60 protein-coding genes and 1 tRNA gene (2 of these 61 cut by a window edge) are annotated in these 55708 nt (G+C 67.9%); 35 read left to right on the top strand and 26 right to left on the bottom strand.

Features of this window, described 5'->3' with window-relative positions; all coding sequences use genetic code 11:
• The 9 genes from hrcA to ASE34_RS11370 form a co-directional block, all read left to right on the top strand.
• A protein-coding gene (hrcA, locus tag ASE34_RS11410) for a heat-inducible transcriptional repressor HrcA (protein ID WP_053096524.1) crosses the window boundary here: on the top strand, positions 1–964 show its 3' portion. Its footprint begins 68 nt before the window's first position; the window shows 964 of its 1032 coding nt (coding positions 69–1032); its start codon lies beyond the left edge, outside the window; it ends in the stop codon at positions 962–964.
• Positions 965–1003: 39 nt separating this feature from the next.
• Positions 1004–2119 carry a molecular chaperone DnaJ gene (gene dnaJ / locus ASE34_RS11405; RefSeq protein WP_053096522.1) on the top strand — a complete coding sequence of 372 codons (1116 nt, stop codon included), beginning with the start codon at positions 1004–1006 and terminating at the stop codon, positions 2117–2119.
• Between the two features lie 14 nt (positions 2120–2133).
• Positions 2134–2862, top strand: a complete 729-nt coding sequence (locus ASE34_RS11400) for a 16S rRNA (uracil(1498)-N(3))-methyltransferase (RefSeq protein ID WP_053096520.1) — start codon at positions 2134–2136, stop codon at positions 2860–2862.
• A gap of 44 nt (positions 2863–2906) precedes the next feature.
• The gene (locus ASE34_RS11395) at positions 2907–3254 is read left to right on the top strand and encodes an HIT domain-containing protein (protein WP_053096519.1); all 348 of its coding nucleotides are present in this window, start codon (positions 2907–2909) and stop codon (positions 3252–3254) included.
• A gap of 61 nt (positions 3255–3315) precedes the next feature.
• Positions 3316–4341: a PhoH family protein gene (locus ASE34_RS11390; protein ID WP_235567508.1), complete on the top strand. Its 1026-nt coding sequence runs from the start codon at positions 3316–3318 to the stop codon at positions 4339–4341.
• Between the two features lie 16 nt (positions 4342–4357).
• Entirely contained in the window at positions 4358–4816 is a 459-nt protein-coding gene (gene ybeY, locus ASE34_RS11385; RefSeq protein WP_053096515.1) for an rRNA maturation RNase YbeY, read from the top strand.
• The gene (locus ASE34_RS11380) at positions 4813–6108 is read left to right on the top strand and encodes a hemolysin family protein (protein ID WP_053096513.1); all 1296 of its coding nucleotides are present in this window, start codon (positions 4813–4815) and stop codon (positions 6106–6108) included. Before ybeY ends, ASE34_RS11380 begins: the two co-directional genes overlap by 4 nt.
• Entirely contained in the window at positions 6101–6997 is an 897-nt protein-coding gene (gene era / locus ASE34_RS11375; RefSeq protein ID WP_053096511.1) for a GTPase Era, read from the top strand. Before ASE34_RS11380 ends, era begins: the two co-directional genes overlap by 8 nt.
• 80 nt (positions 6998–7077) lie before the next feature.
• Positions 7078–8028, top strand: coding sequence for a quinone oxidoreductase family protein (locus tag ASE34_RS11370; RefSeq protein ID WP_056278897.1), 951 nt, complete (start codon positions 7078–7080; stop codon positions 8026–8028).
• Here ASE34_RS11370 and ASE34_RS11365 read toward each other — a convergent pair.
• Positions 8025–8663 (bottom strand): hypothetical protein, encoded by a 639-nt coding sequence (locus tag ASE34_RS11365; protein WP_230100743.1) that lies wholly within the window; start codon positions 8661–8663, stop codon positions 8025–8027. The genes ASE34_RS11370 and ASE34_RS11365 overlap by 4 nt on opposite strands.
• 196 nt (positions 8664–8859) lie before the next feature.
• Here ASE34_RS11365 and leuA point away from each other — a divergent pair, with 196 nt between their 5' ends.
• Entirely contained in the window at positions 8860–10614 is a 1755-nt protein-coding gene (gene leuA, locus ASE34_RS11360) for a 2-isopropylmalate synthase (protein ID WP_053096506.1), read from the top strand.
• A gap of 69 nt (positions 10615–10683) precedes the next feature.
• Here leuA and ASE34_RS11355 read toward each other — a convergent pair whose 3' ends face one another.
• Positions 10684–11379, bottom strand: coding sequence for a trimeric intracellular cation channel family protein (locus ASE34_RS11355; RefSeq protein ID WP_053096504.1), 696 nt, complete (start codon positions 11377–11379; stop codon positions 10684–10686).
• A gap of 34 nt (positions 11380–11413) precedes the next feature.
• Here ASE34_RS11355 and recO point away from each other — a divergent pair, with 34 nt between their 5' ends.
• Positions 11414–12160, top strand: coding sequence for a DNA repair protein RecO (recO, locus tag ASE34_RS11350; protein ID WP_053096502.1), 747 nt, complete (start codon positions 11414–11416; stop codon positions 12158–12160).
• Entirely contained in the window at positions 12157–12960 is an 804-nt protein-coding gene (locus ASE34_RS11345) for an isoprenyl transferase (RefSeq protein WP_056278895.1), read from the top strand. Before recO ends, ASE34_RS11345 begins: the two co-directional genes overlap by 4 nt.
• On the opposite strand, the gene ASE34_RS11340 is transcribed toward ASE34_RS11345, so the two are convergent.
• Complete coding sequence (locus ASE34_RS11340; protein WP_056278894.1) at positions 12900–13511, bottom strand: AAA family ATPase; 612 nt, start codon at positions 13509–13511, stop codon at positions 12900–12902. The genes ASE34_RS11345 and ASE34_RS11340 overlap by 61 nt on opposite strands.
• Positions 13512–13564: 53 nt before the next feature.
• Here ASE34_RS11340 and ASE34_RS11335 point away from each other — a divergent pair, with 53 nt between their 5' ends.
• The gene (locus ASE34_RS11335; protein WP_056278893.1) at positions 13565–14263 is read left to right on the top strand and encodes a DsbA family protein; all 699 of its coding nucleotides are present in this window, start codon (positions 13565–13567) and stop codon (positions 14261–14263) included.
• Here the strand turns inward: ASE34_RS11335 and ASE34_RS11330 are convergent.
• Positions 14260–14754, bottom strand: a complete 495-nt coding sequence (locus ASE34_RS11330; RefSeq protein ID WP_053096494.1) for a glutathione peroxidase — start codon at positions 14752–14754, stop codon at positions 14260–14262. The two genes, ASE34_RS11335 and ASE34_RS11330, sit on opposite strands and share 4 nt — an antisense overlap.
• Before the next feature lie 59 nt (positions 14755–14813).
• Between ASE34_RS11330 and dusB the strand changes: the two genes are divergently transcribed.
• From dusB to ASE34_RS11305, 5 genes are all read left to right on the top strand, one after another.
• Positions 14814–15968 carry a tRNA dihydrouridine synthase DusB gene (gene dusB, locus ASE34_RS11325; protein ID WP_053096491.1) on the top strand — a complete coding sequence of 385 codons (1155 nt, stop codon included), beginning with the start codon at positions 14814–14816 and terminating at the stop codon, positions 15966–15968.
• A complete protein-coding gene (locus tag ASE34_RS11320) occupies positions 15958–17352 on the top strand; it encodes a deoxyguanosinetriphosphate triphosphohydrolase (protein WP_056278892.1) in 1395 nt (464 codons plus the stop codon). The genes dusB and ASE34_RS11320 overlap by 11 nt, the downstream gene beginning before the upstream one ends.
• The gene (dnaG, locus tag ASE34_RS11315; RefSeq protein ID WP_056278891.1) at positions 17352–19217 is read left to right on the top strand and encodes a DNA primase; all 1866 of its coding nucleotides are present in this window, start codon (positions 17352–17354) and stop codon (positions 19215–19217) included. Before ASE34_RS11320 ends, dnaG begins: the two co-directional genes overlap by 1 nt.
• Before the next feature lie 36 nt (positions 19218–19253).
• A complete protein-coding gene (locus ASE34_RS11310) occupies positions 19254–20027 on the top strand; it encodes an ATP-binding cassette domain-containing protein (protein WP_053096485.1) in 774 nt (257 codons plus the stop codon).
• Positions 20028–20123: 96 nt separating this feature from the next.
• Positions 20124–20199, top strand: a tRNA-Asn gene (locus ASE34_RS11305).
• Between the two features lie 147 nt (positions 20200–20346).
• On the opposite strand, the gene ASE34_RS11300 is transcribed toward ASE34_RS11305, so the two are convergent.
• On the bottom strand, positions 20347–20859 hold the full coding sequence (locus ASE34_RS11300) for a septum formation family protein (RefSeq protein WP_233277329.1): 513 nt from the start codon (positions 20857–20859) through the stop codon (positions 20347–20349).
• Between the two features lie 122 nt (positions 20860–20981).
• The gene (gene def, locus ASE34_RS11295) at positions 20982–21548 is read right to left on the bottom strand and encodes a peptide deformylase (protein WP_072591388.1); all 567 of its coding nucleotides are present in this window, start codon (positions 21546–21548) and stop codon (positions 20982–20984) included.
• A 61-nt stretch (positions 21549–21609) separates the two neighbouring features.
• Here def and ASE34_RS11290 point away from each other — a divergent pair, with 61 nt between their 5' ends.
• Positions 21610–22593 carry a DMT family transporter gene (locus tag ASE34_RS11290; protein ID WP_056278890.1) on the top strand — a complete coding sequence of 328 codons (984 nt, stop codon included), beginning with the start codon at positions 21610–21612 and terminating at the stop codon, positions 22591–22593.
• 12 nt (positions 22594–22605) lie between these two features.
• Here the strand turns inward: ASE34_RS11290 and pgl are convergent, their stop codons facing one another.
• From pgl to tkt, 6 genes are read right to left on the bottom strand one after another with little or no spacing between them, the layout of a single operon-like run.
• The gene (gene pgl, locus ASE34_RS11285) at positions 22606–23391 is read right to left on the bottom strand and encodes a 6-phosphogluconolactonase (protein WP_200955172.1); all 786 of its coding nucleotides are present in this window, start codon (positions 23389–23391) and stop codon (positions 22606–22608) included.
• A complete protein-coding gene (locus tag ASE34_RS11280) occupies positions 23391–24326 on the bottom strand; it encodes a glucose-6-phosphate dehydrogenase assembly protein OpcA (protein WP_056278888.1) in 936 nt (311 codons plus the stop codon). The genes pgl and ASE34_RS11280 overlap by 1 nt, the downstream gene beginning before the upstream one ends.
• Positions 24323–25873 (bottom strand): glucose-6-phosphate dehydrogenase, encoded by a 1551-nt coding sequence (gene zwf, locus ASE34_RS11275; RefSeq protein WP_053096466.1) that lies wholly within the window; start codon positions 25871–25873, stop codon positions 24323–24325. Before zwf ends, ASE34_RS11280 begins: the two co-directional genes overlap by 4 nt.
• Positions 25874–25895: 22 nt before the next feature.
• Complete coding sequence (locus ASE34_RS11270; protein WP_056278887.1) at positions 25896–27503, bottom strand: glucose-6-phosphate isomerase; 1608 nt, start codon at positions 27501–27503, stop codon at positions 25896–25898.
• Positions 27500–28612 carry a transaldolase gene (gene tal / locus ASE34_RS11265; RefSeq protein ID WP_053096462.1) on the bottom strand — a complete coding sequence of 371 codons (1113 nt, stop codon included), beginning with the start codon at positions 28610–28612 and terminating at the stop codon, positions 27500–27502. The genes ASE34_RS11270 and tal overlap by 4 nt, the downstream gene beginning before the upstream one ends.
• Positions 28609–30705: a transketolase gene (tkt, locus tag ASE34_RS11260; RefSeq protein ID WP_056279112.1), complete on the bottom strand. Its 2097-nt coding sequence runs from the start codon at positions 30703–30705 to the stop codon at positions 28609–28611. The genes tal and tkt overlap by 4 nt, the downstream gene beginning before the upstream one ends.
• 366 nt (positions 30706–31071) lie before the next feature.
• Here tkt and ASE34_RS11255 point away from each other — a divergent pair, with 366 nt between their 5' ends.
• Positions 31072–31977 (top strand): heme o synthase, encoded by a 906-nt coding sequence (locus tag ASE34_RS11255; protein ID WP_053099149.1) that lies wholly within the window; start codon positions 31072–31074, stop codon positions 31975–31977.
• On the opposite strand, the gene ASE34_RS11250 is transcribed toward ASE34_RS11255, so the two are convergent.
• Both ASE34_RS11250 and ASE34_RS11245 read right to left on the bottom strand, forming a co-directional pair.
• Positions 31923–32366, bottom strand: coding sequence for a hypothetical protein (locus tag ASE34_RS11250; protein ID WP_072591385.1), 444 nt, complete (start codon positions 32364–32366; stop codon positions 31923–31925). The two genes, ASE34_RS11255 and ASE34_RS11250, sit on opposite strands and share 55 nt — an antisense overlap.
• A 72-nt stretch (positions 32367–32438) precedes the next feature.
• Positions 32439–33542, bottom strand: coding sequence for a COX15/CtaA family protein (locus ASE34_RS11245; RefSeq protein ID WP_056278886.1), 1104 nt, complete (start codon positions 33540–33542; stop codon positions 32439–32441).
• Between the two features lie 232 nt (positions 33543–33774).
• Here ASE34_RS11245 and sufB point away from each other — a divergent pair, with 232 nt between their 5' ends.
• The 7 genes from sufB to ASE34_RS11210 are packed head-to-tail and all read left to right on the top strand — an operon-like array spanning position 33775 to position 40372.
• The gene (gene sufB / locus ASE34_RS11240; protein ID WP_053096457.1) at positions 33775–35193 is read left to right on the top strand and encodes a Fe-S cluster assembly protein SufB; all 1419 of its coding nucleotides are present in this window, start codon (positions 33775–33777) and stop codon (positions 35191–35193) included.
• A complete protein-coding gene (gene sufD / locus ASE34_RS11235) occupies positions 35194–36399 on the top strand; it encodes a Fe-S cluster assembly protein SufD (protein WP_056278885.1) in 1206 nt (401 codons plus the stop codon).
• Entirely contained in the window at positions 36396–36722 is a 327-nt protein-coding gene (locus tag ASE34_RS11230; RefSeq protein WP_056278884.1) for a non-heme iron oxygenase ferredoxin subunit, read from the top strand. Before sufD ends, ASE34_RS11230 begins: the two co-directional genes overlap by 4 nt.
• Positions 36723–37493, top strand: a complete 771-nt coding sequence (gene sufC, locus ASE34_RS11225) for a Fe-S cluster assembly ATPase SufC (RefSeq protein ID WP_053096451.1) — start codon at positions 36723–36725, stop codon at positions 37491–37493.
• Positions 37494–37503: 10 nt separating this feature from the next.
• A complete protein-coding gene (locus ASE34_RS11220; protein WP_053096448.1) occupies positions 37504–37833 on the top strand; it encodes a metal-sulfur cluster assembly factor in 330 nt (109 codons plus the stop codon).
• Positions 37834–37835: 2 nt separating this feature from the next.
• A complete protein-coding gene (locus tag ASE34_RS11215; RefSeq protein ID WP_056278883.1) occupies positions 37836–38990 on the top strand; it encodes a MalY/PatB family protein in 1155 nt (384 codons plus the stop codon).
• Entirely contained in the window at positions 38987–40372 is a 1386-nt protein-coding gene (locus ASE34_RS11210; protein ID WP_053096443.1) for an MFS transporter, read from the top strand. Before ASE34_RS11215 ends, ASE34_RS11210 begins: the two co-directional genes overlap by 4 nt.
• On the opposite strand, the gene ASE34_RS11205 is transcribed toward ASE34_RS11210, so the two are convergent.
• Positions 40320–40934, bottom strand: a complete 615-nt coding sequence (locus ASE34_RS11205) for a TetR family transcriptional regulator (protein ID WP_082586604.1) — start codon at positions 40932–40934, stop codon at positions 40320–40322. The two genes, ASE34_RS11210 and ASE34_RS11205, sit on opposite strands and share 53 nt — an antisense overlap.
• Positions 40935–40987: 53 nt before the next feature.
• Between ASE34_RS11205 and ASE34_RS11200 the strand changes: the two genes are divergently transcribed.
• From ASE34_RS11200 to ASE34_RS11190, 3 genes are read left to right on the top strand one after another with little or no spacing between them, the layout of a single operon-like run.
• Positions 40988–41578, top strand: coding sequence for a biotin transporter BioY (locus tag ASE34_RS11200; protein ID WP_157538207.1), 591 nt, complete (start codon positions 40988–40990; stop codon positions 41576–41578).
• Positions 41568–42260 carry an energy-coupling factor ABC transporter ATP-binding protein gene (locus ASE34_RS11195; protein ID WP_082586603.1) on the top strand — a complete coding sequence of 231 codons (693 nt, stop codon included), beginning with the start codon at positions 41568–41570 and terminating at the stop codon, positions 42258–42260. The genes ASE34_RS11200 and ASE34_RS11195 overlap by 11 nt, the downstream gene beginning before the upstream one ends.
• Positions 42261–42298: 38 nt before the next feature.
• Complete coding sequence (locus tag ASE34_RS11190; protein WP_230100746.1) at positions 42299–42850, top strand: energy-coupling factor transporter transmembrane component T; 552 nt, start codon at positions 42299–42301, stop codon at positions 42848–42850.
• On the opposite strand, the gene ASE34_RS11185 is transcribed toward ASE34_RS11190, so the two are convergent.
• The 4 genes from ASE34_RS11185 to ASE34_RS11170 all read right to left on the bottom strand — a co-directional run bounded on the left by ASE34_RS11185 (position 42797) and on the right by ASE34_RS11170 (position 46780).
• Positions 42797–44113: an acyltransferase family protein gene (locus tag ASE34_RS11185; RefSeq protein WP_056278881.1), complete on the bottom strand. Its 1317-nt coding sequence runs from the start codon at positions 44111–44113 to the stop codon at positions 42797–42799. The two genes, ASE34_RS11190 and ASE34_RS11185, sit on opposite strands and share 54 nt — an antisense overlap.
• Positions 44114–44223: 110 nt before the next feature.
• Positions 44224–44892 (bottom strand): response regulator, encoded by a 669-nt coding sequence (locus ASE34_RS11180; RefSeq protein WP_053096436.1) that lies wholly within the window; start codon positions 44890–44892, stop codon positions 44224–44226.
• Positions 44889–46154, bottom strand: a complete 1266-nt coding sequence (locus ASE34_RS11175) for a sensor histidine kinase (protein WP_056278880.1) — start codon at positions 46152–46154, stop codon at positions 44889–44891. The genes ASE34_RS11180 and ASE34_RS11175 overlap by 4 nt, the downstream gene beginning before the upstream one ends.
• 5 nt (positions 46155–46159) lie before the next feature.
• Positions 46160–46780, bottom strand: a complete 621-nt coding sequence (locus ASE34_RS11170) for a DedA family protein (RefSeq protein WP_053096431.1) — start codon at positions 46778–46780, stop codon at positions 46160–46162.
• 197 nt (positions 46781–46977) lie between these two features.
• Here ASE34_RS11170 and ASE34_RS11165 point away from each other — a divergent pair, with 197 nt between their 5' ends.
• Genes ASE34_RS11165 through ASE34_RS11150 form a run of 4 tightly spaced genes read left to right on the top strand, consistent with a single transcriptional unit; the run spans position 46978 to position 50442 of the window.
• Positions 46978–48576, top strand: a complete 1599-nt coding sequence (locus tag ASE34_RS11165; protein WP_053096429.1) for an ABC-F family ATP-binding cassette domain-containing protein — start codon at positions 46978–46980, stop codon at positions 48574–48576.
• Positions 48577–48622: 46 nt separating this feature from the next.
• Positions 48623–49240: a pyridoxamine 5'-phosphate oxidase family protein gene (locus ASE34_RS11160; protein WP_056278879.1), complete on the top strand. Its 618-nt coding sequence runs from the start codon at positions 48623–48625 to the stop codon at positions 49238–49240.
• Positions 49237–49671 (top strand): cupin domain-containing protein, encoded by a 435-nt coding sequence (locus ASE34_RS11155; RefSeq protein ID WP_056278878.1) that lies wholly within the window; start codon positions 49237–49239, stop codon positions 49669–49671. Before ASE34_RS11160 ends, ASE34_RS11155 begins: the two co-directional genes overlap by 4 nt.
• A 3-nt stretch (positions 49672–49674) precedes the next feature.
• Complete coding sequence (locus tag ASE34_RS11150) at positions 49675–50442, top strand: hypothetical protein (RefSeq protein ID WP_056278877.1); 768 nt, start codon at positions 49675–49677, stop codon at positions 50440–50442.
• Between the two features lie 6 nt (positions 50443–50448).
• Here ASE34_RS11150 and ASE34_RS11145 read toward each other — a convergent pair whose 3' ends face one another.
• The 4 genes from ASE34_RS11145 to ASE34_RS11135 are packed head-to-tail and all read right to left on the bottom strand — an operon-like array spanning position 50449 to position 52483.
• Entirely contained in the window at positions 50449–51261 is an 813-nt protein-coding gene (locus ASE34_RS11145) for an SURF1 family protein (protein WP_056278876.1), read from the bottom strand.
• On the bottom strand, positions 51258–51452 hold the full coding sequence (locus tag ASE34_RS18155; RefSeq protein WP_053096420.1) for a hypothetical protein: 195 nt from the start codon (positions 51450–51452) through the stop codon (positions 51258–51260). Before ASE34_RS18155 ends, ASE34_RS11145 begins: the two co-directional genes overlap by 4 nt.
• Positions 51449–51805 carry a DUF3099 domain-containing protein gene (locus ASE34_RS11140; protein WP_056278875.1) on the bottom strand — a complete coding sequence of 119 codons (357 nt, stop codon included), beginning with the start codon at positions 51803–51805 and terminating at the stop codon, positions 51449–51451. Before ASE34_RS11140 ends, ASE34_RS18155 begins: the two co-directional genes overlap by 4 nt.
• A 51-nt stretch (positions 51806–51856) precedes the next feature.
• Positions 51857–52483, bottom strand: coding sequence for a DUF4190 domain-containing protein (locus tag ASE34_RS11135; RefSeq protein ID WP_082586602.1), 627 nt, complete (start codon positions 52481–52483; stop codon positions 51857–51859).
• A 134-nt stretch (positions 52484–52617) separates the two neighbouring features.
• Between ASE34_RS11135 and ASE34_RS11130 the strand changes: the two genes are divergently transcribed.
• Complete coding sequence (locus tag ASE34_RS11130; RefSeq protein WP_053096412.1) at positions 52618–53325, top strand: beta-ketoacyl-ACP reductase; 708 nt, start codon at positions 52618–52620, stop codon at positions 53323–53325.
• 21 nt (positions 53326–53346) lie between these two features.
• Here ASE34_RS11130 and ASE34_RS11125 read toward each other — a convergent pair whose 3' ends face one another.
• From ASE34_RS11125 to glgC, 3 genes are all read right to left on the bottom strand, one after another.
• Positions 53347–54045: an alpha/beta fold hydrolase gene (locus ASE34_RS11125; protein ID WP_056278873.1), complete on the bottom strand. Its 699-nt coding sequence runs from the start codon at positions 54043–54045 to the stop codon at positions 53347–53349.
• A 32-nt stretch (positions 54046–54077) separates the two neighbouring features.
• Complete coding sequence (serB, locus tag ASE34_RS11120) at positions 54078–54713, bottom strand: phosphoserine phosphatase SerB (RefSeq protein ID WP_056278872.1); 636 nt, start codon at positions 54711–54713, stop codon at positions 54078–54080.
• Between the two features lie 61 nt (positions 54714–54774).
• A protein-coding gene (gene glgC / locus ASE34_RS11115) for a glucose-1-phosphate adenylyltransferase (RefSeq protein WP_053096406.1) crosses the window boundary here: on the bottom strand, positions 54775–55708 show its 3' portion. Its footprint extends 308 nt past the window's final position; only the last 934 of its 1242 coding nucleotides appear in the window; the start codon falls outside the window, past its right edge — the gene reads right to left on this strand; the stop codon is at positions 54775–54777.

Below are 55708 nucleotides of genomic sequence, written 5' to 3'. Positions count from 1 at the left end.
CGTCGGCAGCCGATCGATCGTCGACCGCTACTCCTTCGGCGTGTCCGCGGCGACGATCCGCAACGACATGGCACTGCTCGAAGACGAAGAGCTGATCGCCGCCCCGCACACCTCCTCCGGTCGCGTCCCCACCGACAAGGGCTACCGCGTGTTCGTGGATCATCTCGCCCAGCTGCGGCCGCTGTCGGTCGCGCAGCGCACGGCCATCGAGTCCTTCCTCACCGCTCCCTCCGACCTCGACGACCTGATGGTGCGCACGGTCCGAGTGCTCACGCAGCTCACGGGGCAGGTCGCGCTGGCGCAGTACCCGTCATTCGCGCGCGCGCATCTGACGCATCTCGAACTCGTGGCGCTGGCGCCGAATCGTCTGCTCATCGTGCTCGTCACCGACGCGGGCGGCGTCTCGCAGCGCATCGCCCCGCTGCCCGTCGACGTCGACGACGCCGACATGGCGCTGCTGCGTGCTCGTCTCTCCGCCCTGATCACGGGCCGGGCGGTGAGCGACGCCGCTGAGCGGCTGCAGGCGCTTCTCGCGGACGACGCACACAGTCATGACGTCGTATTGCGCGCTCTCGCGACGATCGTCATCGACGAGCTCGGCGCCTTCCGTCAGGAGCGCCTGGTGATGGCCGGAGCAGCGACTCTGGCTCGACGCGAGCAGGACTTCCGCGGCAGCATCCACCCTCTGCTCGAGGCGATCGAGGAGCAGGTGACGCTGCTGCGGCTGATGAGCGAGATGGAGGCGGACTCCCACGGTCTCGCCGCCAGCATCGGCACCGAGAACGCGTCCTTCGGCCTCGGCGAGGCATCGATCGTGGCCAGCAACTACGCCGCCCCCAGCGGCACGGCGCGAGTCGGCGTGATGGGGCCGACGCGCATGGACTATCCGAGCAATCTCGCGGCGGCGCGGGCCGTGGCCCGCTATCTGTCTCGGATGCTCGACGAAGACGAGGCGGCCCGCTGACGCGGCCGCCCAGAGAACAGCACACGCAGAAGGGCCATTGTGGCAGACCACTACGAGGTACTCGGCGTCTCTCGTGACGCCTCCACCGACGAGATCAAGAAGGCGTACCGACGCCTCGCTCGTCAGCTCCACCCCGATGTGAATCCGGGTGAGGACGCGGCCGAGCAGTTCAAGCTCGTCACGCATGCATACGACGTCCTGAGCGACGACGATTCCCGTCGCCGCTACGACATGGGCGGCGGAGACGGCGCCGCCGGCAACTTCCAGGGCTTCGGCGGCTTCGGTGACATCTTCGAGACCTTCTTCGGCGCGGGCCAAGGCGGTGGAAGGGGCGCGCGTCCGCGGTCACGCCGCGAACGTGGACAGGACGCCCTCGTCCGGGTGACCCTCGATCTCGGCGACGTCGTCTTCGGTGCGCACCGCGACATCGAGGTCGACACGGCCGTGCTGTGCGAGACGTGCAACGGCTCGTGCTGCCAGGAGGGCACGTCGCCCGTCACCTGTGACATCTGCGGCGGCTCCGGCCACGTTCAGCGTCAGGTGCGGAGCCTGCTCGGCAACGTCGTGACCTCTCAGCCCTGCGGCACCTGCGAGGGCTACGGCACGACGATCCCGTATCCGTGCGGCACCTGCGGCGGCCAGGGGCGGGTGCGCTCGCGTCGCACCGTCTCGCTCGACATCCCCGCCGGCGTCGAGACCGGGCTGCGCCTGCAGCTGCCGGGCTCTGGCGAGGTCGGCAAGGCGGGTGGCCCGAACGGCGACCTGTACGTCGAGGTCACCGTGAACCCGCACCCGTCTTTCAGCCGCGACGGCGACGACCTGCTGGCGACGCTGGAGGTGTCGATGCCGGATGCGATCCTCGGCACCGAGACCACGATCCAGGGTCTCGACGGCGAGGTCGATCTCGAGATCCGCTCGGGCGTCCAGTCCGGCGACGTGCTGACGATCAAGGGCCGCGGCATCACGCCGCTGCGGGGCAACCAGCGCGGCGACCTCCGCGTCGGCGTGCAGGTGGTCACTCCGACCCGGCTCGACTCCGCGCAGCGCGCGCTCATCGAGGACTTCGCGAAGAAGACCAAGGCACCGGGCCCGCAGCTGGCGCAGTTCCAGCAGGGGCTGTTCTCGAAGCTCCGCGACCGCTTCCGTTCGCACTGATCCGGACGGCGCTCATGGCACTCCACTTCCTCGTCGAGAACTCCTCGGATGCCGCGGTCGGCGACCTCGTGTCGCTCACCGGCGCCGAGGCGAAGCACGCCGCCGTCGTCCGACGGCTCCGCGTCGGCGAGGCGGTGACGGTCGGCGACGGCTCGGGGGTGTGGCTGACCGGCGTCGCCGAAGAGGTGTCTCCGTCCCGCGTCGACGTGCGCGTGGCCGAGCGATCGGTCGACCCCGCGCCCAGCCCTCGCATCGTGCTCGTGCAGGCTCTCGCGAAGGGCGATCGCGACGAGCTCGCCGTGCAGGCGGCATGCGAGCTCGGCGTCGATGAGATCGTGCCGTGGCAGGCGAGTCGAAGCGTGTCCCGATGGGATGGTCCCAAGGCCGTCAAGGGGCGCGAGCGGTGGGCGACGATCGTCCGCGAGGCGGCGAAGCAGGCTCACCGGGCGTGGGTCCCGGAGGTGGCGCCTCCGGCGTCGACCGCCGACCTCGCGAGACGCGCCGCATCTCAGCGGGTGCTGCTTCTCGACCCGACCGCCCCCGTGCGGTTGTCCGAGCTCGAGCCGGACGGCAGGGACATCGTCCTCGTCGTCGGGCCCGAGGGCGGTATCTCCGACGACGAGCTCTCGAAGCTGTCGGACGCCGGCGCCGAGCGTGTGCTGCTCGGAGACACCGTGCTGCGCACGTCCACGGCGGGCCCGGCCGCGATCGCCGTGCTGTCGGTCGCACTCAGCCGCTGGTGATCAGGCTACGGACCCGGCAGTGCTGCGGTCAGTAGACTGGGAGCATGTCCGAGCCCTCGATCTTCACGCGCATCCTCAACGGCGACATCCCGGGTGAGATCCTGCTCGACACCGGCCGCGTGTTCGCGATCCGGGACATCAACCCGCAGGCACCGCTGCACGCGCTCGTGATCCCCAAGACCGAGGACTACCGCGACGTCACGGAGCTCGCCGAGGGCGACCCCGGTCTGCTCGCGGAGATCGTCGCGGCTGCGAAGCAGCTCGCCTCCGAGCATGCGAACGGCGAATACCGCCTCATCTTCAACAACGGCGCCAGCGCCGCCCAGTCCGTCTTCCACGTGCACGCCCATGTGCTCGGCAACATCGAGGAGAGCAAGCTCGTTGGCTTCTGACGAAAACGACCTGACCGCATCCGACACCGCCGTCGAGAAGATCTACGCCGACGGCGTCGCCATGGTGCAGCTCCTCGGTCCGCAGGATCGACTGCTCCGGATGCTCGAGAAGGAGCACCGCGACGTCCAGGTGCTCGTGCGCGGCAACGAGATCACGCTCACCGGCGCGCCGGAGGCAGTCGCGAAGGCGAAGACCCTGGTCGACGAGCTGATGACCATGACCAAGGCAGGCCACGACCTCGCCCCGAGCGACGTGACGAGCTCGGCCCGCCTGCTGCGCAACGACGGCGGCCCTCGCCCGAGCGAGGTGCTCGGAGAGGCGATCCTGTCGACCAGGGGTAAGGTCATCCGTCCCAAGACGCTGGGGCAGAAGGAGTACGTCGACGCGATCGAGGAGAACACGATCGTCTTCGGCATCGGCCCGGCGGGTACCGGAAAGACCTACCTCGCGATGGCCAAGGCCGTCCAGGCCCTGCAGCGCAAAGAGGTCACCCGCATCATCCTCACCCGCCCCGCGGTCGAGGCCGGAGAGCGGCTCGGATTCCTGCCCGGCACGCTCACCGACAAGATCGACCCGTACCTCCGCCCGCTCTATGACGCGCTGAACGAGATGATGGACCCCGAGATCGTCCCTCGTCTGATGGCGACGGGCACGATCGAGGTCGCCCCTCTCGCCTACATGCGCGGCCGCACGCTCAACGACTCGTTCGTGGTGCTCGACGAAGCGCAGAACACGACTCCCGAGCAGATGAAGATGTTCCTCACGCGTCTCGGCTTCGGGTCGAAGATGGTCGTCACCGGTGACATCACCCAGGTCGATCTCCCGCAGGGATCCTCGGGACTCCGGCTCGTCACCCGCGTGCTCGACGGCATCTACGACATCCATTTCGCGCGGCTCACGAGCGACGACGTGGTGCGTCACTCGCTGGTCGGACGGATCGTCGACGCCTACAGCGAGTATGACGAGCGGCGCACCGCCCAGCGCTACGAGCGCGAGCAGGCGGCGGAGTTCGCCAACCGTGCCGACCGGCGGGGCGCACAGCGACCAGGACCCCGAGACCGGATGCCGAAACGAGGCCTCTCCTGATGAAACGAGCACAGCCATGATCGAGATCAACAACGAGTCGGCCATCGACGTCGACGAGACCGTGCTGCAGCGCCTGACCGACTTCAACCTCGCGCAGATGCATGTCAGCCCGGACGCCGAGGTCGCGATCGTGCTCGTCGACGAGGCTGCCATGGAGGCACTCCACGTGCAGTGGATGGATGAGCCCGGTCCGACCGACGTGCTCAGCTTCCCGATGGACGAGCTGCGCCCGGGCACCGAGGATCGCCCCACGGCCCCGGGGCTGCTGGGAGACATCGTGCTGTGTCCTCAGGTCGCCGAGGCTCAGGCACAGGCCGCCGGCCACACCCTGATGGACGAGCTGATCCTGCTCACCACCCACGGTCTGCTGCACCTCCTCGGCTTCGATCACGCCGAGCCCGACGAGGAGCGCGAGATGTTCGGACTGCAGAAGGAGCTCATCCAGGGCTTCGCCGCGGCTGAACGTCGACGATGACCGCGGCCCTCCTGCTCGCAGGCGCTGTCCTGCTCGTCGCCTTCGGCGGCCTGATGGCGGCGATCGACGCCGCCTTCGGCGTCACGTCCCGGTCGGACATCGAGGAGATGGGCGCGGAGGGGCGCAACGGCCCCCAGCTGGTGCGCATCGCCGCCGACCCTGACGCACACGTCAACGCCGTCGCATTCATCCGCGTGCTCGCCGAGACGGCGGCCGCGGTGCTCGTCACGGTGGCGTTCAGCATCCTGTTCGACAACATCTGGTGGGCGATGCTGGCCGCAGCGCTGCTCATGACGGGTATCAGCTTCGTGCTGGTGGGGGCGAGCCCTCGATCCTTCGGGCGGCACCACGCCGAGGGCATGCTCCGGGCCAACGCACGCATCGTCCGCGGGCTGCGCATCATCCTGGGGCCACTCGCTCACGGACTCGTGGTGCTCGGCAACCGGGTGACCCCCGGGCGGGGACGCAGCTCGTTCACGTCCGAGGAGCAGCTGCTGAGCATGGTCGACGAGGCCGCCTCGAACGATCTGATCGAGGCTGACGACCGCGACCTCATCCACTCCGTATTCGACTTCACCGACCAGTTCGTGCGTGCGGTGATGGTGCCGCGCACCGAGATGGTGACGGTCGATGCGACGGCGACCACGAGCGAGGCGATGACGCTGTTCCTGCAGCGGGGCGTCTCCCGAATGCCTGTGGTCGACGACGACGCCGATGACGTGGTCGGAGTGCTCTATCTGAAGGACCTGGTGCTGTTCGCCTTCCGCGACGAGAACGCCTGGCGAACCGCATCCATCCGTCCGATCTCGCGACCCGCGACCTTCGTGCCGGAGTCCATGCGCGCCGAGACCCTCCTGCAGCAGATGAAGCGGGATGCCGTGCACGTGTGCCTCGTGATCGACGAGCACGGCGGCATCTCGGGGCTCGTGACCCTGGAGGACCTCATCGAGGAACTCGTGGGCGAGATCTCCGACGAGTACGATCAGGTATCGGCAGAGGTCGTCGAACTCGGCGACGGACGCTATCGCGTGAGCTCCCGACTCTCGCTGGAGGACGTCGGCGATCTGTTCGGCCTCGAGCTCGAGGACGAGGACGTCGATTCCATCGGCGGTCTGCTGGGCAAGGCACTCGGACAGGTCCCGCAACCGGGATCCACAGCGACGGTCGAGGGATTGACCCTCACCGGCGGCGCGTCTCGAGGACGAGGGCGCGGAATCGCGACCGTCTTCGTGGAACGAGCGGCAGACGACGCGGGTCATGCCGCAGATGAGAGAGACGGAAACGATGACTGAGCAGACGCGGAGCGGGTTCGTGACCTTCGTGGGACGACCGAACGTCGGGAAGTCCACTCTCACGAATGCGCTGGTGGGCGAGAAGATCGCGATCACCAGTGAGAAGCCGCAGACGACGCGACGGGCGATCCGCGGGATCGTGAACCGTCCGCAGGGGCAGCTCGTCATCGTCGACACCCCCGGCATCCACAAGCCCCGTACGCTCCTCGGCGAGCGCCTGAACGACCTCGTCGAACAGGTGCTCGGCGACGTCGATGTGATCGGCTTCTGCGTGCCGGCGACCGAGAAGGTCGGGCCCGGCGACCGCCGCATCGCGACGTCCCTCGACGGATACCGTCGTGCCAAGAAGATCGCCATCGTCACGAAGACGGACGCGGCCAGTCGCGACCAGATCACCGAGCGACTGATGGAGGTCGACGCGCTGCGCGAGGACTGGGACGCCGTGATCCCGATCTCCGCGCTCACGAACGACCAGCTGGAGGTGCTCGCCGACGAGGTGCTCGCACTGATGCCCGAGGGGCCGGCTCTGTACGGCGAGGGTGTCACGACCGATGAGTCGGAAGAGGACCGGATCGCCGAGATGATCCGCGAGGCCGCGCTCGACGGGGTCCGCGACGAGCTTCCCCACTCGATCGCGGTCGTGATCGACGACATCGCCCCGCGTGAGGGAACCGACCTGACCGATGTGCATGCATCCATCGTTGTGGAGCGTGACAGCCAGAAGGCGATCATCATCGGCCACAAGGGCAAGCGTCTGGCCGATGTCGGACGTCGGGCACGTGTCGGGATCGAAGAGCTTCTCGGCACGAGGGTGTTCCTGGGCCTCCATGTGAAGGTCGCGAAGGAATGGCAGCGCGACCCGAAGCAGCTCGGCCGCCTCGGCTTCTGACCCTCGACACGAGAGACGGCGAGGATCCGGCGCTCCAGCGGCACGGCCGCAGGACTCTCCCGCAGGGGTAGGGTCGCGATATGACACTCGCACAGCACTGGATCGCATCGTCGTGGGGCGCGCCTGAGACATGGGAGTTCGTCGACTACGAGGTGCCGTCTCCCGGCCGCGGTGAGGTGACGATCCGCGTGGAGGCCGCCGGGGTGAATCCCGCGGACGCCAAGCACGTCGCGTCTGCTCACCAGGGCGTGCAGCTGCCTGTGCCGATCGGCTACGAGGTCTCGGGCACGATCAGCGCGATCGGACCCGGCACGCGGATCGGCTCGGGGGATGCGAAAGAAGGTGACGAGGTCGTCGCCTTCCGCGTGCGCGGGGGATACGCGACCGAGCTGACCGTGCCCGCCGAGAAGGCCTTCGCGAAGCCGACCACACTCACGCACGCGGAGGCCGCGAATCTGCTGCTCGCGGGCACCACGGCCGCTGAGATGCTCTGGGTGACCGGCGCGGCACCGGGGGAGACGATCCTCCTGCACGGCGCGTCGGGAGCGGTGGGAGTGAGCGTGCTGCAGCAGGCCGCGCTGCGGGGGATCCGAGTGATCGGCACCGCGAGCGCCGAGCGGTTCGACGTCGTCCGTCGTCTCGGGGGAGTCCCCGTGCGATACGGGGCCGGCCTGGCGGATCGGGTCCGGGGGGCCGCGGGCGAGGCGGGCGTCTCGGCAGCCCTCGACGCGGTGGGCACGGACGAGGCCGTGGACGTGTCCCTCGAGCTGGTCGCAGACCGCCAGCGCATCGTCACGATCGCAGCGATGGGCAGGGCCGCCTCCGACGGCATCCGGGTGATCGCCGGTTCGATGCCCGTCAGCGCCCGATTCCGGGACGAGGTGCGCGGGGAACTGATCGCTCTCGCTCAGAACGGAGATCTGATCGTTCCCGTGGCGCGGACGTTCGCCCTGGAGGAGGCTCCGGCGGCACTCGCTCTGCTCGCCGAAGGGCATCCCGGCGGAAAGCTCGCTCTGATCCCGTCATCCTAATCGATCTCGCGCAGCGCCGAGGTCACGACCACGACCCCATCTCCGTACGCCGCATCCATCGCGTTCTGCACCGACCCGTCGTCCCACACGACCTGCATCCAGACATAGCCGCGTTCGGTCCACAGGGTGAGCGCATCGCGTCCCACGGTATTCGACAGCTCGTCGGACACCTGCGCCAGCTCAGCCTCGGAGCTCGCGCCTGGGACACCGCCCGTGGGATCCTCCGGTCGGACAGGGTCGTACAGGGCGAGCATGATCGGAGGATCGGTGACCGCGTATCGCTCGCCGTCGAAGGTTCCGTACACCGCGTAGGTTCCCCACGTGGTGTCGCCGCTGGATTCGCTCCCGTCTACCCCGTCCCAGGTCCAGCCGTCGAGGGGAAGGCCCGAGCACTGCGGTGGATACGACTCGGCGACGATTCCGAGGCAGAGCCGAGGCTCACCGTCCACATCGAGCACCGTGCCGGTGCCGATCACCCGTCCTTCCGGCGGTGGGACGCTCGCGGCATCCCAGGTCGGTGAGGCCGAACTCGTCGGCGCGGATGCAGCTCCGGAACCGGACGAGCAGGCGGCGAGGCCGCACATCCCGATGACGGCGACGGCGGCGAGAAGCATGCGGCTGTGCGATGTGCTCATGCCTGACAGTGTCTCGTGACGGGTGATCGTCTCACGGCGGCTCGGAGCGGATCGGCATCCCTGCTACCATGGCCGCATGCCTTTCGGCGGTCTGCTTCTTCTTAGCTGCCGCGACGAGTCCTAAAGCTAGGGCCTTCCTCGTCGCGGCGCTTGTGTTGGCCCGTTCACAATTCTGACGAAGAGAAGAAGCCCCATCATGCAGAACACTCAGCGCCCGTCTGCGATGCCGATCCACAAGTATCGGCCGTACCACGAGCAGATCACGGTCAACCTGCCCGACCGCACCTGGCCGGACGCCCGCATCACCGAGGCGCCCCGTTGGTGCGCAGTCGACCTCCGCGACGGCAATCAGGCGCTCATCGACCCGATGTCGCCCGAGCGCAAGCGCGTCATGTTCGAACTCCTCGTCAGCATGGGGTACAAGGAGATCGAGGTCGGATTCCCCTCGGCGAGCCAGACCGATTTCGACTTCGTCCGTCAGCTCATCGAAGAGAACCTGATCCCGGATGACGTCACCATCCAGGTGCTGACTCAGGCGCGCGAGCATCTGATCGCCCGCACGTACGAGTCGATCTCCGGGGCCAAGCAGGCGATCGTGCACCTCTACAACTCGACCAGCGTGCTGCAGCGCGAGGTCGTCTTCCGCACCGACAAGCAGGGCATCATCGACATCGCGCTCGAGGGTGCTCGGCTGTGCCGTCAGTACGAGAAGACCATCCCCGACACGAAGGTCTACTACGAGTACTCGCCCGAGAGCTACACGGGAACCGAGCTCGAGTTCGCCGTCGACGTCTGCAACCAGGTGATCGAGGTCTTCGAGCCCACCCCCGACCGCAAGGTCATCGTCAACCTGCCGGCGACCGTCGAGATGGCCTCGCCGAACGTCTACGCCGACTCGATCGAGTGGATGAGCCGCAACCTGGCGCACCGCGAGAACGTGATCCTGTCGCTGCACCCGCACAACGACCGTGGCACGGCGATCGCGGCGGCCGAGCTCGGCTACATGGCCGGGGCCGACCGCATCGAGGGCTGCCTGTTCGGCAACGGCGAGCGCACCGGAAACGTCGACATCGTGGCGCTGGGCATCAACCTCTTCACGCAGGGCATCGATCCGCAGATCGACTTCAGCGACATCGACCAGGTCAAGCGCACCGTCGAGTACTGCAACCAGCTGCCGGTGCCCGAGCGGTCGCCGTGGGCGGGCGACCTGGTCTTCACCGCGTTCAGCGGGTCGCACCAGGATGCGATCAAGAAGGGCTTCGAGGCGATGGCTGCCCGTGCCGAGGCTGAAGGCGTCACGGTCGACGACATCGAATGGGCCGTCCCCTACCTGCCGGTCGACCCGAAGGATCTCGGACGCTCCTATGAGGCCGTGATCCGTGTGAACTCGCAGTCCGGCAAGGGCGGCGTCGCCTATCTGCTCAAGGCGGACCACGCGATCGACCTGCCGCGCAAGCTGCAGATCGAGTTCTCGGGCGTCGTCCAGAACAAGACCGACGCCGAGGGCGGCGAGGTCACGAGCGAGCAGATCTGGTCGATCTTCAACGACGAGTACCTGCCCGCCACTGACACCGAGGCAAAGTGGGGGCGGTTCGAGCTGCTCTCGACGCAGACCCGCAGCGACATGTCGGGTGACGTGGTGCTCGACGTGACACTGCGCGACGACGATCAGCAGGTGTCCGTCGCCGGTAACGGCAACGGACCGATCGCCGCGTTCATCGAGGTGCTGCGCGGTCAGGGCTTCGACATCACTCTCTACGACTACGTCGAGCACGCACTCAGTGCAGGTGGCGACGCGCAGGCTGCGGCGTACGTCGAGCTGCAGGTCGGCGATCAGCGCCTGTGGGGCGTCGGCATCGACGGAGACATCTCGACGGCATCCCTCAAGGCGATCGTCTCGGGCGTCAACCGCTCGATCCGCACGCGCCAGCTGGAGCTGGCAGCGGTCTGACGGTCGACGAGAACGCCCCCGCGGTCATCGACCGCGGGGGCGTTACGTCTGCCCCGTGCCGAGGATCGGTCACTCAGGGCTCGGCTTGACGACTTGGATCACTCCGGTCTCTGCGGCGACCTTGCGGCGATACAGGCGACGTTGCTCCGGAAGCGAGACGTCGAAGCTCACGGCGAGCACTCGGATCACCGCGGTGACGACGATGCCGAGGACGGCGGCGAGCGTGATCGACATCCCTAGTCCGTTCGCGGTGGCGATGAAGACGCAGCCGGCGCCGGCGGCGACGGCGTAGAGCGAGCCGACATGCATGATCGAGGTCGGCAGGCCCATCAGCATGTCGCGCAGCACGCCGCCGCCGACCGCTGCGCAGACGCCGATGAACACCGCGGGAACGGGAGGGATGCCGAAGGCGATCGCCTTGCTCGTGCCGAACGCGCCGAACATGCCGATCACCACGGCGTCGAGCACCACGATGACGGTGTTGAGACGGTTGAAGAGTCCCGCGAGCAGCATCCCGAGCAGCGAGGCGCCGGTGGCCGTGAGCAGGTACCAGTTGCTCTGCAGCGTGGCCGGAGTCTGACCGAGCAGGATGTCGCGGATGAGACCGCCGCCCATGCCGATCATGATGCCGATGATCGCGACGCCGAGCCAGTCGAGTCGTCGCTGCCCCTGGAACCCCGACGCGAACATCGCGCCCTGAACGCCGCCGAGGCCGACGCCGAGGAGGTCCGCCCAGAGCGGAATGGTGAAGAGCGGTTCGGTCACGCCTCTATTCTCCCGCACGGAGGATAATCGAACGGTGCCCACCTACCGAGACGAAGCGGTGATCCTGCGCACCCACAAGCTGGGTGAGGCGGATCGCATCGTCACCATGCTGTCGCGTCAGCACGGCAAGATCCGTGCGGTGGCCAAGGGCGTCCGGCGCACGTCGTCGAAGTTCGGGTCGCGCCTCGAGCCGTTCATGGTGGCCGACGTGCAGCTGTACCAGGGACGTTCGCTCGACATCGTGCAGCAGGCGGAGTCGCTCGGCTCCTACGGTTCCGACATCGCGGCCCACTACGACCGGTTCACATCGGCGAACGCGATGGTCGAGACCGCCGATCGGCTGAGCGACTCCGAGGCGACGCCCGAGCAGTACCTGCTGCTGGTGGGCGGGCTGCGTGCGCTCTCGCGGGGCGAGCATTCCCCCAGGAGCATCCTCGACTCCTACCTTCTGCGCGTGATGGCGCTGTCGGGATGGGCGCCGTCTCTCGGCGACTGCGCACGATGCGCCGCCCCCGGCCCGCACGCGCACTTCGTCGGTCAGCTCGGAGGCGCCGTATGCGTGAACTGCGCGCCGGCCGGAAGTCCGAAGGTGGCAGAGAAGACCCTGTCGCTGCTGCGATCCCTCATGACCGGAGAGTGGGAGGCGATCGATGCCGCGCCTCACGCGGACAACGCCGCGGCATCAGGCCTCGTCGCTGCCTATGCGCAGTGGCACCTGGAGCGCGGCATCCGCTCGCTGGCCCACCTCGTGGCCGACATTCCTCGAGAAGGAGCACGGTGAGCCCCAAGCCCTACACCCACAAGGATGCCGTCGCCTATCGTCCGCTCGACTGGACGGGCGTCCACCCGCCGGCGTTCCGAGCGGTGCCCGAGCACGTCGCGATCGTCATGGACGGCAACGGCCGCTGGGCGAACCGCCGCGGACTGAACCGCGTCGAGGGGCACAAGGCGGGGGAGGAGGTGCTCCTCGACGTCGTCGCCGGTGCGATCCAGGCAGGGGTCAAGCATCTCTCCGTCTATGCGTTCTCGACTGAGAACTGGGCCCGGTCTCCCGAGGAGGTGCGCTTTCTCATGGGGTACAACCGCGACGTGCTGCACCGTCGACGTGATCAGCTCAACGAGTGGGGCGTGCGCGTGCGATGGGCTGGACGCAAGCCCCGGCTGTGGGGCAGCGTGATCAAAGAGCTGCAGTACGCGGAGCAGCTCACGAAGAGCAATGACGTGCTCACCCTCACCATGTGCGTGAACTACGGCGGGCGTATCGAGTTGGTCGACGCGATGCGCGCGATCGCCGCCGATGTCGCGGCGGGACGGGTGAAACCGAACGTGATCACCGAGAAGATGATCCGTCGCAACCTCTACGTGCCGGACATGCCCGACGTCGACCTGTTCCTGCGCAGCTCCGGCGAGCAGCGCACCTCGAACTTCCTGCTCTGGCAGGCGGCGTATGCCGAGATGGTGTTCCTCGACACGCTCTGGCCCGATTTCTCTCGCGAGGAGCTCTGGCGCGCGATCGGGGTCTACCTGTCCCGCGATCGTCGTTTCGGCGGGGCGATCGACACCCCTGACGCTTCCGCCTGAGCGCGCAGCCATCGTTCCGTCTCTCGCGGGTGGCGCAGCCGGACGATGAGAAGATGGGGCTGCTCGCTCACGACGCCGGGCATCCGCTCGGTCCAATTGTGCAGCGTTAGCGTCTGCCAGGCGATGATGTTCTCCTCGGGATCTCCCGAGAACATCCGCCAGATCGGCTTCTCGACGTTGCCGTTCCACATGCGGGTGCGCAGGATGCTGCGCCCGAGCGTGCGCCGCAGCAGACGTGCCCGGACCACGCGATACGGGTAGTCCAGCCAGATCACGACCTTCGCACGAGGAGCGAGGATCTCATCGGTTCCCTTGCTCGTGTACTGCCACTCGGTGACCCAGCGGTCCTCCGCAGCGAAGGCGCGGACGTCGTCGAGGAAGGACGGCCGTGGAGTCCAGTTCTCACCGTGGAAGAGTCCGTCGATCTCGACGTGACGCAGATCCCAGAGGTCGGCGATGCGTCGTGCGAGCGTCGTCTTGCCCGATCCTGTGACACCGGCGATCAGCACTCTCTCCGGCCGAAGCGGCAGCGGATCGTCGGCGGAGAGCATCTGAGAATCCTAACGACGGAATAGCCCATAGGTGCATACGGTTGGATGTCAATGTGAGTGAAGCCATCTCGATCGACATCTGGTCCGACATCGCCTGCCCGTGGTGCTACATCGGCAAGCGCAACCTCGAGAAGGGTCTCGAAGCCGTCTCCGGCGACGACGATGCGCCGCAGGTGAACATCACCTTCCATTCGTTCGAGCTCTCGCCCGACACCCCGGTCGACTTCGACGGGGATGAGATTGACTTCCTCGCCGGTCACAAGGGGATGCCGCGCGACCAGGTCGAGCAGATGCTGTCGCACGTCACCGGAGTCGCCGAGAACGCCGGGCTCGCGTACCGCTTCGACCTCCTCCAGCACACCAACACCGTGAAGGCGCACGAGCTCCTTCACTTCGCGAAGGCACAGGGTGTGCAGCACGCGATGGAGGAGCGGCTGATGTCCGCGTACTTCACCGAGGGCAAGCACGTCGGCCGTATCGACGACCTGGTCGAACTCGCGGTCGAGGTCGGACTCAACCCGGATGACACGAGAGAAGCACTGGTGTCCGCTCGTCACCTCGCCGACGTCCGCCAGGACCAGGCGCAGGCCCAGGCCTATGGGATCCAGGGCGTGCCGTTCTTCGTGATCGACGGTCAGTACGGCATCAGCGGAGCGCAGCCGCCCGCAGCGTTCGAGAACGTCCTGCGTGACCTCTGGGCCAAGCGCGGTGAGACCGAGCCGGAAGCCGAAGCCGAGACGGCCGCGGTCTAGCGGGTCAGCGCGGCTTCGATCGCGCCGACGATCTCGGGGTCGTTCGGCTTCTGCTTCGGGCGGAAGCGGACGACCTCTCCGTCGGGAAGCACCAGGAACTTCTCGAAGTTCCACTCGACGCGACCCGCCTTGCCGCCGGCATCCGGGGTCTCCTTGAGCGTCTTGTAGAGATCGGTGGCGTTCTTGCCGTTGACCTTCACCTTGTCGTTGATCGGGAAGGTCACACCGTACGTGGTCGAGCAGAACTCGAGGATCTGATCGACCGATCCCGGCTCCTGCCCGAAGAACTGGTTGCAGGGGAACCCGACGACGCTGAACCCGCGGTCGCCGTACAGGCGCTGCAGCTCCTCGAGCTGCTCGTACTGCGGAGTGAGGCCGCACTTCGAGGCGACGTTCACCACGAGGACGACATCGGCACCCAGATCATCGAGTGTCTTCTCGTTGCCGTCGGCGTCTGTGAAGGGGATGGAACGGACTGCGGGATCGGTCATATTCACAGCTTAGGTCGATGCGCCGAGACCGGCTCCGTGTCTGGGAGAATGGAGGGGACATGACTCTCGCCACCGCCTCAGCTCGCACCCTCAACATCGGTCCGATCGCCCTCGACGTGCCGGTCGTCCTCGCACCCATGGCGGGTATCACGAACACCGCGTTCCGCAGGCTGTGCCGCGAATACGGTGCGGGGCTCTACGTGAGCGAGATGATCACCTCGCGCGCACTGGTCGAGCGCAACGAGACCACGATGCGACTCATCCGCCACCACGAGTCCGAGACTCCGCGGTCGATCCAGCTCTACGGCGTCGACCCGCACACGATCTCCGAGGCCGTCCGCATCATCGTCGCCGAAGACCACGCCGACCACATCGACCTGAACTTCGGATGCCCGGTCCCCAAGGTCACGCGCAAGGGCGGGGGAGCGGCGCTGCCGTGGAAGAGCTCTCTCTTCTCGCAGATCGTCACCCAGGCGGTCAAGGCGGCGGGCGACGTGCCCCTGACCATCAAGATGCGCAAGGGCATCGATCCCGACCACCTCACGTTCCTCGACGCCGGGCGCGCTGCCGAAGACGCCGGTGTCTCGGCCATCGCGCTGCATGCGCGGACGGCGAGCGAGTTCTACTCCGGCTTCGCGGACTGGAACGCGATCGGCGAGCTCAAGCAGGCCGTCACCAGCGTCCCCGTGCTCGGCAACGGCGACATCTGGTCGGCCGACGACGCCGTGCGCATGATGCAGCAGACCGACTGCGACGGAGTCGTCGTCGGACGTGGATGCCTCGGTCGTCCCTGGCTCTTCGGCGAGCTCGCGGCGGCCTTCGGCGCGGAATCGCATCCGGTCGACGCGACCCTCGGGTTCGTGGCCGATGCCTTCCGTCGCCACGCCGAGCTGCTGGTCGAGTTCTTCGAGGATGAGGACCGCGGATGCCGCGATGTCCGCAAGCATGTCGCGTGGTACTTCAAGGGCTATCCGGTCGGCGGCGACATCCGGACGGGGCTCGCGACAGCATCCAGCCTCGCCGAGATCGACGAGCTGCTCGGCCAGCTCGATCATTCGGCGCCGTACCCCGGCGCCGATGCCGAAGGACAGCGCGGTCGGTCCGGTCGCCCGAAACGCCCGGCGCTGCCGGACAAGTGGCTGGAGTCGCGGGAACTCGCGGCGTCGGCCTCAGAGATGATGCGAGGGGCGGAGATCGAGAACAGTGGCGGCTGATCCTCAGGCATACCCGGCTCGCGGACGCTCGGACGGATACGACCCGCGCGATGCCGAGCGATTCTTCGCCGAGACCCATCGATCCGAACGAGACGACTTCGCCCGCGACCGTGCGCGCGTGCTGCACTCGGCGGCTCTGCGTCGACTGGCCGCGAAGACCCAGGTGCTCAGCCCGGCCAGCACAGCCGATTTCGCCCGCAATCGTCTGACCCACTCGCTCGAGGTCGCCCAGGTCGGACGCGAACTCGCCACCGCACTCGGAGTCTCGGCCGATGTGGTCGACACCGCGTGCCTCAGTCACGATCTCGGACACCCTCCCTTCGGGCACAACGGCGAGCGTGCGCTCAACGAGTGGGCCGAACCCATCGGCGGGTTCGAAGGCAATGCGCAGTCGCTGCGCATCCTGAGCCGTCTGGAGGCCAAGGCGATCGACGACGACGGGCGCTCTGTCGGACTCAACCTGACGCGAGCCAGCCTCGACGCGACCTGCAAGTACCCGTGGACCGCCGACAGCCCCGTGCCCGACCCGGGAGGTCGACTCAAGTTCGGCGTGTATCCCGAGGACGAGGCGGTCTTCCGGTGGCTGCGCGAGGGAGTCCCCGGACGCCGACGCTGCATCGAGGCGGAGATCATGGATCTGTCCGATGACATCGCCTATTCGGTGCACGACTTCGAGGATGCGATCGTCAACGGCTACGTCGATGTCGCGCAGCTGTCCGATCCGCGTCAGCATGAGGCGCTCATCGACCGCATCCAGCAGTGGGTCGGGTACGACTTCACCCGCGACGACCTCGCCGATGCCCTGTATCGACTCGCCTCCCAGCCGATGTGGCTGCAGTCCTTCGACCGATCACGGCATGACCTCGCCCGGCTCAAGAACCTGACGAGCGACTTCATCGGCCGCTTCGCGAGAGCAGCCGTCTCGGCGACGCGTGAGGCATACTCCGGCCCCGCTCTCGTGCGCTACAACGCTCACGTCGTGGTGCCGCGGGTGATCGAGGCTGAGATCGCCGTGCTCAAGGGCATCATGGGGCAGGCGATCGTCACGATCGATGCCCGTAAGGGCGTGTACAAAGAGCAGCGGCGGGTGCTGAAGCGTCTGGCCGATGCGCTCTGGTCGACCGACGCGCTGTGGTCTGCCGGCGCGGACGTGCTCGAGCCCGCCTTCTCGGCGGACTTCCTCGCGGCGACGAGCGACGCCGAGCGCGCCCGCGTGATCGTCGATCAGATCGCGAGCCTCACCGATCAGAGCGCGATCGACTGGCACAACAGGCTCGTCGGCGAGATCGACCCTGCAGAGGTCGGGATCTGGACTCCGAGACATGCGCGACCGGGTGCTCGTCAGCACACCCCGCGTCAGGCGGTCATCGAAGGGGGCGGCTGATGCCCCGCATCCGCCAGGCCGACGTCGACGAGGTCAAGGCCCGCACGAACATCGCCGACATCGTCGGGGAGCGCGTCGCACTCAAGTCCGCCGGCGTCGGCTCGCTGAAGGGCCTGTGCCCGTTCCATGACGAGAAGAGCCCGAGCTTCCACGTGCGGCCCCAGGTCGGCTACTACCACTGCTTCGGATGCGGTGAATCGGGTGACGTCTACTCGTTCCTGCGCGAGATGGACCACGTCAGCTTCACCGAGGCCGTAGAGCGACTGGCCGGCCGCCTCGGCTACGCGCTGCACTATGAAGACGGCGGGTCGGCACCGGAGACGAGCGGACGCAGTCGTCTCTATGCGGCCAACACCGCTGCCGCCGAGTACTTCCGCGGCCAGTTGCTCACCGCCGATGCGGAGGCGGGACGCCGGTTCCTCGGGGAGCGCGGCTTCGACGCCGGTGCTGCCGCGCACTTCGGCGTGGGCTTCGCGCCGCGCGGGTGGGACAAGATGTTGAAAGCCCTCACGGCTCAGGGGTTCACGCGCGAGGAACTGAGTGCTGCCGGTCTGGTGTCGACGGGTCAGCGCGGCGTCTACGACCGCTTCCGTGGCCGCCTCGTCTGGCCGATCCGCGACGTCTCCGGTCAGACGATCGGGTTCGGTGCGCGCAAGCTCTTCGACGACGACCAGGGGCCGAAATACCTGAACACGCCTGAGACGCCGATCTACAAGAAGGCCCAGGTCCTGTACGGCCTCGATCTCGCCAAGCGCGACATCTCGCGGGGCGATCCCCGCCGGGTCGTGGTGGTCGAGGGATACACCGATGTCATGGCGTGTCACCTCGCCGGCCTCACGACCGCGATCGCGACGTGCGGCACGGCGTTCGGAACCGATCACATCAAGGTGCTCCGCCGGGTGATGGGCGACGACAACGCCTCCGGAGAGGTGGTCTTCACCTTCGACGGCGACGAGGCAGGTCAGAAGGCCGCGCTTCGCGCCTTCACCGAGGACGATCGCTTCAACGCGCAGACGTTCGTGGCGGTGGCGCCCGACGGCCTCGACCCGTGCGACCTCAGGCTACAGCGCGGTGATGCCGCCGTGCGCTCCCTCATGGAGACCAAGCAGCCGATGTTCGAGTTCGCGATCGACAGGAAGCTCAGCGGCTTCGACCTCTCGACGGTCGAGGGCCGGGTGGGCGCGCTGCGCGCGGCAGCGCCGATCGTGGCGGAGATTCGCGATCGTCTGCTGCGACCCGGATACGAGCGGGTGCTCGCGCGAAGGCTGGGCATGGACCCGACCGAGGTGCGCAACGAGGTCGAACGTGCCGCACGTGGGGGAGCGCAGTCCGCGCGGCACGAGGCGGCCAGGCACGAGACCACGATCGACCCCGCCACAGTGGCGCCGGGCATGGCTCCGGTGACTCTTGCGAGCCTGCCGCGAACCGCGGATGTCGCGGTCGAACGCGACGCGCTGATGGGCGCCCTGCAGTACGGTCACCAGATCGATCAGGCGCTGCTCACCCGCGCCCTCAGCGCTCCGTTCCGCACCCCGGGGCTCGACGCCGTGCGCGAGGCCGTCGCGGCCGCGGCTGACCGCACCCGCGCCGGTTGGGTGACGGATGCCGTGAACTCGGTGCGCGAACCCTACCGATCGCTCGCGGGCGAGCTGCTGATGACGCCGTTCCCGGCTCGCAACGAAGACGGCGCCGTCGCCTCGACGACCGATCTCGCCAAGCGGCTCATCATGCGCATCCTCGAGCACGAGAAGCAGGAGCTCCTCGGTGCCGTGCAGCGGGTTCCCGCGGACTCGGACGGCGGGCGCGCCCTGCGGATGCGTCTTCGCGACATCGACGTCGAGCGTCAGCGGTTCGCCGAGTCGTAACGCCGGCTGTCAGGCGCGGCAAGGCAGGATGGAGGAATGTTCTCCCGGCCCGAATCGACCAACGCGATCGACAGCTCTGATCTGGTCATCGATCGAATCGGGCACAGCGGCCCCACCCGCGCGATCGACGGGGTGAGCTTCGCTCTCGCACCGGGCGAGCTCATCTGCGTCGCCGGCCCGACCGGCTCGGGCAAGTCGACGCTCGTCGCGGCGCTGGCAGGATCCACGGATCCGTCGGTCCGGGTCGTCGGAGGCAGCGCTCAGGTGTGCGGAGTCGACATCCGCCGGCCGGGACGCAAGCATCGCCTGCTGACCTACCGCACGGGATTCGTTCCGCAGGGCGCCGGTGCCGACCTCCCTCCCCAGCTCACGGTGAGCGAGATCATCTCAGAGCCGATCCTGATCCGCGAGAAGCGGGTCAATACCCAGGCGCTCTCCATCCGCGTCGCGACGCTGCTCGACGAGTTGCACCTGCCTCTCGGAACAGCCGCGAGGTTCCCGTACGAGTTGAGCGCAGGCATGCGTCAGCGCGTGGCGATTGCGCGATCGTTCGTGCTCGAGCCCTGGGTGCTCATCGCCGACGAGATCCTCGCCAACCTCGATCTCGAGGTGCGGCCCGTGGTGTTCGACGCGATCACCCGTCGGCGCAAGGAGCAGGGGATGGGCGCGCTGCTGGTGACGAACGACGCCGACTTCATCCGTGAGCTGAATGCGGAGACGCTGATGCTGCGCGGGGGTCACGTGGTCGCCCGCGGTGTCGGCAAGGACCTGCTGTGGGCGCCCAACGCCGAGGCGGATTCGGGCCACTGACAGGGGTGCCGACGACACGCCCGACCTGCGGCCGGTGTCACGAGCACGCTCCGGAGTTTGCTAGGATTGACGAGTTGCCCGCACAGCGGAGCACATTCCTCGGTAGCTCAATTGGCAGAGCAGCCGGCTGTTAACCGGCAGGTTCTTGGTTCGAGTCCAAGCCGGGGAGCCAATGAAAAGCCCCTCTTCGGAGGGGCTTTTCCCTTTCTGCGGTGCGAGTCCCCGCTATTGTCTCTTCGAGGTCATTCGATGGTGACCTCCGGATACGCGAACGAGGCCCCGTCGGATGACGGAGCCTCGTTCGGTGATCAGAGCGAGATCAGCGCGCTGCGCCCTTGAGTGACCCGGTGGTCTGGCCGGCGGGGTCGGAGATCACGCACTGCACGACGCGGTCGTTCAGCTCGTCCCAGGTCTGCTGGGTCGGCGTGATCGGGTAGACCTCGAGCACCGAGGCCTCGAAGGCGACACCGACGAAGCTCGTGTAGGCGTCGCCGATGCACTCCTGCGACGCGGCGTCGATGTTCTCCTCGGAGAACTCGCCGTCGTCCATCGTGATCTCGTAGTAGACCTCTTCATCGTGCGGCTGGTCGCACGGGACGACGTCGGCGTCCTCGATGAGACCGCTTGCACTCGCCATCTTGCAGTCGCCGAGCTTCAGCGAGAAGATGTCGATGTTCGAGCTCTCGGTCACCTGTCCGGTGTCCTCGTCGCGGTCGGCGTCGCCCGAACCGCCCCCCAGGATGCCGTTCAGCGCGCTGCAGCCGGTCAGTGCGACCGACAGCGCCACAGCAGAACCTGCCAGCGCCAGTGCGCGTCGCGTGCGCATCTTCATCATTTCGTCCCCTCCAGAGCCTCTTGGTGAGTGGCATATTGAAATACCACCTCAAGCACGGTATCCGGGCCGGAGTCTGTGATGCAACTCCGAGAAGACTGTGAGCGGGCTGGGAGGGAAGGTCAGGCTTCCAGATCGTCGATGCCGGGGACCCAGCTCGCGCCGGGCTTGCCCCACCCGCGCTTCTTCGCGATCTTCTGGACGGTCTTCCAGTCGCCGTCCGAGAGGCGGTCGATGTAGAGGATGCCGTCGAGGTGGTCGAACTCGTGCTGCATGATGCGGGCGCGCCAGCCGTCGACCGCGATCTCCACCGGCGCCCCGTCGAGATCGACGCCTGAGACCCGCACCCGCTCCGAGCGCCGTAGCGGGAATCGCTCACCCGGGAACGAGAGGCAGCCTTCGGACTCCAGCTCGTCGTCCGGCTCGCCGGGCTCCAGCGGCACCATCCAGAGCTCCGGGTTGATGATCACGCCACGCCACGGCTGCTCGTCATCGTCGACGTACGCGTACGTGTAGATGCGCAGCGGCACGCCGACCTGGGGTGCGGCGAGACCGACGCCCGGGGCCCTGTCCATCGTCTCGAACATGTCGGCGACGAGCGTGCGGATGTCGTCGGAGATCTCCTCGACGACGGAAGCGGGGGAGTGCAGGACGGGGTCGCCCATGATGCGAATAGGAAGAACAGCCACGCCATAACCCTACTCGGCGCACATCGCCGGGTAGGGTCGAAGGGTGAGCATCTCCGTATGGATGACTGGGGCGGAAGACGTCACCGAGCAGCTGGTCGGTGTCTTCCAGAACCCGAAACTGCTCCTCGGCATCCCCCTCGCGCTTGCGGGTGCCGTCTTCATGTCTCTCGGCGCGCAGTATCAGCATCGTGGCGTCGAGAAGGTGGAGCGGCTCAGCGGATCCGACGGAGCCAGCGGTCTGAGCATGAGCCAGATGAAGGGCCTGCTCACCCGGCCCTCCTGGATAGCCGGAACGCTGATGCTCGGCCTGGCGATCGTGTGTCAGCTCGCGGCGCTCTCTCAAGCGCCGCTGATGGTCGTGCAGCCGCTCGGCGCCATCGCGCTCGTCATCACCACGCTGCTCAACGCACGGATCTCGGGTCATTCGCCGACCAGGAAGTCGATCATCGCGATCGTCTGCTGTGTGGGCGGCATCTTCCTGTTCGTCTTCTTCGCAGCGATCTACGCCACGGAGAAGGAGATCACCGACACCGAGCTCTTCACGATCCTGGCGATCCTGCTGGTCGTCATCATCGTGCTCGGCGCCTGCTGGCTGGTGCTCCGCCACCGCATGCGCGCTCTGTTCTACGTCATCGGCGCCGGCATCCTCTACGGTTTCGTCGCCACTCTCGCCAAAGCCGTCATCAGCCGGATCAGCGCCGGCAACTTCGAGTGGATCACCCTCGTGTGCGTCATCGCGCTGATCGCGGCCGGCGCCGTCGGAGCGTACTTCGTCCAGTCCGCCTACAGCTCGGGGCCGCCGGATCTCGTCATCGCCGGACTGACGGTCGTCGACCCCATGGTCGCCGTGCTCATCGGCATGGTCGTGCTCGGAGAGGCCGCGGCGTCACCGCCGTGGGTCCTCGTGATCTTCGCCGTGGCCGGTGCCATCGCGATCTGGGGCGTCGTCAACCTCGCGCGGTACCACCCGCAGGTGCTGAGCGACAGCCAGGACCTCGGGATCACGCGCGGCAGTGACGACGCGACAAAAGACCCCGGGGCCTGAGTTCTCTGGACTTCAGTACGCCGGGTCGATGAGGTCGGGAGAGACCTCCGACGCAGCGGCCTCGTCGACGAAGAAGACGGTGCGCTTGCGGCCCTTGGCGCCCGCGGCCGGAACGTTGGTGTAGCTCGCGCCCGCGAGGGCGAGTCCGAGCGCCGACGCCTTGTCCGCGCCGGTGAGGACCAGCCAGACACGCTTCGACGCGTTGAGCACCGGGCGCGTCAGCGTGACACGCTCCGGCGGAGGCTTGGGAGAGTCGCGAACCGGCAGCGCGGCGGCGTCCGTCACGGTGACCTCGGGGCGATCGGGGAAGAGTGAGGCGATGTGGCCGTCGGGCCCCACACCGAGGAAGCAGACCGCGAACGACGGCCACGGGTGCTCGTCGGTCCCGTAGCGCGCGAGATCCGCCGCGTACGCCGCCGCGGCCTCGTCGAGGGTCAGCCCCTCGTCCGCAGCAGCGACCTCGTGGATGTTCTCGGCGGGGACGGGAATGTGGTCGAGCAGGGCCTCACGCGACTGCAGCGCATTGCGATCGGCGTCGTCGCGAGCGACGAACCGCTCATCGCCCCACCAGAAGTGCACCAGCGACCAGTCGATCTGAGCCGACCTGGGGTCGTCGCGCGTCGCACGCAGAACCGCACCGCCCATCGAACCGCCGGTGAGGGCGATGTGGGCGATGCGGCCGTTGCGCGTGCGCGCACGAAGGCGCGTCAGGAATCTGTCGGCCACGCTCGCGGCAAGTGCTGCGGGCGTGGCTTCGACCACGACCCGCTTCTCTGCGGGCGCTGTCTTCGTCGACATCATTCTCCTGTCTGGGGCGGACCCAGTTTCTCCCAGCCCTCGGTGATCACTCGACCGTACAGGACGTCGGGGTCGAGGCGACGCAGCTCCTCGGCGAGGCACTCCCGCAGCGTGCGGCGCGGCAGGTGCAGGTCGTGGTCGGGCTGGTCGGGCTGCGTGAGCACGGCCAGCCCGGGCGTGGGGCGCTCGAGCAGGATGTCGCCCGACGAGCGGCGCAGACGCACCGACTTGATGCCCTCCTGCCAGTTCTCGGGGTCTTCGTACGACCAGGTCACCGGGACGTCGAGGGCCATCTGCAGCCATGCGGCGAGAAGCGCGGTCGACGGCGAGGCCGATCCACCGCGCACCTCGACCGCGGTGACCTCTTCGAACGGCGGCTGATCGAGCACGGCGGCGAGCTGCTCGCGCCAGTGCGTGAGACGGGTCCACGCGAGGTCGGTGTCGCCGGGCGCGTGGGTCTCGCCGAGCAGTCCCAGGCGGTCGCGAACATCGGGTGCGGTCGCGGCATCCGTGATGCGGCGCTGCGCGATCTTGCCGAGGGGAGACGAGGCCGGCGATGTCGGCGCCTCTTCGGGCCACCAGGCGACGACGGGGGCGTCGGGCAGGAGCAGACCTGTGACCAGGCTCTCCTCGTTGCTGGCGGCGTCGCCGTAGGCCCGGAGGACGACGACCTCGGAGGCGCCGGCGTCACCGCCGACGCGGATCTGAGCGTCGAGACGCGACTCGCCCTCACCCGTGGTGAGAACGATGACACGCATGGGGTGCTCGCGGGACGCGTCGTTTGCCGCGTCGATCGCTGCCTCTGCGACGCCGTTGCGTGCAGAGATGATCAGCGTGAGCACACGGCCGAGTGCGACGGCGCCGCCCTCTTCGCGCACCTTGACGAGCTGCTTGGCGACCTGGCTGACGGTCGTGTCGGGAAGGTCGATGATCATGGGCGTCTCCACACTCGTCCATCACGGGCAAGGAGGTCGTCGGCGGATGCCGGACCCCACGAACCGGGTGCGTACTGGTCGACCGGGCCGCCCTCGGCTGCCCAGTACTTCTCCACGGGGTCGAGGATCTTCCAGGAGAGCTCGACCTCCTCATGGCGCGGGAACAGCGGCGGGTCGCCCAGGAGCACGTCGAGGATCAGACGTTCGTACGCCTCGGGGCTCGCCTCGGTGAACGCGTGGCCGTAACCGAAGTCCATGGTGACATCGCGCACGTTGGTGCCGTTTCCGGGCACCTTCGATCCGAAGCGGATCGTGACGCCCTCATCGGGCTGGACGCGGATGACGAGTGCGTTCTGGCCGAGCTCTGCCGTGTTCGAGCGGCCGAAGAGGTGCTCCGGTGCCTTCTTGAACACGACGGCGACCTCGGTCACACGACGCCCCAGACGCTTCCCGGTGCGAAGGTAGAACGGGACGCCGGACCAGCGTCGGGTGTCGATCTCCAGCTTGATCGCGGCATAGGTCTCGGTCGCGGACTCGGGGTTCATCCCGTCCTCGTCGAGGAATCCGGTCACCTGCTCGCCACCCTGCCAGCCGCCCGCGTACTGCCCGCGGGCGGTCGCGAGCGAGAGATCCTCCGGCACGTGGACCGCAGCGAGAACCTTCTCCTTCTCGGCACGCAGGTGCTCGGCGGACAGGCTGATCGGCTCTTCCATGGCGGTGAGCGCGAGCAGCTGCAGCAGGTGGTTCTGGATGACATCGCGCGCCGCACCGACGCCGTCGTAGTAGCCCGCACGGCCACCGACGCCGATGTCCTCGGCCATCGTGATCTGCACGTGGTCGACGTAGTTGCGGTTCCAGATCGGTTCGTACAGCTCGTTCGCGAAGCGCAGGGCCAGGATGTTCTGGACCGTCTCCTTGCCGAGGTAGTGGTCGATGCGGAAGATCGAGTCGGCGGAGAACGCCACCTCGAGGGCGGCATTGAGTTCGCGCGCCGACTCGAGGTCGTGGCCGAACGGCTTCTCGATCACGACGCGTCGCCAGCGCTCATCGTCGTCGTCATTCGCTCCGACGAGGCCGGAGTCCTTGAGCTGCTTCGCGACGAGGGGGAAATCCTTCGGCGGGATCGACAGGTAGAACGCGTGGTTGCCCATCGTGCCGCGTTCGACGTCGAGCTGATCGACCGTGTCGCGCAGCTTGCGGAAGGACTCGGGGTTGTCGAACTCGCCCGAGACGAAGCGGATGCCCTGCAGCAGCTGCGCCCACGTCTCTTCGCGGAAGGGCGTGCGTGCATGCTGCTTCACGGCGTCGTACACGACCTGGGCGAAGTCCTGGTCCTCCCAGTCTCGACGGGCGAAGCCCACGAGCGCGAATCCGGGAGGCAGGAGTCCGCGGTTGGCGAGATCGTAGACGGCGGGCATGAGCTTCTTGCGTGACAGATCTCCGGTCACACCGAAGATCACGAGGGCGCTGGGCCCGGCGATCCGGTTGAGGCGGCGATCATCGGGGTCACGCAGCGGGTTGTGCCCGCGCGAGATGGGAACAGACATCGGTGGGGGATTCTCCTGGCTGTTACTTCTGTGCGGCTTCGAAAAGGGTGAGGACGTCGGCCGACGAATCGGTGATCGTCAGGGAGACGACCGGACGGCCGTGCTCGGCGAGGACACCGGCATCGCCGGCGGCCTGTGCCTCGATGAGCTGTCCGAACGTGAACGGGCGCTCGGGGATCTCGAGGTCGACATCCGTGCGCTCCAGGATCTGCAGGAACACGCCCTGCGCCGGCCCGCCCTTGTGATACTGGCCGGTGGAGTGCAGGAATCGGGGTCCCCATCCGAACGTCGTCGGCCGACCGGAGTCGGCGGCGACGAGCTCGCGGAGACCCTGCAGCTGCGGGACGTCGAGCCTGTTGACGTATGCCTGGATCGACACGTAGCCGTCTTCCGGCAGCACAGCCCACAGCGCGTCGAGCACGCCCTCGACGGTGCCCGACGCCGCGAGAGCGGGGTCGGAGACGCGGACCTCGACGCCGTTCTCGACGAACGCCGGTGCCGTCGGAGCGGGACGTGCATCCAGCAGTCCACGGGCGGCGACCTTCGCCGACTCGACGTCGGGCTGGTCGAACGGGTTGATGCCGAGCAGATACCCGGCGATGGCGGTCGCGTACTCCCAGACGATGAGCTGCGCACCCAGCGAACCGCTGACGAGGATCTCGCCCTCGTGACGTTCGCGCAGGTGGAACTCGTTCGCGTCGTCGACGAGCCGCACGATCTGGAGATCGGCGGGTCGGGAGTCGAGCTCCGGCGACACGGGCAGCAGGACGACGGGAAGGATGCCGGTGCCGTCCTTGCCGGTGGACTCCGCGATGAGCTGCTCGATCCAGTCGGGGAGCCCGTTGATGTGCGTGCCGTCGGTGATGAGACCGAGCTTGTCGCGTCGCGGCGTGGTGGCGGAGATCGCCGCGGCCAGCCGGAGTGCCGGGTTGTCGGCCGAGTCGATGGCGACCTCGAGGAGCGAGGCCTCGGCCTCGTCGAGGAGCTCGGCGATGTCAGCGCCCGCGAGCCCCGACGGTACGAGGCCGAAGGCGGTGAGGGCCGAGTACCGTCCGCCGACGTGCGGGTCGGCGTTGAACACGCGGTAGCCGGCTTCACGGGCGGAGACGTCGAGCGGCGAGCCCGGGTCGGTCACGACGATGATGCGCTCGAGCGGGTCGATGCCCACGTCGCGGAACGCGGCCTCGAAAGTGCGACGCTGCGAGTCGGTCTCGACGGTCGAGCCTGACTTCGAGGAGACGACCAGCACGGTGTTCTCCAGGCCCTCGTCGAGCGCGGCGAGCACCTGGCTCGGCGCGGTCGAGTCGAGAATCGTCAGCGGGACACCGGCGGTCTGGGCGATCACCTCGGGGGCGAGCGATGACCCGCCCATGCCGGCGAGCACCACCCGATTCACACCCTTCGCGTGCAGATCGGCGCGGAGGGCGACGATCTCGGCGACGAGGGGGCGCGAGACGGATACCGCCTCGACCCAGCCCAGGCGGATCGACGCCTCGGACTCGGCGGCGGGACCCCACAGGGCTGCGTCACCGCCGGTCACCCGCGAGGCGACCAGGTCGTGGACGAGAGCGGGAACCGTCTCGTCGATCGCGACCCGAGCCGCGCCCGAGGCGTGGATCGCAAACGTCATCGCTGCGCCTCGAGGCCCTCAGCCACCTGCGTCAGCAGATCGTGCCAGGAGTCGATGAACTTGGCGACGCCCTCGTCCTCGAGCACCTGGGTGACGTCGGTGAAGTCGATGCCGAGGTCGGCGAGACCGGCGAACACGGCGCGAGCCTCGTCGTAGCCGCCCGTGATCGTGTCACCGGTGACGACGCCGTGGTCGAAGGTGGCCTCGAGCGTCTTCTCCGGCATCGTGTTGACGACGTCCTTCGCCACGAGCTCGGTGACGTAGAGCGTGTCGGGCAGGGCCGGGTCCTTGACGCCGGTCGACGCCCACAGCGGACGCTGCGGGTTGGCGCCCAGCTTGATCAGGTCCTGCGCACGCTTCTCGGCGAACTTCTGCTCGTAGAGCTCGTAGGCGAGACGCGCGTTCGCGAGGCCTGCCTTGCTCTTGAGCGCCTCGGCCTCGTCGGTGCCGATCGCCGAGAGGCGCTTGTCGGTCTCCGTGTCGACGCGCGACACGAAGAACGAGGCCACGGAGTGGATGCTCGACAGATCGAAGTCGGCGCTGTGCGCGCGCTCGAGACCGGTGAGGTAGGCGTCGATGACCTCGGCGTAGCGCTCGAGGCTGAAGATCAGGGTGACGTTGACGCTGATGCCCGATGCGATCGCCTCGGTGATGGCAGGCAGGCCCGCCTTCGTCGCGGGGATCTTCACGAGCAGGTTCGGACGGTCGACCTTTGCCCACAGCTGCTTGGCCTGTGCGACGGTGCCCTCGGTGTCATGCGCGAGGTCGGGGGAGACCTCGATGGAGACGCGGCCGTCGACGTGGCCCGACTTCTCCCACACGGGGCGGAAGACGTCGAGAGCGGCGGCGACGTCCTGCGTGGTCGCGGCGAACACGGCCTCTTCCGCCGTGGCGCCCGACGCTGCGAGCTCGGTGACCTGAGCGTCGTACGAGGTGTTGTTCTTGTCGGTGATCGCGTTCGCGAAGATCGTCGGGTTGGTGGTCACGCCGACCACGTTGCGCGACTCGATCAGCTCGGCGAGGTTGCCGGACGAGATGCGGGTGCGGGACAGGTCGTCGAGCCAGATGCTGACACCGGCTGCTGCGAGGTCTGCGGTGGGGGTGCTCATGCGTTCTCCTTGATGGTCTCGCGTGCGGCCGCGATGACGGCCTCGGTGGTGATGCCGAACTTCTGGAACAGGGTCTTGTAGTCGGCGGAGGCGCCGAAGTGGTCGATGCCGACCGAACGGCCGCGGTCGCCCACGATGCCGCGCCAGCTGAGGACGGAGCCGGCCTCGACCGAGACGCGGGCGGTGACGGCCTTCGGCAGGACCGACTCGCGGTATGCCTCGTCCTGCTCGTCGAACCACTCGAGCGAGGGAGCGGAGACGACGCGGACGTTGACGCCCTCGTCGGCCAGGGCCGCACGGGCGTCGACCGCCAGCTGGACCTCGGACCCGGTCGCGATGATGATCACGTCGGGGGTGCCGTTCGGCGCCTCGGCGAGCACATATGCACCCTTCGAGACACCGTCTGTCGAGGCGAAGAGGTCGCCGTCGGCTGCACCCTGGCCGCGCTCGAACACCGGGATGTTCTGACGGGTCAGCGCGATGCCGGTGGGGCCCTCGTGGCGTCGGAGGATCTCGAGCCAGGCGGCCGAGGTCTCGTTGGCGTCAGCCGGACGCACCAGGGTGAAGTTCGGGATGGCGCGGAGCGTCGCGATCTGCTCGACGGGCTGGTGCGTCGGGCCGTCCTCTCCGAGGGCGACGGAGTCGTGAGTCCAGACGAAGATGCTGGGGACGTTCATCAGCGCGGCCAGACGCACCGGCGGGCGCATGTAGTCGCTGAAGATGAGGAAGGTGCCGCCGAAGGCGCGCGTCGGGCCGTGCAGCACGATACCGTTGACGATGGCGCCCATGGCGTGCTCGCGGATGCCGAAGTGCAGCACACGGCCGTAGGGGTCGCCCGACCACTCGTGGGTCGACCACTCGGCGGGGATGAAGGACTTCGAGTCCTTGATCGTGGTGAGGTTCGACTCGGCGAGGTCGGCCGATCCGCCCCAGAGCTCGGGGAGCTCGGCGGCGAGGGCGTTGATGACCTGACCGGAGGCCGCACGCGTCGAGACGTCCTTGCCGCCTTCGAAGACGGGGAGCGCCGAGGTGATGTCGGCTGGCAGCTCCTTCGCCTCGAGGCGGTCGAGCAGCGCCTTGCGCTCAGGGTTGGCCGCGGCCCACGCGTCGAACGACTTCTGCCACTCGGCGCGGGTCTCCGCGGCGCGATCCGCGAGTGCGCGGGTGTGGGCGATGACGTCGTCGGCGATGGCGAAGTGCTCTTCGGGGTCGAAGCCCAGGACCTTCTTCGTTGCGGCGAGCTCGTCGCCACCGAGCGCGGAGCCGTGGATCTTGCCGGAGTTCTGCTTGCCGGGCGAGGGCCAGCCGATGATCGTCTTCAGGATGATGAGCGACGGCTTCGAGGTCTCGCCCTTCGCGGCCTCGATCGCCGCGTTGAGCTCGGCGACGTCCTCGACGTACTCGCCGGTCTTCTTCCAGTCGACGAGCTGGACCTGCCAGCCGTAGGCCTCGTAGCGCTTGGCGACGTCTTCGGTGAAGGCGACGTTCGTGTCGTCCTCGATCGAGATCTGGTTGGAGTCGTAGATCGCGATGAGGTTGCCGAGCTCCTGGTGGCCCGCGAGCGAGGAGGCCTCGCTGGTGACGCCTTCCTGGAGGTCGCCGTCACCGGCGATCACGTAGACGAAGTGATCGAACGGGCTGGTGCCCGCCTCTGCCTCGGGGTCGAACAGGCCGCGCTCGTAGCGGGCGGCGTAGGCGAAGCCGACGGCGGAAGCGAGTCCCTGTCCCAGCGGGCCGGTGGTGATCTCGACGCCCTTGGTGTGACCGTATTCGGGGTGGCCCGGGGTGAGGGAACCCCACGTGCGCAGTGCCTTGAGGTCGTCGAGCTCGAGGCCGAAGCCGCCGAGGTAGAGCTGCACGTACTGGGTGAGAGAGGAGTGTCCGACCGAGAGGATGAAACGGTCACGACCCAGCCAGTCGGTGTCGGTCGGGTCGTGACGAAGCACCCGCTGATAGAGGAGATACGCGGCCGGAGCCAGGCTCATCGCGGTGCCGGGGTGGCCGTTGCCGACCTTCTCCACGGCATCCGCAGCCAGAAGACGCGCGGTGTCCACCGCGCGTCGGTCGATCTCATCCCACTGCAATTCCGACACTGTGAAGCCCTTCTGCAACTGTTCGAGAGCGCCGGATTGCACGATCGCAGTCCGCAACGATACGGAGGGGTTTGTGATGTGCGCCGGACGCGCGAGTCATTTCAGCATAGCGCCGAGGTTCGACTCGTTACCCCCCTTTACAACGCTCCGCCCGTCCAGTAATTCCATGCCTTCGTCGAGACTTCCGATGAGCGGTGGAACTGCGGATCAGGAGTCCTGGAACGCGATCCCGTCGCGTCCCGGGAGCCCGGATGCGAGGGCCGGTGGAGCGCTGATCATCGGGGCGGGCGAGCCCTGCGCCCGGCGTGCCCTAGACTGGGAAACGCTGTCGTGACGCGTGTGGAGGAGGCGATCGAGATCTCGACGATGTCTGATCAGACCGTTGTGAAGAAGTCCATCGGTCGCACCGTGAAGGCGTACGTCGCCCTCACCAAGCCGCGCGTCCTCGAACTGCTGCTGGTGTCGACCGTCCCGGTGATGTTCCTCGCTCAGGGCGGTCTTCCCGACATGTGGCTCGTGCTGGCCACCGTGATCGGCGGCTCGCTGAGCGCCGGCTCGGCCGCGGCGTTCAACATGTACCTCGACCGCGACATCGATGCCCACATGCATCGCACGGAGAACCGTCCGCTGGTGACCGGCGAGATCAGCCCGCGAGGCGCGCTGATCTTCTCCTGGACGCTCGCCGTCGTCTCGACCGTATGGCTGTGGTTCACCACGAACTGGCTGGCGGCCACGCTGTCGGCATCCGCCATCTTCTTCTACGTCGTCATCTACACGATGATCCTCAAGCGACGCACCGAGCAGAACATCATCTGGGGCGGCATCGCCGGGTGCTTCCCGGTGCTCATCGGCTGGGCTGCCGTCACCGGCTCGCTCGACTGGCCCGCGTTCATCCTGTTCGCGCTCATCTTCCTCTGGACGCCGCCGCATTACTGGCCGCTGTCGATGAAGTACAAGGACGACTACGACGACGTCGACGTGCCCATGCTCGGTGTCACCCGCAACGCCTCACAGGTCGGCCTCCAGGTCATCCTCTATGCCTGGGCGACCGTCGCCTGCTCGCTGCTGCTGATCCCGATCGCGAACATGGGCCTCGTCTACGGCGTCTCCGCCGCGGTGTTCGGCGGCTGGTTCATCTATGAGTCGCACCGCCTGTACAACCAGGCGGTGCGAGGCAACGAGGCGCGGCCGATGCGAGTCTTCCACGCCTCGATCACTTATCTGACGCTGATCTTCGTGGCCGTCGCGGTCGACCCGCTGCTGCCGTTCTGATCCTGCTCGGCGTCGCCGACCAGCTCGTCGTCCGCCGCTGTCGCGGGGATCTCGGAGTCGATGGTGTCGGCTTCATCGGCCTCAGCTGACTCGTTCGTCCCGTCGATCGGCCCGACGACTGCGGGTGCAGGAGAAGGCAGGAGCGCCTGCACCGCACTCAGACCGACGGCGATCAGCACGCCGATGACGCCGGCGCCCAGAAGCGCGGCTCCGACGACGACGAGCGACTGCCCCACGTAGACCTCGATGCCGGTCGCCGTGCCGTCGAGCAGAGTGCTCGTCATGGTGCCGACCTGGCCGGCGATCAGCCACCCGCCCACTCCCGCTGAAGCGAGCGAGAGCACGAGGAGGAGCCAGAAGCCGATGCTGCGTGTCAATGACTTGTTCATGTCCGCAACGGTGCACGACGAACTGATGAGCCGCTGATGCCCGGGCTATGCATCCCCTGTGCGCAGCCGGGGTCAGGCCTCCGCAGCGGCCGGCTTCTTCAGGTTCAGCACCACCACGGTGTACGCAGCCGCCGACAGCGAGGCGAGCACCATGTGGATGCCCACGAGCACCGGCGGGAGGCCTTCGCGCGCCTGCCACACGCCCACGCCGACCTGCACCAGGATCGCCAGCACGAGCACGAGCAGCCATCTGCGCGGTCGTAGGTGCAGGACCCACGCGGCGATCGTCAAGGTGACGACGAGCGCGGCGAGGATGTATCCCGGCCAGGAGTGCACGTGGGCGAGCACCGTGGCGTCGAATCCCTGGCGCTCGACGGCCGCGTCGCCGGAGTGCGGCCCGGAACCGGTGGTCAGCACGCCGAACAGGATCGTCACGGCGAGGGCGAGACCGGTGATGTGGCTCAGTGCCGCGAACCAGGTCGGCACCGCGCGCTCACGCGGTCCGGGCGCGGCGTAGAGCCTGACCAGGAAGGCCGCGGTCACGCACACAAGGAGGAGGGACGACACGTAGTGGAATCCGACGATGAAGGGGTTCAGTCCCGTGAGCACCGTGATGCCGCCCACAAGAGCCTGCGCGACGACGCCGATCAGCACGACCCAGGCGAGGATGACGAGATCCCGCCTTTCGGTCGTCACCCTGACCGATCTGACCGTGGCGGCGATGACCGTCACGAGCAGAGCCGCCATCGCGAAGGGCGTGGCGGGGAGGTCGACGAGCGTGAAGACGAAGAACACGACCCCGGCCGCCACGATTCCGGCGGCGGCGAAGCGGAGGGCCGAGAACACCGTGGCCTTCCCCCCGGTGCGCGCCAGCACGAGCAGCAGGACGGCGAGGGCGATGACGCCGACCACACCCGTCATGACGCGGTTGCCGAACTCGATGATGCCGTGGATTCCCTGATCGGCATAGATCGGGACGAGCGACTCCGGCGTGCAGAGCGGCCACTCGGAGCATCCGAGGCCTGATCCGGTCAGCCGCACGGCACCGCCGGTGCCGATGATGATGGTCTGCGCGAGGAATGAGAGCCAGGCGAAGACGCGAAGCGCTCGTCCCCAGAGGATCGCATGCGTCGACGCTGCCGCGTTCGTGGGGGAGGAGATCGTCGTCTCGGGCATAAGTCTCTCCGAACCGCGCCGGACACGGCGAGCGGCCCTGTCTTCAGGCGGAACCTGTAGAATCGGATTGTTGTGATGAGCGCTGACCGCGCTGAAGCATCGCTAACAGTTTAGGCGCGATGGATGCGCCGGTGATGAGGGCCCACCAACGGCACCCGCTCCCGCAGACTCGACGGGGATCAGGTGTGTCGGGGCGGATGACACCGTTTGGGACCTGTGAGGAGAGTGTGTGATGTCGGATGTGCTGATCGACCGCCCGGAGCTTGACGGCCTGGGGGTGTACGAATTCGGGTGGCATGACGAAGATGCCGCCGGAGCCATCGCCAAGCGCGGTATCTCCGAAGAGGTGGTCCGCGGGATCTCGGCGCTCAAGCACGAGCCCGAATGGATGCTGAAGACCCGACTCAAGGGCTATCAGCTCTTCGGTCGCAAGCCGATGCCGACCTGGGGTGCAGACCTCAGCGAGATCGACTTCGACAACATCAAGTACTTCGTGCGCTCGACCGAGAAGCAGGCCCAGTCCTGGGAGGATCTCCCGGCTGAGATCCGCGAGACGTACGAGCGCCTCGGCATCCCCGAGGCCGAGCGTCAGCGCCTCGTCGCCGGCGTCGCAGCGCAGTACGAGTCCGAGGTCGTCTACCACCAGATCCGCGAGGATCTGGAGGAGCAGGGCGTCATCTTCATGGACACCGACACCGCGCTCCGCGAGCACCCCGAGTTCTTCGAGGAGTACTTCGGCACCGTGATCCCGGCCGGCGACAACAAGTTCGCCGCGCTCAACACAGCCGTGTGGTCGGGAGGTTCGTTCGTCTACGTCCCCAAGGGCGTGCACGTCGAGATCCCGCTGCAGGCGTACTTCCGCATCAACACCGAGAACATGGGCCAGTTCGAGCGGACCCTGATCATCGCCGACGAGGACAGCTACGTCCACTACATCGAGGGCTGCACCGCTCCGATCTACAAGTCGGACTCGCTGCACTCGGCCGTCGTCGAGATCATCGTGAAGAAGAACGCCCGCGTTCGGTACACGACGATCCAGAACTGGTCGAACAACGTCTACAACCTCGTCACCAAGCGAGCCGTCGCCCATGAGGGCGCGACGATGGAGTGGGTCGACGGCAACATCGGCTCCAAGGTGACGATGAAGTACCCGTCGATCTACCTGATGGGCGAGCACGCCAAGGGCGAGACCCTCTCGGTCGCCTTCGCGGGTCCCGGCCAGCACCAGGATGCCGGCGCGAAGATGATCCACATGGCTCCGTACACGCAGTCGTCGATCGTCTCCAAGTCGATCGCCCGTGGCGGTGGACGTGCGGGATACCGCGGCGAGGTGAGGGTGGACGCGAACGCGCACCACTCCGCGAACACCGTGCGCTGCGACGCGCTGCTGGTGGACACGAAATCGCGCTCCGACACATACCCGGCCATCGACATCCGGGTCGACGATGTGCAGCTGGGCCACGAGGCCACCGTCTCGAAGGTCAGCGAGGAGCAGCTCTTCTACCTGCAGTCCCGCGGCATGCCCGAGGACGAGGCGATGGCGATGATCGTGCGCGGCTTCATCGAGCCGATCGCGCGCGAACTGCCCATGGAGTACGCGATGGAATTGAACAAGCTCATCGAAATGGGCATGGAAGGATCGGTCGGCTAAATGGCGGCCTCGACGACAGCGCCCAGCGAGGCGCAGCACACGAACGCGCACATCGACCCCGCAGCTCAGGTCTCGGATGCCGGATTCGTCCCGGTGCAGACCCGCTCGGAGCGTCCGCACTCCTTCGAACCAGCCGACTTCGGTTCGCCGACCGGCCGCGAGGTCAACTGGAAGCACACTCCGGTGGCCAAGCTCTCCGCCCTCTTCGAGGTGGCAGGTCCGACCGAGGGCGTGCGCTACTCGTTCGGTGACGGCGAGAAGTACGTGGCGGCACCGCTCGCCGCGGGTGATGCCCCGCGCGGGGAGGTCTTCCTGGCCGAGGACATCACGGCGGCCGTCGCCTGGCAGGGCTCGTCCGAGGCGCTGCACATCCGCATCCCGCGCGAAGAAGAGGTCGCTGAGCCGATCCTCGTCTCGATCGAGGGCCTCGGCGCCGAACTGCGCGCCGATGCCCACATCGTGATCGAGGCCCTCGAGCACAGCTCGGCCACCGTCGTGCTCCAGCACACCGGAGCCGCGCAGTACTCGCAGAACGTCGAGATCATCGTCCGCGATGGCGCGAAGCTCACTGTCATCAGCCTGCAGCAGTGGCAGGACGATGCCGTGCACACCTCTGCGCATCAGGCCAGGGTCGATGCGGATGCCACGCTCAAGCACTTCGTGATCAGCTTCGGCGGCGGAGTCGTGCGCGTGAACCCGAGCGTCGAGCTCGCCGGCGGCGGATCCGAGGGGTACCTCTACGGACTGTCCTACGCCGATGCCGGGCAGCACCTCGAGAGCCAGGTCTACCTGCACCACAAGGGCCCGCACACCAAGGGCGACGTGCTCTACAAGGGTGCGCTCCAGGGGCAGGGAGCGCACAGCGTCTGGATCGGCGACGTGCTCATCGGCGCCGACGCGACGGGCACCGACTCCTACGAGGCGAACCGCAACCTGGTGCTCACCGAGGGTGCACGCGCCGACTCGATCCCGAACCTCGAGATCGAGACCGGGGACATCCTCGGCGCCGGCCACGCCAGCGCCACGGGGCGCTTCGATGACGAGCAGCTGTTCTACCTGCAGGCCCGCGGCATCAGCGAAGAGGAAGCGCGCCGACTCGTCGTGCTCGGATTCCTCACCGACATCGTTCAGCGCCTGGGGATCCCGGCACTGGAGACCGAGCTGCTCGACGCGATCGAGACGGAGCTCGCCGAGGTGAACGCATGAGCGCCGAGCGCGTGTGCGGCGTCGCGGAACTCGAGCAGGACATGCCGATCCGCGTCGAGCCGAACGGCATCCCGATCACCGTGATCAAGGACTCCGAAGGCGTGATCCACGCCATCGGGGACACCTGCACGCATGGCGACATCTCTCTCGCCGAAGGCTTCGTCGAAGGTGACACGGTGGAGTGCTGGGCCCACGGCTCCGCGTTCTCGCTGCTCACCGGCAAGCCCCAGAACCTCCCTGCTTATGAGCCCGTTCCGGTCTACGTCGTCGAGATCGACGGCGACGACGTGCTCATCGACCCGACTGTGACGAAGGAAGTCTGAATGTCTGTTCTCGAAATCCGCGACCTGCACGTGACGGTCGAGACCGAGGCGGGTACCACCCCCATCCTCAACGGAATCACCCTCACCATGAACACCGGTGAGACGCACGCGATCATGGGCCCCAACGGCTCGGGCAAGTCGACGCTCGCGTACACGATCGCCGGCCACCCGAAGTACACCGTGACCTCCGGCTCGATCACCTTCGACGGCCAGGATGTGCTCGCGATGAGCGTCGACGAGCGCGCGCGCGCCGGCCTGTTCCTCGCGATGCAGTACCCGGTCGAGATCCCCGGCGTGACGGTGACGAACTTCCTCCGCACCGCCAAGACGGCACTCGACGGCGAAGCTCCGGCGATCCGCGGCTGGACCAAGGACGTCAAGGCGGCCATGGCGAACCTCCGCATGGACCCGAAGTTCGCTCAGCGCAACGTCAACGAAGGCTTCTCCGGTGGCGAGAAGAAGCGTCACGAGATCCTGCAGCTCGAGGTCCTCAAGCCGCAGTTCGCGATTCTCGACGAGACCGACTCGGGCCTCGACGTCGACGCGCTGAAGATCGTCTCGGAAGGCGTCAATCGCGCCAAGGAGTCGACCGGACTCGGCGTGCTGCTGATCACGCACTACACCCGTATCCTCCGCTACATCCGTCCGGACTTCGTGCATGTGGTCGTCGCGGGCAAGATCGTCGAAGAGGGCGGCCCTGAGCTTGCAGACCGGCTCGAGGAAGAGGGATACGACCGTTTCCTCGACCCCGCAGCCCCCATCGAGGCGTAGGCTGATTCGCATGACAGCCACCCTCACGGACGCGAAGTACGACGAGGTCACCGAGGCGCTCAAGGACGTCATGGACCCGGAACTCGGGATCAACGTCGTCGACCTCGGCCTCATCTACGACCTCGCCTGGGATGACGAGAACGATGCTCTCGTCATCCACATGACGCTGACCAGCGCCGGCTGCCCCCTGACGGACGTGCTCGAGGACCAGACCGCGCAGGCTCTGGACAACGTCGTCGACCGCTTCCGCATCAACTGGGTGTGGATGCCGCCGTGGGGTCCGGAGAAGATCACAGACGACGGGCGCGACATGATGCGCGCCCTCGGCTTCGCGATCTGAGAATGCTCGAAGTCACGGCTCTGCCTCTGGCGGAGCTCAGACGACGTAGCAGCGAGAAGTGGCGGGAGTATCCCGCCGACGTGCTTCCGCTCTTCGTCGCGGAGACCGATTTCCCTCTCGCACCGGAGGTCTCGAACGCGTTGCGTCGCGCCGTCGAGCTCGGAGACACGGGGTACATCGCCTCGCGGACACCATTGCCCGACACCTACGCGGCGTTCGCACGCCGTCGCTTCGGCTGGGAGGCGGATCCGACGCGGATGCGCACCACGGCCGATGTGAGCATGGGCATCGTCGAGATTCTCCGCCGCGTGACGCAGCCGGGAGAGCGCGTGGTCGTCACCCCTCCCGTGTACCCGCCGTTCTTCGACCTGGTGTCCGAGGCCGGCGCCGAGGTGGAACGGGTGCCTCTCATCGACACGGGGATGGGGTGGGAACTCGATCTCGACGGCGTCCGTGCAGCGTTCGAGGACGGCGCGACCGCGATCCTGCTCTGCAATCCGCACAACCCGACGGGCACCGTCCACAGTCGCGACGCGCTCGCGGCGCTGGCCGAGATCGCCGACGAGTTCGGCGCGGCGGTGGTCTCCGACGAGATCCACGCACCGCTCGCCCAGCCGGGAACCGGCTTCACGCCGTTCCTCGACACGGGCGAGGCCGCCGAGCGCGTGGGGTATGCGGTCGTCAGCGCGAGCAAGGCCTTCAATCTGGCCGGCCTCAAGTGCGCCCTCATGGTGACCGCTTCCGAATCGACGAGCGCGGTCGTGCGCGGGTTGCCGATCGAGGTCGAGTGGCGCACCGGTCAGTTCGGTCTGCTCGCGGCTGTCGCCGCCTTCTCGGAGGAGAGCGATGAGTGGCTGGACGGGCTGCTCGCGACACTCGACGCGAACCGCGTACTCCTCGAGGACCTGCTCGCATCGAAGCTCCCCGGTGCCCGCTACCGGATGCCCGATGCCGGCTACCTCGCCTGGATCGATCTCTCGGCTCTCGGATGGGGCGACAACCCCGCGCGTCGGATCCTCAAGGAGGCGAAGGTGGCCCTGCACTTCGGCCCCGCCTTCGGCGAGCAGGGCAGGGGATTCGTGCGGTTGAACTTCGGGACGAGTCCGGAGATCATCACCGAGGCCATCGAGCGCATCGCGACGCTCGTGGATCGATGACGGTCGATCGCGCGACATCGTCGATCTGGGACCGGGAACGCCTCTGGGTCACCGCCGGCGCAGTCGCGCTGATCTTCCTGGCGGCGATCGAGGCTCTGGCGGTGACGACCGTCATGCCGATCGTCAGCGAGGCGCTCGACGGCCAGGCGCTGTATGCGGTGGCCTTCGCGGGGACACTGGCGACGAGCGTGATCGGGATGGTCGCCGCGGGTGCCTGGTCGGACGCTCGCGGGCCCCGGGGTGCGCTGTACGCCGCCGTGTCGCTGTTCATCGCCGGCCTTCTGCTGTCGGGGTTCGCGGTGACGATGGATCAGTTCCTCATCGGCCGCCTCGTGCAGGGGCTCGGTGCGGGCGGACAGACGGTGGCCCTGTACGTCGTGGTGGCCCGCCTGTATCCGCCCCACCTGCACGGAAGGGTCTTCGCGGCGTTCGCCGCGGCCTGGGTGGTGCCGTCGATGATCGGCCCGTTCCTCGCGGGTGCCGTCGCCGAGTACCTCGACTGGCGGTGGGCATTCCTCGGGGTGGCCGTGCTGACGACGGCCGCCTTTCTCATGATCGCGATCCGGTTGCGCGGCGTCGACCTCGGGCATGGCGAACCACAGGACCGTCGAGCTCTCGTGACTCGTCTGATGCTCGCCGTCGTCGTCGCGGTGTTCGCCGTGCTGATCGGCTTCACGGCCGAGATGACCGCGCAGATCGGATGGTCGGTCGCACTGGGCTCGGTGGCCGTCATCGCCGTGGCCGTGCTGCCGCTGCTCCCTCGACGCACTCTGCGCGCCGGCCGGGGCCTGCCGAGCGTCGTGCTCATGCGGGGCGTCGTCGCCGGCGCGTTCTTCGCCGCGGAAGCGTACATCCCGTACCTGCTCATGGAGAGGTTCGGGTTCACGGCGACGTGGGCGGGCATCGCCTTGATGTTCGCCGCGTTCGCCTGGGCCGGTGCGTCCGCGCTGCAGGGGAGGTTCGGTGAACGTCTCGGCAACACGAGGATCACCGTCATCAGTCTCTCGCTGCTCGTCTGTGCGCTGGTCTTCGTGCTCCTCGCAGCGCTCTGGGGGTTCTCGCCGCTCTTCGTGGTGGTGGGATGGGCCTTCGCCGGCGGCGGCATGGGTCTGCTCTATCCCCGCCTCACCGTGCTCACGCTCGCGTACTCGGATGCCGGCAACCAGGGCTTCAACTCGTCAGCTCTGTCGATCTCGGACTCCACGGGCGCCGCGGTCGTCATCGCTCTCGCGGGTCTCGCCGTCGCCAGCCTCGGCGGTGGTGCGAGCGCCTTCGGCGTCGTCTTCGCGTTCTGTCTCGGTCTGGTGCTCCTGGCGTTCGTGCCGGGACTCAGGCTGGGGCACGCCGCGGAGCTGACGGATGCGGAGTCGCGCGAGCGGTGAGGCCGGCGCCGGACGACTCTCCGGCGAGCGCGGCCACGCCGAGGTCGAAGATGCGGTCGAGTCCCGCTGTGACGTCGATCGTGTGGTCGTCGAGCGCTGCTCCGTGGCTGTCGGCGTGCATCCGCTGCTGAACGAGAGTCGCATGGCCGAGCACGAAGTGCAGGAGTGCGGCTGCTCGCTCCGGTGCGTCCGACAGGCCGTGGCGCGTCAGCGCGGCTTCCAGAGCGGTGTGCGCATACGACGAGCCGAGACGCAGGGCATACGTGCTGAGCACGAGCTCGGCCCCGTCGCGATAGGTGAAGAGCGCGTCGCGGATGCTGCGGGCGGTGGTCAACACGTCCGCATCGTCGCGTGGGATGCCCGCGGTGATGCGATCGGCCAACTCCGCCAGCAGCTCCTGCTTGCTCGAGAAGTGCCAGTAGAGAGCACTCGGCTGCACATCGAGCCTGCCGGCGATCCGCCGCATCGAGAGGTCGGCGAGGCCGACCTCGTCGAGGAGCGCGAGTGCAGCGCGCGCGACGCCGTCGCGGTCGTGACGGGTCGAGTTGTGCGCCGGGGCCATCCCGTCAGTATAGTGAACACCGTTCAAGTGAACGGTGTTCAGGAAGGTGATGGATGATGGCTCGGCACACAGACGACCTCGGTCGCGAACTCGCGAGGGTGGCGATCTTCGCCGCGCTCATCATCGTCCTCGGAATGGTGACGATCCCGATCCCCGGCGGGGTGCCCATCACCGCGCAGACCCTGGGGGTGATGCTCGCCGGCGCTGTACTCGGCCCGCGGTCGGCCCCGCTCTCGGTGCTCCTCGTGTTGGTGCTGGCAGCGGTCGGGCTCCCCGTCCTCGCCGGTGGCCGTGGCGGTCTCGGCGTCTTCGTCGGTCCGACAGCCGGCTACCTGCTCGGGTGGCTCCTGGGCGTCATCGTCATCGGACTGATCGTGCGCAGCGGTCGGCCCCGCTGGTGGCGGATCGCCCTCGGGGTCGTCGTCGGCGGCATCGTGGTCGTGTACGTCTGCGGGGTGCCCGTCACCGCGCTCGTACTCGGGCTCGACCTGGGACCCACCGCACTGGCGAGTCTCGTCTTCCTCCCCGGCGATCTGCTCAAGGCGGCAGCGGCCACAGCGCTGGTCCTCGCGCTACGGCGCGCGTACCCTCGAGCTTTCGGCACGAGTGCCCCATCCGTGCCGGCATCCGTCCGTGCGGTCTGAGACCTCGACCGGATCGATCTCGGTCGACGATGTCACCGTGGAGCGGGAGGGGCAGCCGATCCTGCGCGATGTGAGCATCGAGCTCACGACGGCGAGGATCGCGGTCATCGGCGCGAACGGTTCAGGAAAGTCCACTTTCGCGCGTCTGCTGAACGGCCTCGTGCTCCCGGATGCAGGGCGCGTGACGGTGCACGGTCTCGATTCTCGTCGGGATGTGAAGGCTCTGCGGCGGCGGGTGGGTTTCGTCTTCACCGATCCGCAGGCGCAGATCCTCATGCCTACGCCTGCCGAGGACCTCGCGCTGTCGCTTCGCGGATCCTCTCGTGCGGACGTCGACAGACGTGTGGCCGCGGCACTCGCCGAGCACGGCTTGACCGATCGGGCGGACGTGCCGGCGTCGGAGCTGTCCGGCGGTCAGAAGCAGATGCTGGCTCTCGCGTCTGTCCTGATCACCGAACCGCAGCTGATCGTCGCCGACGAGCCGACGACCCTGCTGGACCTGCGCAACTCCCGACGGATCTCGGATCTGCTGCTGGCGCTTCCCGCCCAGGTCGTCATCGTCACCCACGACCTCGAGCTCGCAGCGAGGTGCGACCACGCGGTCCTCTTCGAGGCGGGCTCGATCATCGCGTCGGGCGCCCCGCCGGACGTGGTCGCCGAGTATCGCGAGCTGGCCGCGTGATCCAGTCCTATCGGCCGGGGGCGAGTATCGTCCACCGGATGCCGGCGGGCCCCAAGCTCGCCGTCTTCGCCGTGCTCGCGCTCGTCTCGTCCGGCTACCCGCACGATCGATGGAGCGTCACAGCCGCGCTTCTCGTCGTCTGCCTGCTCTATCTCGCCGCCGGCCTTCCGGTGACGGCCCTGCTCGTCGAGGCGTGGCGGCTGCGGTGGCTCGTCCTGGTTCTCGGGGTCGCCCTGTGGATCTTCGCCACACCGCTCACGGCATGGGTCAGCACGGCCAGGGTGGCATCACTGCTGCTGCTGGCGTCGCTTCTCACGATCACCACCCGGATGGGCGATCTGCTCGCGGTGCTGCATCGGATGCTGAGACCGCTGCGCCGACTGGGCATCGATGCGGATGCCGTCGCGATGATGATCTCACTGACCCTCACGATGATTCCGGTGGTCGCAGGCTTCGCCCATGCGGTCACCGAGGCCCACCTCGCACGCGGCATCCGTCGCGGCGTGCGAGGCGCGGTGCCGCTCATGGTCAGGACACTACGCCACGCGGACGACGTCGGCGACGCTCTCGCCGCTCGCGGTCTCGTGTGATCGGCGGGCGATGCGCAGGGACAGCAGCATGCCGCCGGCGGCGACTGCAGCAGTGAGCACGGTCGTCCCCGCGACGAGGAGCAGGACGACGGAGGCGATGCCCAGGACGGCGGCGATCACGACCCGGTGCGTCCTGTCAGCGGATCGCGGCGACGGCTGCGTCTCGATGCGGGTGAGGGAGGTCGCGATCGCCGCTGTCAGAGTCAGGGCGACGGCGAGCCAGATCGGACGCGACACCCACCAGGAGACGGAACTCGGATCCGGCAGCGCGATTCCGCTGACGAGTGAGGCGACGGCCGAGATCCCCGCCATGGCGAGCAGTACCGGCATGTGCCACAGGTAGATCGTCATGGTGCGGCGATTGACGAAGGCGCCGAACGCGGCGGGGACCGGCCGGTGGCTGAGCTCGTCGATGCGATCGCGCAGAAGCGAGACGGCGCTCAGGTGCACGACGCCGACGAGCAGCAGCGCGGCGGTCGGGGGATTGATGTTCGCGATGAGGTCGGGGGAGTAGATCCCGGTCGCGAACGCTGCGATGAGGGCGGTCAGAGCCGCTGCTCCGATCAGGGCCCGCGTCGCTCGAGGCAGCCGGTCGATCGTGCCGTCGGCGAGGAAGAACCCGATCTGCTGGAGTGCGAGCCACACGAAGGCGAGATTCAGGAACCCCAGTCCCTCGACCCCGGTGCTCGCCCGGGCCACATCGACGCAGACCGATGCCCACACGAGGGCTGCGACGGTGACCAGGGGCCTGCGTGCGTGGGCTCTCGAGAGTGCCGGGAGGAGCGCCTGACAGCCCAGGAAGACTCCGAGGAACCACAGCGGCTGGCTGTAGCGGAAGCCGGCGGTGGCGATGATGTCGGCGGGAACACCTGCGACGTGGAGAGCCGCGAGCGCGACGCCGACGACGGCGATGGCGAACAGTGCGGGCCGGAGCAGGCGATGCACGCGGGCTGCGATGAACTCGGATGCGGTGCCGCCGCGCGCCTGCGACCGCCGGAACGCGATGTGACCGGCGAAGCCTCCGATGATGAAGAACAACGGCATGACCTGGAGGACCCAGCTCATGGGGATGATCCACGAGGTGCCCTCGCTCGCGTTCGCGAAGACCGGGCTGCCGTCGGCGACCGTGACGCCCACCATGATGGCGTGAAGCAGCACGACTCCTGCGACGCAGATCGCTCGCAGCAGGTCGATCGCGGCATCACGACCGGCCGGCAGCGGGGGGCGGGGAGCGATGCGGGGCGGCGCTTCGACGATGGCCATGGAGTCCTCCTCGGATGGGTGTCCGAGGAGCGTATGGACGCGGTGCCGGTCGGGGGATCACCCTCCGGGCTGGTTCGCACCCCTACTGCGGTGTGACCCGGAGCAGCGGTTCAGGAGGGCTCGACGAGACCCGTGTCGTAGGCGAGGATCACGGCGTGCACGCGGTCGCGGAGTCGGAGCTTGGCGAGCACCTTGCCGACATGCGTCTTCACGGTCTGCTCGGCGATGAAGAGGTCGGACGCGATCTCGCTGTTCGACCGTCCGCGACCGATGAGCACCAGCACCTCCCGCTCCCGATCGGTCAGGTCTGCGAGCGAGGTCGCCGCCTTCGCGGTGCGGGGCCGACGTCCGGCGAACTGCTCGATCATGCGCCGCGTCACACTGGGGGCGAGCAGGGCATCGCCGCCGGCGACGACGCGCACGGCGTGCACGAGCTCCTCGGGAAGAGCGTCCTTCAACAGGAATCCGCTCGCGCCGGCCTCGAGCGCGTCGTAGACGTAGTCGTCGATGTCGAAGGTCGTGAGCATGAGGATCCTCGGCACATGAGCCGCAGGGTAGGCGGGTCCGAGGATGCGCCGAGTGGCCTCGATGCCGTCGACCTGCGGCATCCGCACGTCCATCAGGATGACGTCCGGATCGAGGCGGGCAGCGAGGGTGATGGCTTCGGCTCCGTCGGCCGCCTGGCCTGCGACACGGATTCCCTCGTGCGCATCGAGCAGAGCGGCGAATCCGGCGCGCACCATCGCCTGGTCGTCGGCGATGAGGACGCTGATCGTCACGGGTTCTCCTGGGTGATCGGAGCGGTGGTCTCGCTCGATGGACGCTCGTGCAGCGGGAGGGAGGCGATGACCTCCCACCCGCCCTCAGCGGTGGGGCCGGCGGTGAAGGACCCGCCGAGCAGTTCGACGCGCTCACGCATGCCGCGAAGTCCATAGCCTCCGCTGGGGTGAGCCGGTGGAGTGGTGGCGCGGCCGTTGCGGACGCGGATGCCGATGGCGTGGAGATCCGCCTGCAGGCGCACCGTGACGGCGGCGCCGGACGCGTGCCGTACCGCGTTGCTGAGCGCCTCCTGCGCGATGCGGAAGGCGGCGATCTGCACGGCCTGCGGGGCGTCGGTGAACGCGCCCGTCATCTCGAGCCCCACCGTCACGCCGGCGCGCCGGATCGTGTCGACGAGGGCCGGGATATCGTCGATGCTCTGCTGCGGCGCCAGCTCGGCCGCCTGATCCTCGGTGCGCAGCACGCCCAGCATCCGCCGCATCTCGGTGAGCGATCCCCGCGCTGTGGCCGCGATGCTCTCGAACTCCGACGTCGCCGCGTCGCCGATCTCGGGGAGTCGGTATCGAGCAGTGGACGCCTGCACCTGGATGACCGACATGCTGTGGGCGATGACGTCGTGCAGTTCGCGGGCGATACGGGTGCGCTCCTCGACGAGCGCGCGGCGGGACTCTTCGAGGGCTGAATGCTCCCGTTCCTTCGTGAGCTCGGCAGATACCCTCACGCGTCCTGCGACCAGTATGGCGACCAGGAACACGGCTGCGGCCACAGACGTGGTCACGATGAGATCTGCCGTGGCGCTGCCTGCCGTCGCCGGAGTGGCGACGATCTCGGGGCGCAGCAGCGGGGCCGTGAGGGAGAGCAGCGCGCCGACGCCGAGCGGGACGACGCCCAGGCGCGCGCCATGGATGAAGGTCACGACGCCCACGAAGAGGACGAAGGTGACGAGCGCGGGCACCGACCACGGCCACGGCGCCTCAGTCGCCTGATCGGGCACGACCAGCAGCGGGAGCGCGAACGCCGCAGAGCAGAACATCGCGATCGCCCACCGCGGATACCGCAAAGAGAGCAGCGGCGCCGAGCAGAGTGCAGCGCCGAGGATGAACGTCAGCGGCAACGCGGTGCCGTACAGCACGGTCTGCAGCGACACGAGCACCGCGAAGAGCGCCAGGCTCGCCACGGCGAGCGCGGCGAGCGCGGCCGTTCGACGGCTGATGCGGGGAGTCCGCGGTGTGCGGGGTGTGCGGGGCAGGCGACGTGCCATGAGTGTCATCCTGCCAGTTGCGGGACGGGGGCGCGTCGACGCCGGGCAGCGGTGACGCGGTCGATGACCAGTCCGATGATGAGAGCGACCCCGATGCCGATCCCGGCGCTGGCGAGGGGCTGATCTTCGATCCATGATCCGGCGAGCAGCCCGATCGCCAGGCTCAGCGCGCTCCAGCTGAGACCGGCCACGACGCTCAGGGGAAGGAAACGCCTCCAGGGGAATCGCAGCGCGCCCGCCGACATGTTCACAGCGACACGGCCGACAGGGATGTATCGAGCGCCGAGGATCAGAGCCGCACTGCGCTGGTCGAGGGCGCGTTCCGCGTGGGCGAAGGCCGAGGCGATCCGCGGTCGACGCATCCACGCCCAGCGGGTCGTGCCGAGTCGACGACCGAGCACGAATGCGATGTTGTCGCCGATGGTCGCGCCGACGGCGGCGACGAGCCCGAGCGGGATCAGCGCCCATGGCTCTCCTGAGGATGCCAGCACGGCGGCTGCCGCCACGAGCACGGTCTCACTCGGAACAGGCGGGAAGAAGCCGTCGATGATCGTCACCGCGAGCAGCACGGCATACAGCCAGGGGGAGGCGACGGTCTGCAGGATGAGCTCGTTGATGACGTCCACCTCAGCAGGCTAGAAAGCGGAGGGCACGCAGGGCATCACCCTGAGGTATCGATCGCATCCACCCGCAGAGGTAGATCTGTGCACAGGCCGACGACTGCACCACGATCCGTACGTCGACTGAACACCCAGCCGAGCGATCTATACTGGGAGTTTGGCCCCTCGGCCTGAACCCCCTTGAAAGAACGGACATCCCGCCTGTGCTTGCCGTGCACGAACTCGAGATCCGCGTGGGCGCACGCCTCCTGATGGAGAACGTGTCGTTCCGTGTGAGCGACGGAGACAAGATCGGTCTCGTCGGCCGCAACGGTGCAGGCAAGACCACGCTCACCAAGGTGCTCGCCGGCGACGTCCTTCCCTCCGGGGGCACGGTGACGCGCTCCGGAGAGCTCGGCTACCTTCCCCAGGATCCCCGTTCGGGCAACCCGGAGGATCTGGCGCGCACGAGGATCCTCGATGCCCGCGGACTCGGACAGCTGAATCTCGGCATGACCGAGGCCTCGCTGGCCATGGGCTCGGAAGACCCCGCCGTGGCCGAGAAGGCGATGAAGCGCTATGCGCGCCTCACCGAGCAGTTCGAGGCACAGGGCGGATACGCCGCAGAAGCCGAGGCGGCATCCATCGCCAACAACCTCTCGCTGCCCGACCGCATCCTCGATCAGCCGCTCTCGACGCTCTCGGGCGGACAGCGTCGTCGCATCGAGCTCGCGCGCATCCTGTTCTCGGATGCGGAGACGATGATCCTCGACGAGCCGACCAACCACCTCGACGCCGACAGCGTCGTGTGGCTGCGCGAGTTCCTCAAGAACTACAAGGGCGGGCTGATCGTGATCAGCCACGACGTCGAGCTCGTCGGCGAGACCGTCAACCGCGTCTTCTACCTCGACGCGAACCGCCAGATCATCGACACCTACAACATGAACTGGAAGAACTACCTGCGCCAGCGGGTGGCCGACGAGGAGCGCCGCAAGAAGGAGCGAGCCAACGCCGAGAAGAAGGCCACCACGCTGCAGCAGCAGGCCGCCCGCTTCGGTGCGAAGGCGTCGAAGGCCGCTGCCGCTCATCAGATGATCGCGCGCGCCGAGAAGCTCCTCGCGGGTCTCGACGAGGTCCGCCAGGAAGACCGGGTGGCGAAGCTCCGCTTCCCCAAACCCGCCGCCTGCGGCAAGACCCCGATGATGGCGACGGGGCTGTCGAAGTCGTACGGATCGCTCGAGATCTTCACGGATGTCGACCTCGCGATCGACCGCGGATCGAAGGTCGTCGTGCTCGGACTCAACGGTGCGGGCAAGACCACGCTGCTGAGGATGCTCGCCGGAGTCGACGAGCCGGACACGGGCCAGCTCGAGCCGGGCCACGGGCTCAAGGTCGGTTATTACGCGCAGGAGCACGAGAACCTCGACGTGAACCGCTCGGTGCTCGAGAACATGGTCTCGGCCGCTCCGCACATCACCGAGATGGAAGCGCGCAAGGTGCTCGGATCCTTCCTCTTCACCGGCGACGATGTGCTCAAGCCCGCCGGGGTTCTCTCGGGCGGCGAGAAGACGCGTCTCTCGCTGGCGACCCTCGTGGTCTCCTCGGCCAACCTGCTGCTGCTCGATGAGCCCACCAACAACCTCGATCCCGCGTCTCGCGAGGAGATCCTCGGCGCTCTCGCGCACTACGAGGGTGCAGTCGTCCTCGTCTCGCACGACCCCGGTGCGGTGCAGTCGCTCAACCCGGAGCGCGTGCTGATCCTTCCCGACGGTGTCGAGGACCTCTGGAGCCAGGAGTACCAGGACCTCATCGAGCTCGCGTAACGCGTCCGGGGTGGCCACGTCCGACGGGAGTGGCATAGTCGACAGGGTGACCCATGACGACTCCGACCTCGCCCTCGATCCGCTCAACGACTGGCTCAGAGGACGCCACGCTCTCACCGGCGTCGCTCCGGACTGGGACATCCGCGACCTGCCGGATGACCCGGCGGTCCTGTTCGCCGAGTGGTTGCGCGCCGCCGCCGCAGCCGGGGTGGCGGAACCGCACACGGTGACGCTGGCGACGGTCGACGAGGACGGGATCCCCGATGCGCGCACGCTCATCCTGAAGAGGATCGACGAACGAGGGTGGGCCTTCGCGAGCACGCGGTCGTCCCGTAAGGGCGCGCAGCTCGGCGCAGTGCCGGCAGCGGCCCTGAACTTCTGGTGGCAGCCGCAGGTCCGTGCAGTCCGCGTGCGCGGCCGCGTGGAGGAGGCGACGCCCGAGGAGAGCGCCGCCGACCTCGCTGCTCGCTCGGCGGCCGCACAGGCCGGCATCGCCGACGGGGACTGGGTGCTCTGGCGCATCGTCCCGAGCCGCATCGAGTTCTGGCAGGGGGAGACCGATCGGAACCACACCCGCCTCGTGTACGAGGCATCCGCGGACGGCTGGAGCCGGGCGCTCTCCGGTCGCGCCGCTGACCGCATCGAGGAGGAGGCTCGCGCATGAGCGACTTCCAGGTCATCGAGATCGGTGCGCTGGACGAGTGGCGTGAGCACCACGGCGGCTTCGATGCCGCGCGCTCCCGCGACGGTCGCCGCGTCGTCGACCACGAGCTGACGATGCAGTTCATCGGACTCACCGCGAACGCGCTCGCTCCGGGTGAGGAGGCGGGGTACTGGCACGTTCATTCACGCATCGAGGAGCTCTACGTCTTCCTCGAGGGGCGCGGGCAGATGGGGCTCGACGACGAGATCGTCGAGGTCGGCCCCGGCACCGTGATCCGAGTCGGTCAGGGGGTCGCCCGCACCTGGCGGTCTCACCCTGGCAGTGCGGGGGAGCTCCGCTGGCTGTGCATCCGGGCCGGAGGCCAGGAGCTGCCGCATCTTCCCGATGACAGTACGCGCCTGCCCGACCGGCCGCTGCCCTGGACCGACTGAACGATGAGCGAGGTTCTCCCGCCTCCGCCGTCAGAGGCCCCGAGCTTCGCCGACGACTTCTCGACGGGGCTCGACGACGAGAAATGGGTCGCCCACTACCTCCCGCATTGGACGGTTCCCGAGAGGTCGGCGGCGCGATATGAGATCGTCGACTCGGTGCTGCGCCTGCGCATCGACAGCGATCAGCTCGATTGGCGGAAGGAGGATGCCCCGCTCCGTGTGTCGAATGTGCAGACCGCGGTGTTCTCCGGATCCGTCGGGTCGGCGCGCGGCACGCACCGACATCGTCCGGACGGTCTGGAGGTGCGAACGGAGACGCCTCTGCACTTGCTGTTCGCTCCCGCCCGCGGACGCATCGATGTGACCGTCGCCGCGAGCACCGACGAAGGATGCATGCTCGCCGCCTGGCTCGTCGGGATCGAACACCTCTCGGAGAGGGATGCCGGCGAGATCTGCATCTTCGAGATCGACGCGGATGCGGTCTCGAATACGACTCCAGCGCGGACCGGCATCAAGGCGCACGGTGATCCGCGTCTGCAGACCGACATGGCCGAGGTGGTGCTCCCGTTCGACGCGAGTGAGCAGCACACCTGGACAGTCGTCTGGGGTGACGGCGAGACGGTGATCGGCTGCGAGGGGAGGGTGCTGCGGCGGATCCCGCAGTCGCCCGACTATCCGCTGATGCTCCTGATCGATCTCTTCGAGATCGGGACGCCCTCGGGCAGCTACCCCAAGTCCGCCCTCGTCGTGGACGTGCGGGCCTGGGGCTGACGCGTCTCAGCGAGCATCGAGGAGCTCGTCTTCGACGTCGGCATCGCTGTCACGGCGCCGGGACTTCTTGACGGGTGCGGGCATCCCCTCCACCTCTTCGCGGTGCTTCACGATCTCGGTGCGGATGATGTAGCCGATGAACACGAAGCCCATCAGCGCGAACAGGATCCACTGGATCGCATACGACAGATGCGGGCCGGGGTCGTCGGTGGGGGAGTCGAAGCGGCCCAGGGTGCCTTCGCCCGCCGGTTCCTCGCTCACGATCTGCCCGTACGCGCTCGTGATCACGTCTCCGTCGACCAGCTCGGCGATCGAGGGGAGGTTGATCGTCGGCACCTGGCCCTCGGGAGCGCCGCGTCCCGAGGCCGGCAGCTGCTCTCCGGGACGCAGACGCACGATGACCTCGACCTCTCCGCTCGGAGGCGCAGGAACGGCATCCGGGGAGTCACCGTCACCGGGCGGCACCCATCCGCGGTCGACGATGAACACACGTCCGTCGACATCGCGGAACGGCACCAGAACCTCGAACGCACTCGTGCCGCCATGGGGCCGATTGCGCACGAGGAGCTGGTCATCGGCGATGTACTCGCCGTTCAGAACGACAGGATGCCAGACGTCGCCGGGCTCGAGGGCTCCGTCGGCGCCGATGAGGTCGGAGAGCGGGACGGGATCCGCGTCATAGTTCTTCTCGACGAGAGCGATCTGCTCGGATCTCGTCTCGTTGCGCTCGAACTGCCAATTCGACAGGAAGGCGCACCCTACCGCGAAGCCGATCGCGATCAGCACGTACACGGTCCATCGACCCATCCGGGCACTCATGAGGGCATACCATCTCTCACTGTCACGGGGAAGTCTCTGGCAGCCAGGTAGTCGTGGAGGAACGAGACATGCTCGTCGCACGCGAGCCAGATCTTCTCACGGTCGGCGGCATGGATACGCGGATTGCGCCACACCACCTGCGTGGTCGCCGCGCTCCGGCATCCGGCACGCGAGCACTCCAGTCCACTCACTCGCGATCCTGGCGGCTTTCGTGGATGGTGATGACGTGAGGCGGCGGATCCTGTTCGACCGGAAGCGTCGGAACCGGGGCAGGTGCCTCCAGCTGCTGCACGGGAGATTCCGCCGTCGTCTCGGTGCTGTCGCTTCCTGCGTTCGCGAACACCACCGCGATGTAGGGAAGGAGCGCGGCCGCGAGCGCGAAGACCCATGTGTACCAGCCGTAGGGCTGCACGAACATCATGAGCGCGAAGCAGACGATGCGGATCGTCATGGTGAGCGCGTATCGGCGCACGCGGTGGTCCGCCTCGTCTTTCGGCGACTGCGGAAGCGAGGTGACAGCAGGGACCAGTGGCTTGCTCTTCACGATGAGTCCAGCCTACGCCGGTGCGGGCACCACGGCGCGCCCGTCTGCCGCTCAGGTCGAGAAGAGGAAGGGCAGAGTGAAGGCGCCGAAGAACAGGAACCCGATGACCGTCATGACGATGCCGATGACGAGCACCGCGACCATGATGTACCCCATGATGAGGCCGGCGAAGGCCATGCCGCGTCCGCCGATCGAGGGGTTCGCCTTCGTCTGTCGGAGCGCCATGTGGCCGGTGATCACGGCGACGATCGAGGCGAGCAGAGGCACCACAGCCCAGAAGAGCACGACTCCGGCGATTCCGCAGATCAGCGACGTGACCGCGAGTCCGCTCGCCGGGCGAGGTGCGGGATAGTTCGGTGCTGCGTAGTTCGGTGCCGCGTAGTTCGGGTATCCGGTGGCGGGTTGGCCGGGAGCGGACGTCGGGTAGGGCGACGCTGCAGACGCTGAGCCGTAGGGGTGCATCGATCCGCCGCCGTGGACAGGCGGGCTCGGCGCGAAGGAAGGCGCGGCGCCCGGGTACGCCTGGGTGGGCGACGCCGGAGGGGCAGTCGGGTACGACGGCGGCTGCGCCGCCGGAGAAGCTGCCTGGTAAGGCTGTGCGGGTGGTGCCGGCGCTGCGGGCGGCGGGGGAGTCGGCTGCGGTCCGCCCGAAGGGGTGGGGATGCTGTTGTCGCTCACGGTGGCGCCTTTCGTCGGGTTCAGCGTTCCAGTCGCGGCGTCCGTCTGTCAAACGACGCCGGTCGGACGGCGGCATCCTCGGTAGGATCGAGGACGACCAGGCCCCGACCCCAGCGGCCAGATCAGGAGTGGAAATGAGTTCTCGCGTCGTCCTCGTCACCGGCGGCAACCGCGGCATCGGCCGCGCCATCGCAGAGCGATTCGTCCGTGACGGATACCGCGTCGCAGTGACGGCGCGGAGCGGGGAAGGCCCCGACGGCACGTTGACGGTGCGCGCGGACGTCACGGACGCCGCGGCTCTCGACGCGGCATTCACCGAGGTCGAGCAGCAGCTCGGGCCGGTGGAGATCGTGGTCGCCAACGCGGGGATCACCAAGGACACTCTCCTCCTTCGCATGAGCGAGGACGATTTCGACAGCGTCGTCGCCACCAACCTCGGCGGAACGTTCCGTGTCGTCAAGCGCGCGTCCAAGGGCATGCTGCGGGCTCGTTTCGGACGCGTCATCCTCATCTCGAGCGTCGTGGGCCTGTACGGCTCGGCGGGGCAGGTGAACTACTCCGCATCGAAGAGCGCACTGGTGGGCTTTGCGCGATCGCTGACCCGCGAACTCGGCGGACGCGGCATCACCGCGAACGTCGTCGCGCCGGGCTTCATCGAGACCGACATGACCGCAGAGCTGCCCGAGGAGACTCAGAAGCAGTACAAGGCGAACATTCCCGCCGGACGCTTCGCCACTCCTGACGAGGTCGCGGGTGTGGTCACCTGGCTCGCGGGCGACGACGCCGGCTACATCTCGGGCGCGGTCATCCCCGTCGACGGCGGCCTCGGGATGGGGCACTGAGCCGAGACCGACGCCCTGTCGTCACCGACGGGAGACCGCCGCGTCTATGAGCTCGGCCAAGCGGCCCGGAACCGAGAACTGCGGCCAGTGACCTGAGCCGATGCGGATGACCTCGGCATCGCCGATCGCTCGGAATTCATCCGCGTACGGGCCCCATTGCTCGAGCTCCGACTCGAGAGTCTCCTGATCCATCGCGCCCATCAGCAGTGTCACGGGGACCCCGTGGCGCTGCTCCGAGCGCAGCTCGATCGGATCGGTGGGCACCCGCGCGGGAACGCTCCGAGCCAGCGGAGCGGTGCGGGCGCGGGTCGAGTCGTCGAGGTCGTCGACGTCTTCGGCGGGGAAGTAGTCCCACCCCGGGAAGGGGACGACGCCGTCGACGACCTCGAATTCGCTGATGCCGAACCCGGAGGGCGGCGGCACCGTGTCGACGAAGACGACCCGCGAGACGAGGTCGGGCCGTGCGTCGGCGACGCCCCAGGCGACGTTGCCGCCGCCGCTGTGACCGACGACGGCCACGGGTGCCCCGATGTCGTCGACCGCGGCCACGGCGGCATCGACCCACTCGGCGATTCCGATGTCGGAGGAAGCGGCGGCGGGGAGACCGACGCCGGGCATCGTCAGGGGATGCACCGAGTGCCCCGCGCGTTCGAGGTCGGCGGTCACCTCGCTCCAACTGGACGCGTCGAGCCAGAGACCGGGGATGAGGATGATGTCCATGCCCCGACGCTAGACGGGGCCTCGGACATCCGCTAGGGCAGCAGCGCGATGACCTCGGAGAGGTCCTGCGGGCCGATCACGAGACTCGCCGCCGCGCGTACGGCAGGCTTCGCATTGAACGCCAGTCCGAGACCGGCGACGGCCATCATCTGCAGGTCGTTGGCTCCGTCTCCGATCGCGATGGTGGCGTGACGGGCCACCCCGAGCTCGTCGGCCCATTGCTGCAGTGAGGCGGCCTTCACCGCGGCATCCACGATCTCGCCATCGACGCGGCCGGCCAGGGCGCCGTCCACGATCTCGAGGCGGTTGGCGCGCCACCGGTCGACGCCGAGCCCGGGCGCGACGTCGTCGAGGATCTCGTGGAACCCCCCGGACACGACTCCCACGACACCACCGCGCTCATGGACGGCCGCAGTGAGCTCGCGCACCCCAGGGGTCGGCTCTATGCGCGCCAGCACGCGCGCGAAACCCGACACCGGCACGCCTTCGAGCGCAGCGACGCGGGAGCGCAGGCTCGTGGCGAAGTCGATCTCGCCGCGCATCGCGGCTTCGGTGGCCGCCTGCACCTCAGGGCCACGCCCGACCTCATCGGCGATCAGTTCGATCACCTCGTTGCGGATGAGGGTGGAATCGGCATCGAGGACGACGAGGAAACGCGCGGCAGTCACGCCTTCGAGCCTATCGACAGCAGAACGGCCCGCTGTGCAGCCGCGTATCGCGGCGACACCGTCACCTCTCGATGAACAGGCCCTTGCCCACCACGGTGATGCCCGACTCGGTCACGGTGAACCCGCGAGCCAGATCTCGCTCGCGGTCGACGCCGACGGTCGCACCGTCCGCCAGGACCACGTTCTTGTCGAGGATGGCTCGATGGACTCTGGATCCCGCTCCCACCCGCACCCCGTCGAAGACGACGGAGTCGGTGATGGTGGATCCTCCTCCGGCGAGTGTCCACGGACCCACGACGCTGCGCTCCAGATGAGTGCCCGAGAGCACGGATCCGAGCGACACGATCGAGTCGATCGCATTGCCGATGCGCCCGACGGAGTCGCGCACGAACTTCGCGGGCGGCGAGTTCACGGCCTGCGAGTGGATCGGCCACTCCATGTTGTAGAGGTTGAAGATCGGAAGCGTGGAGATCAGGTCCATGTGCGCGTCGAAGAAGGAGTCGATCGTACCCACGTCGCGCCAGTACGAGCGGTCGCGCGGCGATGAGCCCGGGACGTCGTTCCGCTTCATGTCGTAGTAGCCGGCCTCGCCTCGATCGACGAAATACGGCACGATGTCGCCGCCCATGTCGTGCCCGGAGGTCGGGGATTCGCCGTCTGCCTCGACCGCGGCGATCAGCGCATCCGCGTCGAAGATGTAGTTGCCCATCGAGGCGAGCACTTCGTGGGGCGAGTCCTCGAGGCCGGCGATGTCGGTCGGCTTCTCGAGGAACTGCTTGATGCGGCCGGACTCGGTGTCGGCGTCGATGACCCCGAACTGGGACGCCATGGCGAGCGGTTGGCGGATGCCCGCGACGGTGGCCTTCGCGCCGGACTCGATGTGGGCGTCGAGCATCTGTCGGAAGTCCATGCGGTAGACGTGGTCGGCGCCGATCACGACGACGATGTCGGGCTTCTCGTCGTTGATGAGGTTCAGGCTCTGCAGGATCGCATCG

Source organism: Microbacterium sp. Root280D1 (assembly GCF_001428975.1).
In the GTDB taxonomy this organism is placed as follows: Bacteria; Actinomycetota; Actinomycetes; order Actinomycetales; family Microbacteriaceae; genus Microbacterium.
The sequence above is the reverse complement of the archived record's forward strand: the minus strand, read 5'-3'. Positions and strand labels throughout refer to the sequence as shown.

Coding starts and splice junctions, on each gene's coding strand:
- ASE34_RS11400 (WP_053096520.1), top strand. CDS start 2,134: ATGGCACTCCACTTCCTCGTCGAGAACTCCTCGGATGCCGCGGTCGGC.
- ASE34_RS11395 (WP_053096519.1), top strand. CDS start 2,907: ATGTCCGAGCCCTCGATCTTCACGCGCATCCTCAACGGCGACATCCCG.
- ASE34_RS11390 (WP_235567508.1), top strand. CDS start 3,316: ATGGTGCAGCTCCTCGGTCCGCAGGATCGACTGCTCCGGATGCTCGAG.
- ybeY (WP_053096515.1), top strand. CDS start 4,358: ATGATCGAGATCAACAACGAGTCGGCCATCGACGTCGACGAGACCGTG.
- ASE34_RS11380 (WP_053096513.1), top strand. CDS start 4,813: ATGACCGCGGCCCTCCTGCTCGCAGGCGCTGTCCTGCTCGTCGCCTTC.
- era (WP_053096511.1), top strand. CDS start 6,101: ATGACTGAGCAGACGCGGAGCGGGTTCGTGACCTTCGTGGGACGACCG.
- ASE34_RS11370 (WP_056278897.1), top strand. CDS start 7,078: ATGACACTCGCACAGCACTGGATCGCATCGTCGTGGGGCGCGCCTGAG.
- ASE34_RS11365 (WP_230100743.1), bottom strand. CDS start 8,663: ATGAGCACATCGCACAGCCGCATGCTTCTCGCCGCCGTCGCCGTCATC.
- leuA (WP_053096506.1), top strand. CDS start 8,860: ATGCAGAACACTCAGCGCCCGTCTGCGATGCCGATCCACAAGTATCGG.
- ASE34_RS11340 (WP_056278894.1), bottom strand. CDS start 13,511: ATGCTCTCCGCCGACGATCCGCTGCCGCTTCGGCCGGAGAGAGTGCTG.
- ASE34_RS11330 (WP_053096494.1), bottom strand. CDS start 14,754: ATGACCGATCCCGCAGTCCGTTCCATCCCCTTCACAGACGCCGACGGC.
- dusB (WP_053096491.1), top strand. CDS start 14,814: ATGACTCTCGCCACCGCCTCAGCTCGCACCCTCAACATCGGTCCGATC.
- dnaG (WP_056278891.1), top strand. CDS start 17,352: ATGCCCCGCATCCGCCAGGCCGACGTCGACGAGGTCAAGGCCCGCACG.
- ASE34_RS11310 (WP_053096485.1), top strand. CDS start 19,254: ATGTTCTCCCGGCCCGAATCGACCAACGCGATCGACAGCTCTGATCTG.
- ASE34_RS11300 (WP_233277329.1), bottom strand. CDS start 20,859: ATGAAGATGCGCACGCGACGCGCACTGGCGCTGGCAGGTTCTGCTGTG.
- ASE34_RS11290 (WP_056278890.1), top strand. CDS start 21,610: ATGACTGGGGCGGAAGACGTCACCGAGCAGCTGGTCGGTGTCTTCCAG.
- pgl (WP_200955172.1), bottom strand. CDS start 23,391: ATGTCGACGAAGACAGCGCCCGCAGAGAAGCGGGTCGTGGTCGAAGCC.
- ASE34_RS11280 (WP_056278888.1), bottom strand. CDS start 24,326: ATGATCATCGACCTTCCCGACACGACCGTCAGCCAGGTCGCCAAGCAG.
- zwf (WP_053096466.1), bottom strand. CDS start 25,873: ATGTCTGTTCCCATCTCGCGCGGGCACAACCCGCTGCGTGACCCCGAT.
- ASE34_RS11270 (WP_056278887.1), bottom strand. CDS start 27,503: ATGACGTTTGCGATCCACGCCTCGGGCGCGGCTCGGGTCGCGATCGAC.
- tal (WP_053096462.1), bottom strand. CDS start 28,612: ATGAGCACCCCCACCGCAGACCTCGCAGCAGCCGGTGTCAGCATCTGG.
- ASE34_RS11255 (WP_053099149.1), top strand. CDS start 31,072: ATGTCTGATCAGACCGTTGTGAAGAAGTCCATCGGTCGCACCGTGAAG.
- ASE34_RS11250 (WP_072591385.1), bottom strand. CDS start 32,366: ATGAACAAGTCATTGACACGCAGCATCGGCTTCTGGCTCCTCCTCGTG.
- ASE34_RS11245 (WP_056278886.1), bottom strand. CDS start 33,542: ATGCCCGAGACGACGATCTCCTCCCCCACGAACGCGGCAGCGTCGACG.
- sufB (WP_053096457.1), top strand. CDS start 33,775: ATGTCGGATGTGCTGATCGACCGCCCGGAGCTTGACGGCCTGGGGGTG.
- sufD (WP_056278885.1), top strand. CDS start 35,194: ATGGCGGCCTCGACGACAGCGCCCAGCGAGGCGCAGCACACGAACGCG.
- ASE34_RS11230 (WP_056278884.1), top strand. CDS start 36,396: ATGAGCGCCGAGCGCGTGTGCGGCGTCGCGGAACTCGAGCAGGACATG.
- sufC (WP_053096451.1), top strand. CDS start 36,723: ATGTCTGTTCTCGAAATCCGCGACCTGCACGTGACGGTCGAGACCGAG.
- ASE34_RS11220 (WP_053096448.1), top strand. CDS start 37,504: ATGACAGCCACCCTCACGGACGCGAAGTACGACGAGGTCACCGAGGCG.
- ASE34_RS11215 (WP_056278883.1), top strand. CDS start 37,836: ATGCTCGAAGTCACGGCTCTGCCTCTGGCGGAGCTCAGACGACGTAGC.
- ASE34_RS11210 (WP_053096443.1), top strand. CDS start 38,987: ATGACGGTCGATCGCGCGACATCGTCGATCTGGGACCGGGAACGCCTC.
- ASE34_RS11205 (WP_082586604.1), bottom strand. CDS start 40,934: ATGGCCCCGGCGCACAACTCGACCCGTCACGACCGCGACGGCGTCGCG.
- ASE34_RS11200 (WP_157538207.1), top strand. CDS start 40,988: ATGATGGCTCGGCACACAGACGACCTCGGTCGCGAACTCGCGAGGGTG.
- ASE34_RS11190 (WP_230100746.1), top strand. CDS start 42,299: ATGCCGGCGGGCCCCAAGCTCGCCGTCTTCGCCGTGCTCGCGCTCGTC.
- ASE34_RS11185 (WP_056278881.1), bottom strand. CDS start 44,113: ATGGCCATCGTCGAAGCGCCGCCCCGCATCGCTCCCCGCCCCCCGCTG.
- ASE34_RS11175 (WP_056278880.1), bottom strand. CDS start 46,154: ATGGCACGTCGCCTGCCCCGCACACCCCGCACACCGCGGACTCCCCGC.
- ASE34_RS11155 (WP_056278878.1), top strand. CDS start 49,237: ATGAGCGACTTCCAGGTCATCGAGATCGGTGCGCTGGACGAGTGGCGT.
- ASE34_RS11150 (WP_056278877.1), top strand. CDS start 49,675: ATGAGCGAGGTTCTCCCGCCTCCGCCGTCAGAGGCCCCGAGCTTCGCC.
- ASE34_RS11145 (WP_056278876.1), bottom strand. CDS start 51,261: ATGAGTGCCCGGATGGGTCGATGGACCGTGTACGTGCTGATCGCGATC.
- ASE34_RS11130 (WP_053096412.1), top strand. CDS start 52,618: ATGAGTTCTCGCGTCGTCCTCGTCACCGGCGGCAACCGCGGCATCGGC.
- ASE34_RS11125 (WP_056278873.1), bottom strand. CDS start 54,045: ATGGACATCATCCTCATCCCCGGTCTCTGGCTCGACGCGTCCAGTTGG.